This is a genomic window from Bradyrhizobium sp. Pha-3 (genome assembly GCF_042258325.1).
Lineage (GTDB): Bacteria > Pseudomonadota > Alphaproteobacteria > Rhizobiales > Xanthobacteraceae > Bradyrhizobium > Bradyrhizobium elkanii.
Genome location: NZ_CP170151.1, coordinates 3811445 through 3868311 on the forward strand (window position 1 = coordinate 3811445; position 56867 = coordinate 3868311).

Annotated in this window: 53 protein-coding genes and 1 pseudogene (2 of these 54 running past the window's edge); 24 read left to right on the forward strand and 30 right to left on the reverse strand. The window is 62.7% G+C overall.

Going from position 1 to position 56867, the window contains the following annotated elements; translation table 11 throughout:
- The 4 genes from ACE10X_RS17530 to ACE10X_RS17545 form a co-directional block, all read left to right on the forward strand.
- Positions 1–313: the 3' end of an MFS transporter gene (locus ACE10X_RS17530; RefSeq protein ID WP_375764405.1), read on the forward strand. It extends 932 nt beyond the left edge of the window; only the last 313 of its 1245 coding nucleotides appear in the window; its start codon lies off the left edge, out of view; the stop codon is at positions 311–313.
- On the forward strand, positions 310–1185 hold the full coding sequence (locus ACE10X_RS17535; RefSeq protein WP_375764406.1) for a glycine reductase: 876 nt from the start codon (positions 310–312) through the stop codon (positions 1183–1185). The genes ACE10X_RS17530 and ACE10X_RS17535 overlap by 4 nt, the downstream gene beginning before the upstream one ends.
- Positions 1182–2492 carry a tetratricopeptide repeat protein gene (locus ACE10X_RS17540; RefSeq protein WP_375764407.1) on the forward strand — a complete coding sequence of 437 codons (1311 nt, stop codon included), beginning with the start codon at positions 1182–1184 and terminating at the stop codon, positions 2490–2492. The genes ACE10X_RS17535 and ACE10X_RS17540 overlap by 4 nt, the downstream gene beginning before the upstream one ends.
- A 91-nt stretch (positions 2493–2583) precedes the next feature.
- Complete coding sequence (locus ACE10X_RS17545; RefSeq protein WP_038381915.1) at positions 2584–3264, forward strand: cupin domain-containing protein; 681 nt, start codon at positions 2584–2586, stop codon at positions 3262–3264.
- 501 nt (positions 3265–3765) lie between these two features.
- Here the strand turns inward: ACE10X_RS17545 and ACE10X_RS17550 are convergent.
- From ACE10X_RS17550 to ACE10X_RS17570, 5 genes are all read right to left on the reverse strand, one after another.
- Positions 3766–4650: an ABC transporter ATP-binding protein gene (locus ACE10X_RS17550; protein ID WP_375764408.1), complete on the reverse strand. Its 885-nt coding sequence runs from the start codon at positions 4648–4650 to the stop codon at positions 3766–3768.
- On the reverse strand, positions 4635–5543 hold the full coding sequence (locus tag ACE10X_RS17555) for an ABC transporter permease (RefSeq protein ID WP_375764409.1): 909 nt from the start codon (positions 5541–5543) through the stop codon (positions 4635–4637). The genes ACE10X_RS17550 and ACE10X_RS17555 overlap by 16 nt, the downstream gene beginning before the upstream one ends.
- Positions 5540–6961 carry an ABC transporter substrate-binding protein gene (locus ACE10X_RS17560; RefSeq protein WP_375764410.1) on the reverse strand — a complete coding sequence of 474 codons (1422 nt, stop codon included), beginning with the start codon at positions 6959–6961 and terminating at the stop codon, positions 5540–5542. The genes ACE10X_RS17555 and ACE10X_RS17560 overlap by 4 nt, the downstream gene beginning before the upstream one ends.
- Before the next feature lie 180 nt (positions 6962–7141).
- Positions 7142–7918, reverse strand: coding sequence for a Crp/Fnr family transcriptional regulator (locus tag ACE10X_RS17565; RefSeq protein ID WP_375764411.1), 777 nt, complete (start codon positions 7916–7918; stop codon positions 7142–7144).
- 220 nt (positions 7919–8138) lie between these two features.
- A complete protein-coding gene (locus tag ACE10X_RS17570; RefSeq protein WP_375764412.1) occupies positions 8139–8444 on the reverse strand; it encodes a gamma-butyrobetaine hydroxylase-like domain-containing protein in 306 nt (101 codons plus the stop codon).
- A 225-nt stretch (positions 8445–8669) separates the two neighbouring features.
- On the opposite strand from ACE10X_RS17570, the gene ACE10X_RS17575 reads away from it, so the two are divergent.
- The 4 genes from ACE10X_RS17575 (at position 8670) to ACE10X_RS17590 (ending at position 12552) form a co-directional block, all read left to right on the forward strand.
- Entirely contained in the window at positions 8670–9443 is a 774-nt protein-coding gene (locus ACE10X_RS17575) for a ferredoxin--NADP reductase (RefSeq protein WP_038381903.1), read from the forward strand.
- A gap of 115 nt (positions 9444–9558) precedes the next feature.
- Positions 9559–11301, forward strand: a complete 1743-nt coding sequence (locus ACE10X_RS17580) for a fumarate reductase/succinate dehydrogenase flavoprotein subunit (protein WP_375764413.1) — start codon at positions 9559–9561, stop codon at positions 11299–11301.
- A gap of 34 nt (positions 11302–11335) precedes the next feature.
- The gene (locus ACE10X_RS17585) at positions 11336–11569 is read left to right on the forward strand and encodes a ferredoxin family protein (RefSeq protein ID WP_038379780.1); all 234 of its coding nucleotides are present in this window, start codon (positions 11336–11338) and stop codon (positions 11567–11569) included.
- A 2-nt stretch (positions 11570–11571) separates the two neighbouring features.
- Positions 11572–12552 (forward strand): HEAT repeat domain-containing protein, encoded by a 981-nt coding sequence (locus ACE10X_RS17590; protein ID WP_375764414.1) that lies wholly within the window; start codon positions 11572–11574, stop codon positions 12550–12552.
- Between the two features lie 582 nt (positions 12553–13134).
- On the opposite strand, the gene ACE10X_RS17595 is transcribed toward ACE10X_RS17590, so the two are convergent.
- The 9 genes and pseudogenes from ACE10X_RS17595 to ACE10X_RS17635 form a co-directional block, all read right to left on the reverse strand.
- Positions 13135–14205, reverse strand: a complete 1071-nt coding sequence (locus ACE10X_RS17595) for a low specificity L-threonine aldolase (protein WP_038379782.1) — start codon at positions 14203–14205, stop codon at positions 13135–13137.
- A 17-nt stretch (positions 14206–14222) separates the two neighbouring features.
- A complete protein-coding gene (locus ACE10X_RS17600) occupies positions 14223–14762 on the reverse strand; it encodes an ABC transporter permease (protein ID WP_375764588.1) in 540 nt (179 codons plus the stop codon).
- Positions 14763–15137: 375 nt separating this feature from the next.
- Positions 15138–15860, reverse strand: a pseudogene (locus tag ACE10X_RS17605) (ABC transporter permease); the annotation flags it as partial.
- On the reverse strand, positions 15857–16918 hold the full coding sequence (locus ACE10X_RS17610) for an ABC transporter ATP-binding protein (protein ID WP_038381902.1): 1062 nt from the start codon (positions 16916–16918) through the stop codon (positions 15857–15859). The gene ACE10X_RS17610 and the pseudogene ACE10X_RS17605, both read right to left, overlap by 4 nt.
- Positions 16919–16922: 4 nt before the next feature.
- Positions 16923–17897, reverse strand: coding sequence for an extracellular solute-binding protein (locus ACE10X_RS17615; RefSeq protein WP_375764415.1), 975 nt, complete (start codon positions 17895–17897; stop codon positions 16923–16925).
- A gap of 64 nt (positions 17898–17961) precedes the next feature.
- Positions 17962–19140, reverse strand: a complete 1179-nt coding sequence (locus ACE10X_RS17620) for an alanine--glyoxylate aminotransferase family protein (RefSeq protein ID WP_063709639.1) — start codon at positions 19138–19140, stop codon at positions 17962–17964.
- The gene (locus tag ACE10X_RS17625) at positions 19137–19634 is read right to left on the reverse strand and encodes an alpha-IPM isomerase (RefSeq protein ID WP_038379785.1); all 498 of its coding nucleotides are present in this window, start codon (positions 19632–19634) and stop codon (positions 19137–19139) included. The genes ACE10X_RS17620 and ACE10X_RS17625 overlap by 4 nt, the downstream gene beginning before the upstream one ends.
- A complete protein-coding gene (locus ACE10X_RS17630) occupies positions 19631–20893 on the reverse strand; it encodes an aconitase/3-isopropylmalate dehydratase large subunit family protein (protein WP_375764416.1) in 1263 nt (420 codons plus the stop codon). The genes ACE10X_RS17625 and ACE10X_RS17630 overlap by 4 nt, the downstream gene beginning before the upstream one ends.
- A gap of 2 nt (positions 20894–20895) precedes the next feature.
- Entirely contained in the window at positions 20896–21576 is a 681-nt protein-coding gene (locus ACE10X_RS17635) for an RraA family protein (RefSeq protein ID WP_038381899.1), read from the reverse strand.
- Between the two features lie 91 nt (positions 21577–21667).
- Between ACE10X_RS17635 and ACE10X_RS17640 the strand changes: the two genes are divergently transcribed.
- Positions 21668–22411 (forward strand): IclR family transcriptional regulator, encoded by a 744-nt coding sequence (locus ACE10X_RS17640; protein WP_051002577.1) that lies wholly within the window; start codon positions 21668–21670, stop codon positions 22409–22411.
- Positions 22412–22579: 168 nt separating this feature from the next.
- On the opposite strand, the gene ACE10X_RS17645 is transcribed toward ACE10X_RS17640, so the two are convergent.
- Positions 22580–23779 carry an ABC transporter substrate-binding protein gene (locus ACE10X_RS17645; protein ID WP_038381908.1) on the reverse strand — a complete coding sequence of 400 codons (1200 nt, stop codon included), beginning with the start codon at positions 23777–23779 and terminating at the stop codon, positions 22580–22582.
- Between the two features lie 56 nt (positions 23780–23835).
- Positions 23836–24975, reverse strand: a complete 1140-nt coding sequence (locus ACE10X_RS17650; protein WP_038381898.1) for an acyl-CoA dehydrogenase family protein — start codon at positions 24973–24975, stop codon at positions 23836–23838.
- 81 nt (positions 24976–25056) lie between these two features.
- On the opposite strand from ACE10X_RS17650, the gene ACE10X_RS17655 reads away from it, so the two are divergent.
- From ACE10X_RS17655 to ACE10X_RS17670, 4 genes are read left to right on the forward strand one after another with little or no spacing between them, the layout of a single operon-like run.
- Positions 25057–25923 carry a FadR/GntR family transcriptional regulator gene (locus ACE10X_RS17655; protein ID WP_375764417.1) on the forward strand — a complete coding sequence of 289 codons (867 nt, stop codon included), beginning with the start codon at positions 25057–25059 and terminating at the stop codon, positions 25921–25923.
- A gap of 55 nt (positions 25924–25978) precedes the next feature.
- On the forward strand, positions 25979–26788 hold the full coding sequence (locus ACE10X_RS17660) for an enoyl-CoA hydratase/isomerase family protein (RefSeq protein WP_244435633.1): 810 nt from the start codon (positions 25979–25981) through the stop codon (positions 26786–26788).
- A 13-nt stretch (positions 26789–26801) separates the two neighbouring features.
- Positions 26802–29039, forward strand: a complete 2238-nt coding sequence (locus ACE10X_RS17665; protein ID WP_038381896.1) for an acyl-CoA dehydrogenase — start codon at positions 26802–26804, stop codon at positions 29037–29039.
- Between the two features lie 10 nt (positions 29040–29049).
- On the forward strand, positions 29050–30243 hold the full coding sequence (locus ACE10X_RS17670; RefSeq protein WP_225162496.1) for a CaiB/BaiF CoA-transferase family protein: 1194 nt from the start codon (positions 29050–29052) through the stop codon (positions 30241–30243).
- A 21-nt stretch (positions 30244–30264) separates the two neighbouring features.
- Here ACE10X_RS17670 and ACE10X_RS17675 read toward each other — a convergent pair whose 3' ends face one another.
- Positions 30265–30759: a MarR family winged helix-turn-helix transcriptional regulator gene (locus tag ACE10X_RS17675; protein WP_028342819.1), complete on the reverse strand. Its 495-nt coding sequence runs from the start codon at positions 30757–30759 to the stop codon at positions 30265–30267.
- A gap of 205 nt (positions 30760–30964) precedes the next feature.
- Here ACE10X_RS17675 and ACE10X_RS17680 point away from each other — a divergent pair, with 205 nt between their 5' ends.
- The 7 genes from ACE10X_RS17680 (at position 30965) to ACE10X_RS17710 (ending at position 37853) form a co-directional block, all read left to right on the forward strand.
- On the forward strand, positions 30965–31291 hold the full coding sequence (locus tag ACE10X_RS17680; RefSeq protein WP_028342818.1) for a type II toxin-antitoxin system HicB family antitoxin: 327 nt from the start codon (positions 30965–30967) through the stop codon (positions 31289–31291).
- A 13-nt stretch (positions 31292–31304) separates the two neighbouring features.
- Entirely contained in the window at positions 31305–32624 is a 1320-nt protein-coding gene (locus tag ACE10X_RS17685) for a Rieske 2Fe-2S domain-containing protein (protein ID WP_375764418.1), read from the forward strand.
- A complete protein-coding gene (locus ACE10X_RS17690; RefSeq protein WP_375764419.1) occupies positions 32621–33586 on the forward strand; it encodes a PDR/VanB family oxidoreductase in 966 nt (321 codons plus the stop codon). The genes ACE10X_RS17685 and ACE10X_RS17690 overlap by 4 nt, the downstream gene beginning before the upstream one ends.
- A 27-nt stretch (positions 33587–33613) precedes the next feature.
- The gene (locus ACE10X_RS17695; protein ID WP_375764420.1) at positions 33614–34837 is read left to right on the forward strand and encodes an ABC transporter substrate-binding protein; all 1224 of its coding nucleotides are present in this window, start codon (positions 33614–33616) and stop codon (positions 34835–34837) included.
- 54 nt (positions 34838–34891) lie between these two features.
- Entirely contained in the window at positions 34892–36175 is a 1284-nt protein-coding gene (locus tag ACE10X_RS17700; protein WP_375764421.1) for a CaiB/BaiF CoA transferase family protein, read from the forward strand.
- On the forward strand, positions 36172–37368 hold the full coding sequence (locus ACE10X_RS17705) for an acetyl-CoA acetyltransferase (RefSeq protein WP_375764422.1): 1197 nt from the start codon (positions 36172–36174) through the stop codon (positions 37366–37368). Before ACE10X_RS17700 ends, ACE10X_RS17705 begins: the two co-directional genes overlap by 4 nt.
- 83 nt (positions 37369–37451) lie before the next feature.
- On the forward strand, positions 37452–37853 hold the full coding sequence (locus ACE10X_RS17710; protein WP_375764423.1) for a Zn-ribbon domain-containing OB-fold protein: 402 nt from the start codon (positions 37452–37454) through the stop codon (positions 37851–37853).
- Between the two features lie 217 nt (positions 37854–38070).
- On the opposite strand, the gene ACE10X_RS17715 is transcribed toward ACE10X_RS17710, so the two are convergent.
- Positions 38071–38580 carry a ParB N-terminal domain-containing protein gene (locus ACE10X_RS17715; RefSeq protein ID WP_375764424.1) on the reverse strand — a complete coding sequence of 170 codons (510 nt, stop codon included), beginning with the start codon at positions 38578–38580 and terminating at the stop codon, positions 38071–38073.
- Between the two features lie 189 nt (positions 38581–38769).
- Between ACE10X_RS17715 and ACE10X_RS17720 the strand changes: the two genes are divergently transcribed.
- On the forward strand, positions 38770–39564 hold the full coding sequence (locus tag ACE10X_RS17720; protein ID WP_375764425.1) for an enoyl-CoA hydratase/isomerase family protein: 795 nt from the start codon (positions 38770–38772) through the stop codon (positions 39562–39564).
- A 210-nt stretch (positions 39565–39774) separates the two neighbouring features.
- Here the strand turns inward: ACE10X_RS17720 and ACE10X_RS17725 are convergent, their stop codons facing one another.
- The 10 genes from ACE10X_RS17725 to ACE10X_RS17770 all read right to left on the reverse strand — a co-directional run bounded on the left by ACE10X_RS17725 (position 39775) and on the right by ACE10X_RS17770 (position 51021).
- A complete protein-coding gene (locus ACE10X_RS17725; protein ID WP_038381888.1) occupies positions 39775–40194 on the reverse strand; it encodes a DUF2000 domain-containing protein in 420 nt (139 codons plus the stop codon).
- Between the two features lie 82 nt (positions 40195–40276).
- Positions 40277–41095 carry an SDR family oxidoreductase gene (locus ACE10X_RS17730; protein ID WP_038381887.1) on the reverse strand — a complete coding sequence of 273 codons (819 nt, stop codon included), beginning with the start codon at positions 41093–41095 and terminating at the stop codon, positions 40277–40279.
- Positions 41096–41099: 4 nt separating this feature from the next.
- Positions 41100–41894, reverse strand: coding sequence for an enoyl-CoA hydratase/isomerase family protein (locus ACE10X_RS17735; protein WP_028342809.1), 795 nt, complete (start codon positions 41892–41894; stop codon positions 41100–41102).
- Positions 41895–42002: 108 nt separating this feature from the next.
- Positions 42003–43205, reverse strand: a complete 1203-nt coding sequence (locus tag ACE10X_RS17740; protein WP_375764426.1) for an ABC transporter substrate-binding protein — start codon at positions 43203–43205, stop codon at positions 42003–42005.
- 93 nt (positions 43206–43298) lie between these two features.
- Entirely contained in the window at positions 43299–44069 is a 771-nt protein-coding gene (locus ACE10X_RS17745) for an enoyl-CoA hydratase/isomerase family protein (RefSeq protein ID WP_038381885.1), read from the reverse strand.
- 31 nt (positions 44070–44100) lie between these two features.
- Entirely contained in the window at positions 44101–46095 is a 1995-nt protein-coding gene (locus ACE10X_RS17750; protein ID WP_375764427.1) for a biotin carboxylase N-terminal domain-containing protein, read from the reverse strand.
- Between the two features lie 15 nt (positions 46096–46110).
- Complete coding sequence (locus ACE10X_RS17755; RefSeq protein WP_375764428.1) at positions 46111–47718, reverse strand: carboxyl transferase domain-containing protein; 1608 nt, start codon at positions 47716–47718, stop codon at positions 46111–46113.
- 167 nt (positions 47719–47885) lie between these two features.
- Positions 47886–48302 (reverse strand): Zn-ribbon domain-containing OB-fold protein, encoded by a 417-nt coding sequence (locus ACE10X_RS17760; RefSeq protein ID WP_038381881.1) that lies wholly within the window; start codon positions 48300–48302, stop codon positions 47886–47888.
- The gene (locus ACE10X_RS17765) at positions 48302–49483 is read right to left on the reverse strand and encodes a thiolase (RefSeq protein ID WP_304555911.1); all 1182 of its coding nucleotides are present in this window, start codon (positions 49481–49483) and stop codon (positions 48302–48304) included. The genes ACE10X_RS17760 and ACE10X_RS17765 overlap by 1 nt, the downstream gene beginning before the upstream one ends.
- Positions 49480–51021, reverse strand: coding sequence for a class I adenylate-forming enzyme family protein (locus ACE10X_RS17770; RefSeq protein WP_038381867.1), 1542 nt, complete (start codon positions 51019–51021; stop codon positions 49480–49482). The genes ACE10X_RS17765 and ACE10X_RS17770 overlap by 4 nt, the downstream gene beginning before the upstream one ends.
- Positions 51022–51153: 132 nt before the next feature.
- On the opposite strand from ACE10X_RS17770, the gene ACE10X_RS17775 reads away from it, so the two are divergent.
- On the forward strand, positions 51154–51963 hold the full coding sequence (locus tag ACE10X_RS17775) for an enoyl-CoA hydratase/isomerase family protein (protein WP_057017228.1): 810 nt from the start codon (positions 51154–51156) through the stop codon (positions 51961–51963).
- A gap of 102 nt (positions 51964–52065) precedes the next feature.
- Here the strand turns inward: ACE10X_RS17775 and ACE10X_RS17780 are convergent, their stop codons facing one another.
- Positions 52066–54012, reverse strand: coding sequence for an AMP-binding protein (locus ACE10X_RS17780; RefSeq protein ID WP_375764429.1), 1947 nt, complete (start codon positions 54010–54012; stop codon positions 52066–52068).
- Between the two features lie 69 nt (positions 54013–54081).
- Between ACE10X_RS17780 and ACE10X_RS17785 the strand changes: the two genes are divergently transcribed.
- Positions 54082–54894, forward strand: coding sequence for an enoyl-CoA hydratase/isomerase family protein (locus ACE10X_RS17785; protein ID WP_051002560.1), 813 nt, complete (start codon positions 54082–54084; stop codon positions 54892–54894).
- A gap of 7 nt (positions 54895–54901) precedes the next feature.
- Here ACE10X_RS17785 and ACE10X_RS17790 read toward each other — a convergent pair whose 3' ends face one another.
- Positions 54902–55702 (reverse strand): TetR/AcrR family transcriptional regulator, encoded by an 801-nt coding sequence (locus tag ACE10X_RS17790; RefSeq protein WP_085970452.1) that lies wholly within the window; start codon positions 55700–55702, stop codon positions 54902–54904.
- Between the two features lie 577 nt (positions 55703–56279).
- Here ACE10X_RS17790 and ACE10X_RS17795 point away from each other — a divergent pair.
- Positions 56280–56867, forward strand: partial view of a recombinase family protein gene (locus ACE10X_RS17795; protein ID WP_375764430.1) — the 5' portion only. It continues 927 nt past the right edge of the window; 588 of the gene's 1515 nt are visible here — the first part of the coding sequence; the start codon lies at positions 56280–56282; the stop codon falls past the right edge of the window.

Sequence of the window (56867 nt, forward strand, 5' to 3'; positions counted from 1 at the left end):
CGTGCATTTCTGGGCGACGCTGAGCCTGCTCGGGATCGGCTGGAACTTCGGCTTCATCGGCGCGTCGGCGATGGTTCTGGAGTGCCATCGCCCCGAGGAAAAAGCGCGCGTCCAGTCGCTCAATGACTTCGTGGTCTTCGGCACGATGACCGTCGGCTCCTTCCTTTCGGGCGGGCTGCTGTCGTCCTTCGGCTGGTCGACCGTCCTGATGCTGTCGTTCGTGCCACTGCTCGGCGCGTTGCTGGCCCTCATCGGCTTTTCAATACCGGCCCGCCGCACGACCAAGTTAGCGTCTCGAGGAGAACCCACATGAGCGTAGCGGAAACCCCGGTTCAATATATGGAGCGAACGCGCCAATATTACCGTGCCCTTGGTTACGACAACGACTATGTCTGGGCGAGCTTTGATGATGTCCCTTTCACCAAACCTGCCAAACCATCATCGGACCTGCGTATCGCACTGACCACCACGGCCAGTCCGCCGGATTTTGACGGCGTGAAGCGGGTGTGGTCAGGTGCGGTTTCGCCGCCGCCCAGGAAGCTGTTTACCGACAACGTTGCTTGGGACAAGGAATCGACCCACACCAATGATCCCGGCAGCTTCTTGCCGGTAGAAGCCGCTTTCGGACTGGTCGGCGAAGGCGCCCTCGTCGGACTGACCCGACACTTTCACGGCGTGCCAACAGAATACAGCCAACGGAAAACGAACGCGGAGGATGCACCTGAAATCCTGGCACGGGTTCGAAAAGACGCGGCGGATGCTGCGATCCTTCGCCCCCTTTGCCCCGTGTGTCATCAGACCGTAAGCTTGGTGGCCCGGCATCTGGAAGCGAACGGCATTCCGACGGTCATTATCGGCTCGGCGCAGGATGTCGTGGAGCACTGCGGCGTGCCGCGGTTCTATTTCACGGATTTCCCGCTGGGCAATCCTTGCGGGCATCCCTGGCGACCGGACATGCAGCGCGAAATCATGCGCCAGGCGCTCGCCCTTTTTGACACGGCGACGGCGCCGCGAACGACTGTGAAAGCGCCATTTGCGTGGAAGGAGGACGGTTCCCTCTGGCGGCCCCGGTATGGAAGAGTAAATCCAGAGGATCGAGAGCGGCTGCTCAAGCTGGGTGATGAGCGCCGCCAGCGGCAAGCCGATGCCAAGCAGGTTTCCATGGAGGGAGTGTCATCAAAATGACCGAGAGTTCGATGGGAAATCGGGTGTGCGTTCTTGAGGACCGTTACGGTAACCCCTTGAGCACAAGCTCTGCCGCCGCCCGCGACGCATATGTCGCCGGCGTCGACAAGCTGCTCGCGGCCGGCTCGGGAATTGACCAGGCATTCCGCGACGCGATCGCCGCCGACGAAGGTTTTGCTCTGGCGCACATCGCGCTTGCGCGAACCCTGCAACTGCTCGGTCGCGGCAACGAAGCCAAAGCGCCGCTCGAACGCGCGATCGCGCTGGCGCCGGCTACGACTTCGCGCGAGCAAGGTCATATTGCGATCTTTGCCAGGATCCTGAGTGGTCAAGGCGCTGCGGCGGTTTCGGCGATCGCCGAACATATGAAGCACTGGCCGCGCGATGCCATGGTGCTGGCACCGGCCACCGGTGTGTTCGGCTTGATCGGCTTCTCGGGCAAGTCCGGCCGCGAGATCGAGCAACTGGCGATGCTGGAGCCGCTGGCAACCCATTACGGCGATGACTGGTGGTTTCGAACGGTGCTCGCATTTGCGGAAATCGAGCTGCACAGGCTCGACAGTGGTTTCAGGAATATCGAGACCGCACTTCGCGGTTGTCCCCGCAACGCTCACGCTGCGCATATCAAGGCCCATCTGTTCTATGAGAAAGGACAGCGCGAGGAGGGGCTGGCTTACCTCGATCAATGGAACGCCGCCTACCCACGCGAGGGGCAACTGCATTGCCATATCAGTTGGCATCTTGCCCTGTGGTCGCTGGAGACCGGCAGGCGGGATCAAGCCTGGAAGATCTATCGTGAGGCGTTGCATCCCGGCGGCTCGTGGGGGCCGCAAATCAATGTCCTCACCGATTGCGCGTCGTTCCTTGCGCGCGCCGAGATGGCGGGCGAGCCGCGACATCCGGAACTGTGGAGCGAGATCAGCCAGTATGCGGCGAAGTGGTTTCCCAACTCGGGGATCATCTTTGCCGACATGCACAGCGCGCTTGCCTTTGCAATGGCCGGCGACGCGGAGGCCTTAGCGAGGATCATCGAGAACCCGAAGGGACCCGCCGCGGACATGGTGGTGCCCATCGCGCGCGGCTTCGATGGTTTGGCCAAAGGCGACTGGACACGGGTCGTCGATGAGCTAAGGCCCGTCCTGGCAACCCATGAAAGGGTTGGAGGCAGCCGCGCCCAGCGCGACCTGCTGGAATATTCCGTGACTTGCGCCTTGCTGCGCAGTGGTCGAGCCGACGAGGCGCGGCGGCTGATCGCGTCACGACGATCGCAGAATGCGGCGAGCGGCGTTCCGCTCGCGGGGATCTGAACCTGTCCTGGTTTAGGGACCTGCACTGGTCAAGCGATCCGAAATGGCGAAGCGGTGGGTTTTGGATGGCGCCACCTGAGGGAGAGTAACGATGCGCATCAACGATGATCTGTCGAAGCCCGTTATCGTTCAGGCCTCGAAACTGGACTGGGTGGCCAGTCCGTCGGCCGGCGTGGATCGGCGCATGCTGTTCCGCATTGGCGGCGAAGTCGCGCGCGCCACCTCGATCGTGCGCTATGCTCCCGGTAGCGCCTTCCCGCGTCATACGCATGGCGGCGGAGAAGAGATTGTCGTCCTTGAAGGTATCTTTCAGGATGAGCATGGCGACTATCCCGCGGGCAGCTACTTTCGCAACCCTCCCGGGACGTCGCATGTCCCCGCCTCGAAGGACGGCTGTACCATCTTCGTGCGGCTCTGGCAGTTCCGAGACGAGGACCGGACTCAGGTCGTGCGTCAGCCAGGTGAGGGCCAACAGGTTGCGCCGCGCCCCGGTGCAAGCAGCGTCAGCGTGCTATTTGACGACGGCCACGAGGAGGTCCGCCTTGAAGACTGGCGGCCGGGTGAAGTCATCAGCCTTGCGAACGCGCGCGGGCTCGAGTTCTTTGTTCTATCGGGGGGACTAACGATCGGGGGCGAGACGCTGCAGCCGCAGGGCTGGGGTCGGCTACCCGCCGGCGTCGACCTGAAAGCGACGGTGGGCCCGCAGGGCGCGAAAATCTGGATCAGGGAGGCGCCGCCGCTGCATCCAGATGTCTGTCGACTTCCCGGGTAGCCACGACAATCCTGACCGCCTCTGCGCTGAGCTCCTCGTAATGGCGAAGCTACTTTGCATGGGGTTGTTTTCGATATTTTGGTTGGCCCGGGCCTGTTCCGCCGGGCAGCGCTTGGAAACATCATGTTGCATTGAACCGGTGTTGCGGCTACGCAATTGAGATGACATGGAAATTTTCCGTTGCCCCGATGATGGACTGGACCGAGAGTTTAGGTTTTTCAAAAAGTTAGAAGGCGGCGTGTGCACGACGTGTGCACCGGGAGATCAAGAAAAATCCACTCACGGGGGGCGCTGTGCTGGCGCTCGTCGATAGACCCGCGCGAGGGACGGATTACTTACGTCGAGCGATATGGTTCGGTGAAATGCTCGTGAATTCGCGCTATTTTACGGTATTTGCATCGCGTAGCGGTTTAGAGGTGCTGGTTTGAAAGAGTGGGGATGACTCATCGCCGCGTGGGCGGATTCCCTTTCTTACCAAGACCTAGCTAACGGTGTTCACGTCTAAAGTATCTCGGCCAGCGAATGGCCGTGCAACTCGATATTCAGGCCTTGCAGGCCGAGATCATTGATCTCGCCGCCCATTGCCTTCAGGCTCTCTTCGCGGATCAGTGACATGAGTCCGCGGCGCAGGGCTAGGAACTCCGACGACATCATCATCGATTGCTGCCGTGGCCGCTCGAGCGGAATCGGGATTTCCGCCTTGATCGAGCCGGGGCGCGCGGTCATGCAGTAGACGCGGTCGGATAGGAAGATCGCCTCGTCGATGTCATGGGTAACGAACAGCACAGAGATCTTCAGGCGCTGCCACATATTGGTGAGGATCTGCTGCATGATGACCCGGGTCTGCGCGTCGAGCGCCCCGAACGGCTCGTCGAGCAGGAGGACCTTCGGCCCGGTGGCGAGGGCACGCACGATGCCGACGCGCTGCTTCATGCCGCCGGACAGCTTTTCAGGATAGTGCTTTTCGAATGCCTCGAGCCCGGCGAGGCCGAGCAGGGTGCGCGCGGCGCGCTCGCGCTGGGAGCGCGGCATGCCGCGCATCTTCAGACCGAACTCGACGTTCTCCCGCACCGTCTTCCAGGGAAACAGCGAATATTGCTGGAAAACCATGCCCCGCTCGGCGCTCGGGCCGTTCACCCGCTCGCTGTCGACCGTGATGGTGCCGGTGGTTGGCTTGAGAAATCCGGCGACCGCGTTCAGGAAGGTCGACTTGCCGCAGCCCGAAGGTCCGACAATCGAGACGAACTCGCCCGGCTTCACATGGATGTGGGTGTCGGTGACCGCCTGGACCGCGCCATCGATGGTCTCATAGCTCAGTGAGAAGTTGCTGACCTCGATATGTCCCTTGGACGCGCCGGTCGCGATCTCGCTCATTTCGATCTCCATGGCATCACGAGGTGGCCCGCACCGCGGATCAGCAGGCTCGATCCGAGGCCGAGTACGCCGATTGCGATCATCCCGAGCGCGATGTCGGCGTACTGGACCAGCGAATAGGCCTCCCAGGTGAAGTAGCCGATGCCGTACTGTCCCGAAATCATCTCGGCTGCGATCAACGACACCCAGGCCACGCCCATGCCGATCGTGAGGCCGGTGAAGATGTGCGGGAGCGATGCCGGGAAATACACCTCGCGAAAGATTGAGCGCTCACGCGCGCCGAGACATTGCGCGGCGCGCACCAGCACAGGGTCGACCAGCGACATCCCGTGGAGCGTATTGACCAGGATCGGAAAGAACGAGCCGAGGAGGGTGATGAAAACGATGCTCTGCTCGTTGGTCGGCCACAGCATGATCGCCATCGGCACCCAGGCGATCGCCGGGATCGGCCGCAGCACCTCGGTGACCGGGAAGATCACTTCATGCGCCAGCTTGAAGCGACCCATGATCAGGCCGAGCGGCACGCCGAGGACGGCCGCCAGCGAGAAGCCGATGAAGATGCGCCGGCAGCTGAGCAAGATGTGCATCAGGAACTTGGGGTCGTGTATCGCCTTCGTAAAGCTCGTATAGACGTCGAGCGGCGAGGGCACGTTAGTGAAGCGCACGAAGAACACCACCCGGTAGGTCGTCAGCAGGTGCCAGACGAGGACGAACGCGAGCAGCGAGACGATCCCGATTGCGGCCGCGCGCAACCGGTCCTGGTTGAGCCGGTACCAGCGCGCGGTCAGCGCACCGAAGGAGGGTGCCGCGGGCGGCGCAGCGATGGGCGCGGCGACCGCGTCCGCGGTCGGGGGAACTGCCTGTGTGCTGTCCGCGGGATGTCTGAGGAAGGCGGGACTGCTCACGTTTTGCCTCCGCCGATCGTCACCTTCACCGCGTCATCGAAGCTGAGCACCTTGCCGCTGATCTTCACGGCATAAGCCTCGGCATCCTTCTTCAGGAGGAACGGCGCCACGTCGCCATTGCCGACCGCGAAGAAGGCCTGGTCGGCGAACAGCTTGATGCCGCGCATTGTATCGAAGACGTAGGCGACGTTGATCTTCTTTCCCTTCGCCTTGTAGTCGGCATAAGCGCCGAGCGTGCAGGCCGCGGACGCGAATGGCAGGATACCAACCTCGTCAACCCAGACCTCGCCGGCCTTGCGCGGGTCGATGATCGGCCTGTTGCAAAAGGAATCTTCACCCGAAATCTCGTAGTTCTTCGTGTTGCCGACCTGCGCGTCGTAGTCGAGATTCATCTCCGCGTAGGCCTTGCGGATGTAGCCATCGTCGACCCACTTCTTCGGATCGAACTCCTTCATGCGGCCGAGATTCTGCAAGACCTTGACGTCGGCCGTCGCAGCATCGATCAGCGGCGGTTTGATCGTGGGATCTGTGGTCATGTTACCGCCAGGGCCGAGGAAGATGTAAACGACTTCCTTGTTGATCCCGGTCCATTCCTGGATCTTTTCGGCGGCCCGCTTGGGATCTTCGCGCAGCCACTGATTGGCGGCGATCAGCGCCTTCAGATAGGCAACGACCACTTCGGGATACTTCTCGGCGAAGTCGGTGCGGACCACGATGCCGTGGAAGGTCGGCAAGTTGGTCTCCACGCCGTCGAAAATCTTTCGCGCGAAGCCGCGGAACGGCAATAGCTCGGCGAATGGAACGAAGTCGGCGTGGGCGTCGATCTTCTTCTCCTGAAGATTGGTCGATCCGACCTCCGGGCTTTGGCTGACGAGCTGGAAGAAATCCGGCGCGAAGCCGCGGTCCTGCATCGCCTTCAGCACCATGCCGTGCGCGGCCGAGCCGAATGGCACGCTGACGACTTTGCCCTTGAGATTGGCGAGATCGTAGTAGGGCGAATCCTTGTGGACGACGATGCCGTTACCGGATCCGGACAGGCTGTAGGCGGCAATTCCAATCAGTCGGCTCTTGCTTTCAGGGTTGCTGTCGAAGGTGAAGCCGTTCACGATCAGCGGATAGTCGCCCATCATGCCGATCTGCAGCTTGTTCGCCATCATTGCATTGGTGACCGGCGGACCGGACGTGAAATTCTGCCACTCCAGCTCGAATTTGATGTTAGCGTACTTGCCGTCCTTCGGAAGGTATTTCTCGAGCAGATGCAGCTGCCGGATGACGACGCCCGCCGTTACCGTATTGGTCGTGGTGTCCTGTGTTCCGATGCCGAGCGTGACGGTTTCTGCCGAGGCTGGCTGCGCGAGGAGTAGCGCCAGCGACGTGACCGACGTCACGATCGAGAGCGTGGGAAGATGGCGGACCATTCTCATCCTCATTCGGTTGGATGTGCTGTGGCTGCCATGATTGGGCGAGCGTGTAAGCCGGGCAAATCCGGATTTGCCGATGCAGTCGATTAGTTGCCGGGAAAAGCCGGTTGCATAGTACTTGGGCAATTTTGCCGGTGAGCGCCGCTTGCATGTGCATCCGGGTTGTCCGCCGGCCTCCTAGTCGGATGCCTGGCCGCGCATGTCCTCTAGAATGTCGGGCCGGCAGACCACGATCTGGGAGCGCTTGGTCAGCACGATTCCCTTCTGTTGCATGCGCTTCAGGCTGATCGTGACCCATTGTCTGGTCGCGCCGACCATGTGGGCGATATCGGCATGGGTGAAGGCGGCGGCGATCACGGTGCCGTCGGCATCTTCGACGCCATAGAGCTCGACGAGGTGGAGGAGCAGATGTGCAAGGCGCTGGGTGATCGAGCGTGTTCCCAGCATCTGCGCCAGCGCCGAATAGCATTTGCCTTTGAAGGTGAGGCCTTCGATAAGGCCGATCGCAAGGTTCGGGATCTCCGCGGCGAGGACGCGCAGCTCTTTTCCGGGAAGATGGACCACGCTGCAGTTGCTGGACGCGACGCCGGACCATTGATGGACGGTGCCTTCGAACACTTCGGGCCCGCCGACGAAATTCCCGACGTGCCAGTACGCGAGCGTGATCTCGCGGCCCAGCGGAGACGTGTAGAACACGCGGATTCGGCCGCTTTCGACGAGCCAGATGCCGTCATGCTTGCCGCCTTGGCTGAACAGTGTCTGGCCGCGGTTGAGCACCTTGCGACGGCCTTGCTTCAGGACCAGTTCTCGCTCGCGCAGGCTGAGCTTGTCCATCAGCGGCGGCGGCCCGCCGATCCATTGCTGGTTTTCGGTGAGCAGCAGCGAGGAACTGCCGACAGGCCGGTTTGTTGCGGGAACGGTCCCGCGAACCGCATTGGCCGCCTGCAGCAACATGGAGCCGCCTCCGGATTGTTCGAGCCGATCTAAAACCGATCTAAACAAGAGCAATGTCCGTGCCAGAACGGGTTGGCAAGTGTGGGACGGCGGGCCGCTGAACGGCTGCATCATGCCCGGTCCGCTCGGCGTGCGCCGGCCCGGAAATTCATCACTGAAAACGGGAGATTTACGGAACAGGCATTCGCCCGTCGGGACCGCGGATAGAAGGGAAGACCGGCTAGTGTCCCGCCAGGCTCATCAAATAAATTTTTGGATAGATGCCGCGGTTGTGCCCATCGGAGAACGCGATGTTCAGCCCGTAGCCCAAATCATGGATCTCCGTGATCGCGATGCCGGGAAACCTCTCGGGGAAACGGCCATCGAATCGGGCGCGGGTGCAATGGGCGCATTTGCAGGACAGGCGGAGTTGCTCGGCGGGCAGGCTCAGCGTGTCGTTCTGCGTGGTGCGGACGAGCAGCGTCGCGAGATCGGCGCTCGCTTCGTAATCGGCCACTGTCGGCGCCACCAATGCGGTCATGGTCATGATCAGTCTCCTCTTCCTCTCTAGGTCGGCGCGGGGCCGCGGCGATAGCAATTAATTGTCGGTGCGGACGCGAGCCAGTCTGATCGACCGCGCCCGACTGCCTACGCTTCAGTCGCGGCCGGCAAAATGTGAAACTAATCGACCGAGAATTTCAGTTCGGCGTTGCCCGAGTCCTGTCTCTCCGAAACCTTGCGCCGTATTCCGCAGCAGGGAGAGAGACCAGGAATGAGCGCATTTCAGAAAGAAACGGTCCTGTCGGTCAGGCACTGGACCGATTCCCTGTTCAGTTTCACCGCAACGCGCGACCGCGGCTTCCGCTTCCAGAATGGCCAGTTCGCGATGATCGGGCTCGAGGTCGAGGGCCGGCCCCTGATGCGCGCCTACAGCATGGCGAGCGCCAATCACGAAGAAGAGCTCGAGTTCTTCTCGATCAAGGTACAGGACGGACCGCTGACCTCACGCCTGCAGCGGATCAAGGAAGGGGACATCATCCTGGTCGGCCGCAAGGCAACCGGCACGCTGATCACTGGCAATCTCGTCCCCGGCAAGCGTCTGCTGCTGTTGTCGACCGGGACGGGGCTCGCGCCGTTCGCCAGCCTGATCAAGGACCCGGAGGTCTACGAGAACTACGAGACCATCGTGCTCGCCCATGGCTGCCGCCAAGTCTCTGAGCTCGCCTATGGCGAGCACCTTGTCGAAGGACTGCGCACTCACGAATTCTTCGGGCCGCTGATCCGCGACAAGCTGATTTACTATCCGACCGTCACGCGTGAGCCGTTCAGGAACCGGGGCCGCATCACCGACCTGATCAGCTCCAATCAGCTGTTCGGCGATATCGGCCAGTCCGGCCTCGATATCGAGACGGATCGCATCATGCTGTGCGGCAGCCCGGCGATGCTGGAGGAACTCCCGGCGATGTTGGCGGCGCGGGGCTTCGTCGAGGGCAATCACAGCCGGCCCGGACATTTCGTGATCGAGAAAGCCTTCGTGGAGCGGTGAGGCGCAGTTTCGCAAATCTCTCCCCGGCGACAACTAATTGCTATCGCCGGCGAGCCAGCTGAACAAATCTGGCGCAGAGGCGCCCCGGCTTGTGCCGGCGAACCAGGAGCGTGAAATGGCACTAGATCAGATCGTCGACGGACTTTCGGAGGTTTCCTGCGACGTGCTGGTCATCGGCGGCGGCACCGCCGGTCCGATGGCTGCGTTGAAGGCGAAGCTGAAAAACCCGAGTGCCAACGTCGTCCTGCTCGAAAAGGCCAACGTCAAGCGCTCCGGGGCGATCTCGATGGGCATGGATGGGCTGAACAACGCCGTCATTCCCGGCTATGCGACGCCGGAGCAGTACACCAAGGAAATCACCATCGCCAATGACGGCATCGTCGACCAGAAGGCGGTCTATAAATACGCGCAGAACTGCTACAAGATCATCGAGGAGCTCGACAGCTACGGCATCCGCTTCCTGAAGAACGAGAACGGTGATTACGCCGTCAAGAAGGTGCATCATATCGGCACCTATGTTCTGCCGATGCCGAATGGCGAGACGGTGAAGAAGGCGCTTTATCGTCAGCTGCGCCGCGCCCGCATCCTGATCTCGAACCGCTACATGGCGACCCGGCTGCTCAAGTCGGGCGACGGCCGGATCGCCGGGGCGATCAGCGTCAACACGCGCACCGCCGAGATGCTGGTCATCAAGGCGAAAGCGGTGATCCTCTGCATGGGGGCCGCGGGCCGGCTCGGCTTGCCGACCTCGGGCTATATGTTCGGCACCTATGAGAACGCCGCCAATTCCGGCGACGGCTACGCGATGGCCTATCATGCGGGCGCCGCGCTCGCCAATCTCGAGTGCTATCAGATCAATCCGCTGATCAAGGACTATAACGGGCCGGCCTGCGCGTATGTTGCCGGTCCGTTCGGCGCCTTCACCGCCAACAATGAGGGCTCGCGTTTCATCGAGTGCGATTACTGGTCCGGCCAGATGATGCTGGAGTTCTACAGCGAGCTGCTGTCGGGCAAGGGGCCGGTGTTCCTGCAACTCAAGCACCTGCATCCCGACACCATCTCGGAGATCGAGTCCACCCTCCACAAGGTCGAGCGGCCGACGCGCGGCCTGTTCCAGGAAGGACGCGGCGTCGACTACCGCCGCGAGTCGATCGAGATGCACATCTCGGAGATCGGCCTCTGCTCCGGCCACAGCGCCTCCGGCGTGTTCGTCGACGACAATGCCCGCACCACCGTGCCTGGCCTTTATGCGGCCGGCGACATGGCGAGCGTGCCGCACAACTACATGCTGGGCGCCTTCACCAACGGCTCGGTCGCCGGCATCGACGCGATGGAATTCGCCGACAACCATGATTTCGCCGACTTCGACGTTGCCGACGTCGCGATTGAGCAGGACCGCGTGATGGCGCCGACCAAGCGTGAGGACGGCATTCCGCCGAACCAGGTCGAGTACAAGACGCGGCGCCTGGTCAACGACTATCTGCAGCCGCCGAAGGTCACTCGCAAATACGAGCTCGGCATGCGCCGGCTTGCCGAAGTGCGCGAGGACATGAACGAGCGCATGATCGCGCGCAATGCCCATGAATTGCTCCGCGCACTCGAGGCGCAGTCGATCATGGACTGCGCCGACATGGCTGCCCACGCCTCGCTGTTCCGCGAAGAGAGCCGCTGGGGGCTCTACCATTGGCGCACGGACTTTCCGGAGAAGGACAACGAGAACTGGTTCTGCCACACCCTGCTGTCCAAGCAGGACGATAGGATGACGAGCACGAAGCGCGCCGTGGAACCCTATGTCGTGCCGATCGCCGACGACGAGAAGGATCTCTACGACAAGCAGCGCATCCGCGCCAGCGCGTGAATGCTTCGATCGCACAACAACAGGAGATTGGACGATGCCTCTCGCTTCCTATCAGACGTCGGTCCCGGTGGTGGTCGACGACGCCAAATGCATCGCGGACAAGGGCTGCACGGTGTGCGTCGATGTCTGCCCGCTCGACGTGCTGCGGATCAGCGACCTGACCGGCAAGGCCTACATGGCCTATGACGAGTGCTGGTATTGCATGCCCTGCGAGGCGGATTGCCCGACCGGCGCCGTCACCGTCAACATTCCGTATCTCCTGAGGTGATCATGGCGAGCCCGTTCGAAGCTTATGACGATCTCGACGATGCCGACGAGCGGCTACAGGCCGCCGACCCTGCTGAACGCCGGGTCGCGATCATCGCGCTCGGCCATTCCGGCGATCCTGCCGCGATCGGGCATCTAGCCGGGATGGTGTCCGATCCGGATGCCGGCGTACGCCAGCAGGTTGCGATGGCGCTCGGCGAGTTCGACGGGCCGGAGGCGGCGAATTCGCTGGTGAAGCTGCTTGTCGACCCGGAACGCATCGTGGCGTCGGCCGCGGCCGACAGCATGGCCGAGTTCAAGGATCCCGTCTGTGCCGGCGCCATTCTCCCTCTCGTCAAGCACAGCCACGCATTCGTGCGCATGGGCGCGTTGCGTGCACTGAGGGAGTTGCGCTGCAGGGAGACGCTCAAGCCGGCGCTGGAGGCACTGCAGGATGCCGATGCGGCGGTGCGGGTGCAGGCGATCGGTGTCATCGGATTCCTGAAGCTCGAGGAGTCGATTCCGGCGCTGACGGCGCTGATCGGTGATCCCGACGCGCATGTGCGCCGCGCCGCGGTGAGTGCGCTGGCCTTCTCGCAACTGAAGCCTGCGGCCGAGACGATCACGCGTGCGCTGAAGGACGCCGACTGGATGGTGCGCGAGATGGCAGCGGAAACCTTAGGCTTCAATGTCAACGGATCGATCGCCGCGGACCAGCTCATTGTCTCGCTCGGCGACGAATTCTGGCAGGTGAGGCTCAAGGCAATCCGCAGCCTCGGCAGGATGAAGATCGAACACGCGGTGCGCCCGATCGGCAATTGCATCAACCATGGTCAGGCCAATTTGCGAAAAGAGGCCGCCGCAGCGCTCGGCGAGATCGCCCATCCGGATGGTGAGGTGTTCCTGGCGGTCATCGCCGACGATCCGGATCCTGACGTGCGCAAGAATGCTCGCTGGGCGCTCCAACAGATCGCGGCGCGAGCTGCGCAGCAGTCAATTCAGTGAAACTCGGAGCTCACCAGGAAAATTCGCACGAAGGGGCCCACCAGATTAGGGAATATTGGCGCCAAGATCTGAGCATTTTTGCTGGCTAGCGTCGTCTGCCCCGCCGCAAACCAAAGATCAGATTGCGATACCGCGGCCCGCCGAAGCTTCTTAGAGCCTGCCGGAATGACCGTTGTTTGGCTGGAACTAGCCCAAATTGGCTCATGATGGATTTGAGCGAGGGTTCAAGTTTTTTACGAGTTAGCAGGCCGCGTGTGCACGACGTGTGCACCGAGGGATCAAAAAAATCTATCGTCGTCGAGGCTTGAGGGGGCCTTCTTGAGTTGCCGTATGACGGCTGCAGAGCGGTGATGGCTCGAGAGTGGTCGAGCCGCTGGCTCGCACATTGTGACGAGGACGCTAGCGTTCCTCACCGCATACGGCCCTCTGTCCCCCGAACATCGGCGCGCATCGATCAGGCTCGATGCGCGCCTGGGAAACTACAGTCGACCACAGTGTGGGTCTGGCTCGCTCCCTGCTCGCATGGGTTACACTTTGTCCGCCACACTGTTCTTCTATGTTCATCAACAGTGCGCGCAGGCGTCACAAGCCAACCGATGTTGGTCCCGTGACCGCGCGACGGACGAGGGCAATGACCTCATCGGCCTCCTGCTCGGTGCTGTCAAAGCGGGCCACGAACCGGATCACCTCGTCGCCTCGTCGCGCGAATTGCAGCCCGTTCGCCGTGAGCCGGTCGATGGCTAGTGCGGGCAGCTTGGCGAAAATCAAATTGGCTTCCACTGGAGCAACGAGCCGAACGTCAGGCAGTGCGGCAAGACCTGCTCCAAGGTAGGCGGCCACGGAATTGGCCTTTGCCGCGAGTCGTAGATAAAGGCGATCCTCGACATAAGCGAGCAGCTGTGCGGACGCATAACGCATCTTAGACGCGGTCTGTCCGGCGCGGCGAAGCCTATAGGATAAGGGTTCAACAAGGTCGTGGTCGAAGACCACGATTGCATCCGCTGACATCGCCCCGTTCTTGGTTGCCCCAAACGACAGGATGTCGACGCCCGCTCGCCAGGTCATGTCGGCCGGGCTACAGCCGAGCCGCGCCAAGCCGTTGGCGAATCGGGCGCCATCCATGTGCAGCGACAGATTCTTCTCACGTGCGATTTCGCCGATCTCGGCGATCTCGGCGAGAGGGTAGACCGTTCCATATTCGCTGGCCTGAGTGATCGACACCGCATCGGGCTGCGCGCGATTGCGGACACCCCAAGCCGCCCCGGTAACCGCCTCGCGCAGGATTGGTGGCTCGATCCGAAAATGCTGGCCGGGCAGCGTGAGGAGCTTCGCGCCACCTGTGAAGGCCTCGGTCGCGCCGCCTTCCGCCGTGTCGATATGTGCCTCCTTGTGGCAGTAGATCGCGCCATAGGGCCGCACGCACGTTGCGAGCGACAAAGCATTGGCAGCCGTGCCGGTCGAGACTGGGAACACCGCGACCTCGGTCTCGAACAGCGTCGAGAAGCGCTGATTCAGCAATTTCGAATAATCGTCGTCGCCATAAGCGGCGGCTGGGCCACGATTGGCCTGCTCGATCGCTCGCAGTATCTCGGGGCTGACCGGCGCTACGTTGTCGCTACGGAAATTCGGGAGCGCTTGGGTCGCTTTGTTCATGCCGTCCTCACCTGCCGTCAGATCACGGTCGTTTCGTGTTTGCTTATGCGTCGGTTGATCAGGAGCAACGGGATTGCGGTGACCAGGATGAGCACCGCGGCTGCGGCGGCTGCGAGTCCTGCGCCAGTGCCCTCGATGGCATGGTACATCACGACGGTTGTGGTGACCCAGCCGCTCGCATAAAGCACGATAGTTGCGCTCAACTCGGAGGCTGCGGTGATCCAGACCAGCACCAGCCCGCCTACAAGGCCGCTCGCCATCAGCGGCACCGTCAGGGTCGCGAAGGTTTTGCTCGGCGAGACCCCGAGATTGATTGAGGCTTCCTCGAGCGAGGGATCGAGCTGATGCACGATCGCTGAGGATGATCGGATCGCGAAGGGCAATTTGCGGACGACATAGGCGATGACCAGGATCAGCCAGCCGCCGGTCAAGATCAAAGGACCGCTGTTGAACGCGATGATAAGTCCGATCGCCAGGATCGTACCGGAAACCGCAAACGGCACCATGCCGACGAAATCGAGCAATCCCGACAGGCGCGAGCGGTGCCGGGCCACCACGTAGCCGATCGGAGCGCCGATCAGCATAGTGGCGATGGCCGCAATGCTGGCGAGTATCAGCGTGTTGAGCAGCGGCCGATAGGAGCCCGACAACAAGGTCGCGTAATTGCCCAATCCGAACTCCCAGGTCAGCACGGGGCCACGGAAGCGCAGGACGGAGATCATTAACACGGCTGCGAAAGGCAGCAGCGAGGCAATCACAATGCCCCAACTAACGACCGTAGCCACCAGCCGCGGTCCCGGTGTCAGCGGCAGCCTCGCGGCCGCACTGCGGGCATTGGTTGAGAAGCGGCGCTTGCCGAGATAGTGCCGTTGAACGAGAAGCGCGAGCGCCGTGCAGGCGATCAGGAGCACACTGAGCGCACCCGCAGCAGCCGGATTGGCGTCAGATTCGCCGGCGAACAGCTTGAAGATGTCGACGGCCAGGAACGGGCGGTCCTCAGCCAGCACCGCTGGCACGCCGAAATTCTCCAGCGCCTCAATGAACACCAAAATTCCCCCGGCAAGTATCGCCGGCGTCACGATCGGCAGCAGCACGGTGCGGATCACATAGGACCGTGAACCACCGAGATTGCGGGCTGCCTCCTCCATCGAAGCATCGACGGCCTGGAAGCCGGCCAGCACGGGCATGACCACGTAGGGATAGAGCGTCAACGTGAACACGATGACGATGCCGGGCAGGCCATAGATCGAGCCGATCGGGATGCCGATTCCGCGCAAGGCGCTAGTGATGACGCCGGCATGACCGAACAGCAGCACGAGCGCATATGCGCTGACGAAGGAGGGCAGGACCAGCGGCAGGGAGGCAAGCGTTAGCAGCAGTGCGCGGCCCGGTATGTCGATCCGTGCAAGACAGAAGGCGAGCGGGATGCCGATCGCGCATGTGAAGGCCGTCGCGAGCGCGGCGCAGAGCAGACTATTGCCGATGCTGCCAAGGTAGTACCGGCTCTTCACAATCGCCGTAAAATTCCCAAGCGTCAGCCCGCCCGTGCCGTCGATCCGTATGCTCGCATCCAGAACGAGCGCCAGCGGGTAGAGCAGAAAGACCGCGAGCAGCACCAGCGCCGCCAGCGCCACGATGGTGGCAAAGCGTTTCATGGCGCCGGATACGCCGTGATCTGGGCAGGATCGTAGGCAAGGGTGAGTGGAGTGCCGGGCAAGACATCAAGTACCTGGCCGCCGAGCGCTGTGATTCGAAGCTGGGTGCCGTCTGGCAAGGTTGCGTGGAGGCGCTGCATCGGGCCCAGAAATTCGCGTAGCGCCAGACGTGCCTGAACGAGCGGGCCGTCGGAATTGCTTCCCAGCCGCAGGGCCTCCGGCCTGACCGACAGCAACACCGGTGCGCCCGGTGATGCAACCTCGCCTCTGACAGAGAACTCCGTTCCGGCTGCCGCGACAGGGGTGTTGCGGCCATCGAAAGCGCCGGCGACGCCCGGCACCATATTGGTCGAACCAAGGAACTCGGCGACGAACGCAGTCTGCGGCATCCGATAGATGTGTTCGGGCGTGTCCACTTGCTCGATCTTGCCGCGACGCAAGACGGCGATGCGGTCGGAGATGGCGAGCGCCTCCTCCTGATCGTGCGTCACGTAGATCGCAGTGAGGCCGAGCGCCTGCTGGAGCTGTCGGACCTCGATTCGCATTTCGGTGCGCAGTTGCGCGTCCAGATTGGAGAGAGGCTCGTCGAACAGGAGCACCGCGGGTTCGATCACAAGCGCGCGGGCGATCGCCACGCGTTGCAGCTGGCCACCGGAGAGCTGGTGTGGCGAGCGTGGACCGTAACCTGCAAGGCGCACCCGCTCGAGCGCTTTGTCGACACGCGATGCGATCTCGGCAGCCGGGACCTTCCTGGCCTTCAGTCCGTAGGCCACGTTTTCGGCGACGGTGTGGTTCGGGAAGATCGCGTAGTTCTGAAACACCATGCCGGTGTCGCGGCGATGCGCGGGCAGGGCATCGATGCGCCGGTCGTCGAAGGAAATGGATCCGGATTCGACATCGACGAAGCCGGCGATCATGCGCAGCAGCGTCGTCTTCCCGCAACCCGAAGGTCCGAGCAGCGTGAACAGCTCGCCGTGCCTGATGTCGAGCGAAATGTCGTCCACGGCCCGCACCGCACCAAAGGTGCGGGTCAGACTTTCAATCCGAATCCTGGTCATGGGATCAGCGCGTGTTCTGTATCGTGGTCTTCAGCCGCGCGAGGGTGTCGCGCCGGGCCGCTTCCCATTTGGCATCGTCATAAGGCAGCACCTTGATCGCCCGGAAGGGCAGCATCCCGGGTGCGACTGCCTCGAGCTCGATATCTTGACGGGCAGGGCGCCGGAAGGTCGCTTTCAGCAACATCTCCTGGACTTCTTTGCTGGCCAAGTAGTCGACCAGCCGCTTGGCGGGCCCGGGGTTCGGTCCGCCTTTCAGGATGGCCGCGCCCTCGACGCCCGCATATGTGCCCTCGGCCGGATAGGTGACGCTCACTGGTGCGCCATTATGCGCCCACAAGAAGCCGGCATATTCGAGGGTGATGCCAAGTGGATATTCGCCGCTACCGATCCCGTCGAACACGTGGGTCGAGCGGTTGAGCACCTTCGCATTGGCAAGCAGCCCGTCCATCCTCGTCCACGCCGCGTCATCCGCACCCCACAGCGACAGAAGTGTGGTCGCGGCCGCATATGAGAATCCCGAATTGGCCGGGTCGGTAAAAGCGAGCTTGCCCTTCCATTTCGGATCGAGGAGGTCGGCCCAGGATTTGGGCCCGCTGGCCTTGTCGATCGCCTTGGTATTCTGCCCGATCACAACGACCTGGATGTTGGTGCCCAGCCAAAGGTCGTTTGGATCGCGGAACTGGGCCGGCACGGCTTCGCGGCCCGTGGCCGGGTAAGCCTGAAGATGTGAACTCGCCAGCCGCAGCAGCGTCGCATTGACACCCCAGATCACGTCACCCTGCGGATTGGCGGACTCAGAGGCGACACGGCGTACAAGGACACCCGATCCGGTCGAAACCACGTCGACTTTGATCCCGGTCGCCTTGGCGAAGCCTTCGGCGACAAGCTTGTTTACGGTGTCGTCGTTGGCCGAATAGAGCACGACGCTCTGCTGGGCCGCGGCCAGCCCGGCCGCGAACAGCGATACCGCGAGCGCCACGACTCGGGCGAGGACGGAGGCGGGACATCTCATCATGGTTCGCCCTTATCGGTTCAGTCGTTGCTCATGTGGTAGCGGCGAGGTACTCAGTAGCCGCCTTGAGCCCGGCGCCCGGTTCGATCGGCAAGCCGAGCTTCGTGAGTGAGTCTTCGAGATGCAGAAGGTCGGTCAGAATGGTCCCCGTGCTCAAAGCACCCATCGTGCCAAACCGGATGACACGGCCAGAGAGACGATTGCGGGCGCCTGCGATCACCGTGCGGTGATCCTGGTAGAGCTGCCGGACGATGGCTCCGCCTTCGAGCCCGTTTGGGACCTTGAAGACCACAACCGTGCTCGAGCGCGGCTCATCGCGGCAAAAATCTGCTAGTCCGAGCGCCGCGCCGCCCGCGCGTAGCGCGGCTGAGAGCTTCTTGTGGCGCACGAGCACATTCGCGAAGCCTTCCTCATGCATCATCGTCAAGGCCTCTCGTAGACCGTAGATAAGGTTCACCGGCGCCGTGAATGCGGTCTCGTTCTGCTCTGCGGATTTCAGCGCGCGACGGAAATCCCAATAGAAGGTCGATCGCTGCTTGTCTTGCCCGATCACGTGCCATGCCTTGGCGCTCACGCTGGCAAGTGCGAGGCCGGGCGGGCACATCAAGGCCTTTTGCGAGGCTGAGACCACGATATCGACGCCCCATTCGTCCTGCCGCATCTCGATGCCGCCAAGACCGCTGACAGAATCTGCGATCAGCAGCGTTGGCCGGTCGCGCACGAGCGCGCCGAGCGCTGCGAGATCGGCCACGATTCCGGTTGAGCTCTCATTGTGCACGGCGACGACGGCGCAATAGTTGTGCTCGCGCAGCCGGGCCTCCACCGCAGCGATATCGATCGCCTGGCCCCATTCGATCGCGACCGTGTCGACCGTGATGTTCATGGCCTTGGCGATGGCGGTGAAACGCTCGCCGAACTGACCATGCTCGATCACAAGGATCCGGCTACCGGGCCCCGCCACGTTGACGAGCGCGGCCTCCATGACGCCTGTTCCGGAACTCGCAAAGAACAGCACATGGTTTGTCGTCCCCAGGATCGGACGGATCATCTTCTCCGCCTCGCCGATCGCGGCCCGGCATTCGGGACCGCGATGGTTGACCATTATCCGGGCCATCGCCTGCCGCACCCGCTCGGGCACTTCGGTTGGACCGGGAAGCCGAAGACGGTAACCTGTCGAGGCGATGGCGGAGGAAGTCTCTGTGGCCGTCATAGCTTGAAGTCACCGTTCTGACGCATGTAGGGAACGAGGCCGCCCGCGCGCAGGATCGCCAGCATGATCGGTGGCAGAGGCTCCGGGCTGAACGTCTCGCCACTACGTTCGTTGCGGATCGCGCCGGTGCCGTCGTAGATCAGGATGTCGCCCTCACTAATCCCGCCGGTATCGCAGACGAGCGGCAGCAGGCCGTTGTTGATGGCGTTGCGGTAGTAGGTGCGCGAGAATCCTCTGGCCAACACCGCCGGAATGCCGGCGCCGAGCACTGTCGTGACGGCGACCTCCATGGCCGAACCGCAACCGAAATTCTTGCCCGCCACCAGGATGTCTCCGGGCTGCACAGAGGCCGCGAAGGCAGGATCGACATGCTCGAACAGGAATTGCTTCAGAACGGCGGGATTGAGGCTCTCCCGCTTGCGGGTCGAGCTGATGATCGAGTCGGTGTTGACGTTGTCGCCAACCAGTCGCGCGCGTCCCCGCAGAGCTGTCATCGCGACACCTCGCGGGGATCAGTCACCACGCCGCGTGTAGCCGTGGCTGCGCAGGCAGCCGGGGAGGCGAGGTAGATCGATGCCTTGGCGTTACCCATGCGGCCCTTGAAGTTGCGGTTGGCCGTCGAGATCACCGAAACCCCGTCTGCCGGGATCACCCCGCAAGTCCCGCAGCAGGAGCCGCAACCTGGCTCGACCACCGTCGCGCCGAAGCCGACCAGGGCGTCGAGCGTGCCGTCAGCCGCCATGGCGTCGCGGACCTCGCGCGATGCCGGCGTGACCACGAGCTGCACGCCGGGCGCAACGCCTCCACCCGCCTCGAGCACGGCGCGGGCCTGATGGAAATCGCGTAGCCTGCCGCCCGTGCAGGTGCCTAGATAGACCATCTGCACCGGCGTGCCGGCCGCATCCACGAGTGGCACGACCTGATCCACCAGATGCGGCAATGCGATCTGCGGCGGGAGTTCGTCGAGCGCGATCTCCACGGTCCGGCTGTAGCGGGCATCCGGATCCGGTGCGATCGGTTCGAAGGCTTGGCCGGTGCGACCTTCCAGATACGCGACGGTCTCTTCATCGGCCGGGAAGATGCCGGTCTTCGCCCCCATCTCGACTGCAAGATTGCTCAGGACGAGGCGGTCTTCCAGCGTGAGAGTGGCGAGGCCGGGCCCCGCGAATTCGAGCGCTTGATAGGCCGCACCGTCCGCGCCGAGTCGGCCCGCGAGCGCCAGCGCGATATCCTTCGCATAGACGCCGCTCGGCAGTTCTCCGGTCAGAACGACGCGGATCGAGTCCGGGACGCGCAACCACATCCGGCCGCACAGCATGATCGCGGCAAGGTCGGACGAGCCGATCCCGGTCGCAAAACAATTCAGCGCCCCGTATGTCACGGCGTGGCTGTCGGCTCCAACGACCAAACTGCCCGGTAGCGCGCGGCCGGTCTCGACGATGAGCTGGTGGCCGATTCCTTCGCCGGCCTCATGCAGGGTGACGCCGAAGCGTTTGGCGAAGTCTCGCATCACGCGATGCAGTTCGATCGTTTGCGGGCTTGCGGGCGGCACGTAATGGTCGAGCGCAAAGACCAATCGCGCGGAATCGCGCACGTTCTTCCCGCCCATTGCCTTGAAGTAATCGAGCGCCATCGGGACTGAACCATCGGTGCCGAGCGCGCAATCGACCTCGCAGACCACGAGGTCCCCGGCCTGCGCATCCTGCCCGGATTTCCGAGCGAGGATCTTCTCGGAGATCGTACGCCCGGCCATCGTTAAACCTCAGGCATCTCGCAGCCGAGACGGCGGAGCGAGGCGTCGACCCAGCTACGATCGAGCGTACCGGCTCCAATCGCTGCCATTTGCTTGGTCTCGGCAGCCTGCTTGGCTTCGGCGGCCTCGATCACCGCACGGCAATCGTCGACGGCGACCGCGAGGACGCCGTCGTCGTCGCCCAACACCAAATCGCCGGGTTGTATGACCATGCCGCCGATCGCGATCGGCCCGTTGATCTCGCCCGGACCGTCCTTGTATGGACCGCGATGGGTGACACCCGCTGCGAATACGGGCAGCGAGTTCGCCCGGATCGCAGCGGCATCGCGGATCGCGCCATGGATGACGATGCCGGCGACGCCGCGCCGGGCCGCCTGCGCGAGCATCATCTCTCCAAAGATTGCATTGCTGAGGTCGCCAGCCGCATCGACCACGATGACGTCGCCGGCAACTGCCATGTCGAGCGCCTTGTGAACCATCAGATTGTCGCCGGGGCGGGTCTTCACGGTCAGAGCGGAACCGGCCATGCCACCGGCCGCATGCATCGGCCGGAGCGTCGCGCCGCCTGAGGCCATGCGTGACATCACATCACTAATATTGGCAGCCGGAAGGGCGCGAGCCCGCTCGATCCATTCGTCCGCGACAACACGCTTGCGGGAGTGGATCCTGAACCCAACGGCCATACCGAACCCCATTGAAAATGGAACGCCGTTACGCATAGTGTAATGGCGACGCGCCGAGGTCAACCCAGAATCGGCGGAACAGGGGATTTCGATGCCGAAGACGCAGGGGGTCGCCGCCGTGCAACGCGCGCTGGCGATCCTGGATACCTTCGCTGGAGCCGGCTCGCGCAGCCTGGCCGACATCGCCAAGATCACGGGTTTGGCGAAACCAACGGTGATGCGTTCGCTGGTGTCATTGGACGAAGCCGGTTACGTCGTCCGCCTTAGCGACGGCCGCTACGCACTCGGTGCGAAGACTTTCCAGCTCGGCACAACCTATCGCGCCAATTTCAATCTCGAACAGCATGTGCTGCCGGTGCTTCAGCGGCTAAGCCAGCAGACGTTGGAGAGCAGCGCGTTTCACGTGCGCGAACGCGACAGCCGGCTCTGCCTGTTTCGAGTGGATTCGCCGCAACTAGTACGCGACGTCGCACGGCTCACAAATCTCGCGCCGCTCGATCTGACCTCGACAGGACAAGTGTTGAGGATGGCCCGTTGGGCGGACCGGATAGATGACGGCGTGCAAGTCTTCGTCAGCTCCGGAATTTACGACGCCGTGACGGCCTCTCTCTCCACCGCCGTCTTCGGCCACGACCGAGCACTTGTGGGCGCCATGACGGTCAGCGGCCCCGTCGAACGCATCCGTCGGGCCGATCTCGCAGCGTTGGCGGCCCGGCTCTCCGACGCCTCGCATCAGCTGTCGCTTGTGCTCGGCGCGCCACTGCCCCGGGAGGTCGGCGCGCCGCGCATCATCAGCTTGCCATCGGCGGAAACGGCTCTCCCTCCTTCAATTTGAGTTGTTTGGCTGAAGCTTGCCCAACGATTGCGTGCGAGGGAGGAGCCGCCTCGAGTGGATGGATAACCATAACCAGTGTTCCCAGTGATGGGACACAGCGGCTTGTTCGAGCAGTCCTTGCTGTCCGGACGTAGCGAGAGCCTTGGTGGCTCTCGCCCGCAGTCTGGTCTAGTCGGCCGATAGAGGAGCGCCGGTCAAGGACCAGCTTTCTCCGTCAAATGTCGCAATCCGCAAAGTTCTGAAGGGCGTGTAGTCTCCGGGCCGGGTGCCGATCGCGACGCCTGGGAGCATCATCGGCAATCGTTCGCCATACAGCGAGGTGGCCTGCTTCATGAGGTTCTCCCGGGTCAGGTCGTCGCCGCATTTGCGCAACGCTAACTCCACGGCGTGCACGTTCATATAGGCAACGAGCACAGAATAGTCGTCCGGGTTGGCTGAAGGTGCGTACGCCATCAGGAACTCCTTGTAGGCCTTGACCTCCTCATCCTTGGCCCAGGCTGGATCGCCCGGTTGCTTGAGGAATTGCGTTGTAACCAGTCCTTTCGATGCTTCGAGGCCTGCGGGCTTCAGGATCGTTTCGACCGATGCGGTCGAGCCGCCGATCACGTGCAGCGGCTTCCAGCCAAGCTCGTAAACCTTGCGGATCGATTGCGCGGCGGCCTTCGATGACGACTGCTCGATCAGGGTGTCGACGCCGGCGGCCTTCAGCTGCACGATCTGCGAGTCGATCGTCGGATCGGCGAGCTCGTAGGAGGCCTGGGCAACGATCAGCTCGGCCTTCGGACCGAGACCGGCGCGGAGGCCCTTCAGGTAGTCCTTCCCGTAGTCGTCATTCTGATAGAGGACGCCGATCCTGGCGTCCGGCTTAGCAGTCAGGATGTACTTGGCGACGACGCGGCCTTCGGTTTCGAAGTCGGGATAGAGCGGGATAGTCCAGGGAAATGCCTTGGGATCGTTGAAGCGGCGTCCGCCGGCCGTGATGAACAGCTGCGGCACCTGCTTGGCGTTCAGGTACTTCTGGATCGCGACGTTGGGTGCGGTGCCGATCGTGCCGACCTCGGCCAATATGCCGACGTCCTCGATCAGCTTGCGCGATTGTTCGACCGCTTTTGGCGCGCTGTAGGCATTGTCGAGCTGCGTGAAGTTGATCTTGCGGCCGTTGATCCCGCCTTTGGCGTTCAGCATCTCGAAGTAGCCGACCACCGCCCGCCCGGCGCCCGCGCCGAACGCGGATGCCGGGCCACTCAGCGGTGTCGATTGGCCGAGCTTGATCTCGGTATCGCTGGCACCGGGACCGTAGGCTTTCTGAGCATAGGCAGGTACCGCCAGCAGGGCTGACAGCGCGCCGGCCATCAGCGCCCGGTTCATGATATGGTTCAAGGTCGTTCCTCCCTGTAATCGTTTCTTCTTGAAATCGATCCGCGCTATCGCAGCAGCTCGCGGGCGATCACCACGCGCTGGATCTGGTTGGTGCCTTCAAAAATCTGGGTCAGCTTGGCATCGCGCATCATGCGTTCGACCGGATAGTCCATCGTGTAGCCATAGCCGCCGAAGATCTGGACGGCATCCGTCGTCACCTTCATGGCCATGTCGCTGCCGACGCATTTGGCCATGCTGGCGAGCACGTTGAGGCGCTTCCAGTCGCCGGCATCGCCGGCGCGGGCGCATTCGTAGACCAGTGCGCGGGCCGCCTCGATCTGCATGGCCATGTCGGCGAGCATGAACTGCACGCCCTGGAATTCGGCGATCGGTTTCTTGAATTGCTTGCGCTCCTTGGCGTAGGCGACGCAGGCGTCCAGTGCGCCTTGTGCGAGGCCGACGGATTGCGCGCCGATGGTCGGCCGGTTGAGGTCGAGCGCGCGCATCGATGCGCGAAAGCCCTTGCCTTCCTCACCGACAAGGTTTTCGGCGGGAACGCGGACATTGTCGAAAAAGATCGGCGTATTGGGCGCGCCGCGAAAGCCCATCTTGCGCTCGTGGCGCCCGAACGTGATGCCCGACATTTTCTTCGGCTCGACGATGAAGGCGCTGATGCCGTCCGCACCGGCGCCATCACTGGTTCGCGCCATGACCACGATGTAGTCGGCGGCGACACCATAGCTGCACCACTGCTTGCGGCCGTTCAGGACATAACTATCGCCGTCCTTGCGGGCGCGGGTGTTGAGCGCGGCGACGTCGGAGCCGGCCTGCGGCTCCGAGATCGCGATCGCCGTGACCACGCCGCCCTCGGCGATGATCGGCAGATACTTCTTGCGCTGCTCCTCAGAGCCGAAATGCAGCAGCGGCATGATGAACATGGTGTTGAGCGCGGCGATCGACGCACAGGCAGGGGAGACCTTCGAGATCTCCTCGCGCGCGATGCAGGCCATGGTCAGGTTGCCATTCGGGCCGCCATAGCGCTCCGGCACCCAAAGCTGCATCAGTCCCATCTCGCCGAACAGCTTGACCAGTTCGAGCGGGAAGCGGTCGGTTTCGTCGATCTCGGCGGCGATCGGCGCCACGTGCCTGGCGACCATTCTGCGCACGTTGTCGCGGAACGCGACCTGCTCCTCGGAAAAACTCATGCGAACTCCCGTTTCGTTTTCTTTGCCGGAAGCTAAAAAAGGGCTTCCATTGAATGGGTGATCCATTTAATAATTCACCGCATGAGCACCAAGTCAAGCCCTCGCGCGCCGCAGCGCTCCCGTGCCGCCTTGCCGAGCCGCCGGGAGCGGGCCACCGATCATCGTGCGGCCGGCTCCCCGGCCGCGCCGACATTCAAGCCAATTCACACCAGGCGGACGTTCGAGGAGATCTGCGAGCGGATTCGCGAGCAACTGGCGCTCGGCGTGCTGAAGCCCGGAGACAAGCTGCCGGCCGAACGCGAACTGGCTCAGCAGCTCGGCGTCAGTCGGAATGTGCTGCGGGAAGCATTGCGCAGCCTCGAAATGGCCGGCGTGCTGCGGCTGCAGAAGGGCGTCAAGGGCGGGGCTTTCATCCAGCAAGGCGATACCCGCCGCATGAATGAGGTCATGCGCGATATGCTGAGCCTCGGGACGATTTCGGTGCGGGAATTGTCGGAGGCGCGGGTCCACGTCCTCGACCTCGTGGTGCAGTTGGCTTGTGCCAATGCCTGCCGGGCCGATCTCGATGCATTGGAAGCCAATATCGAGCGGACGGAGCTTGCGACGAAGGAGGGGCGGCTGCTCGACCGGGTCGAATGTTCGCGCGAGTTCTACAAGCTGCTGGCGGCCTCGACCGGCAACAAGGTGATTGCGATGATCGTGGACTCGGTCACCGAGATCCACATGCGCTTCGTCTACGCCAAGGTCGCTTCCAGCGGGGTCGCGATGGCACGGCTGGCCGAGAAGCGGCGGCAGTTCCTGGCGGCGCTCAGTGAGCGGAACGAGGCGCTGGCGAGCCGGCTGCTGCGGTCGCACCTGGAATCCGTGCAGCGCATGCTGGAGCAGGACCCGGGGGCCATGTCGCTTCACGTCGCATTGGCTGACGTGCAGCCGGGCGTGCGCCGGTAGCGCGAAGCTACGCGAACAAATCAGCACTCAAACAGCAATAACAATGGAGGCAAACGTGTCCAATTACGCCAAGTATGAATGCCTGACGGTCGAGGTCGCGGACAAGGTCGCGACCGTGACCTTGAACCGCCCGCAGGCGCGCAATGCCATCAATCAGAAGCTGATCCGCGAGTTGCGCACGATCTGGGACGACCTCGCCGACGATCACGCCGTTAATGCCGTGGTGCTGACCGGGGCGGGCGATTTCTTCAGCGTCGGTGGCGACGTCAAGGCGATGTCCGAGCGGCCCGGCGGCGATGTGCTCGAAGAGGGCGAGGTACACGATCCCATGATCAGCCGCCGCGGAGTCACCCGCCAGCTCGAGCTCGACAAGCCCGTCATCGCGGCGATCAATGGCGATGCCATCGGCCTTGCGGCGACCCATGCGCTGCTTTGCGACATCACGGTGATGGCGGAAGACGCGCGGATCGGCGACACCCACGTCTCGCGTGTTGGCCTCGTCGCCGGCGACGGCGGCACAGTGATCTGGCCGCTGCTGGTTGGCATCAACAAGGCCAAGGAATTCCTGATCCGCGGCACGCTCCTGAAGGGAAATGAGGCGGAGCGGATCGGGCTGGTCAATCATGTCGCGCCGCGCGCGGAGGTGTTGGCCAAGGCCCGCGCGATCGCGGTCGAACTCGCGAACGGTCCGACCTGGGCCATTCGCTGGACCAAGCTGTCGATCAACCAGATCGTCAAGGAGCGCGTCAACATGCTGCTGGAGGCGTCGATGGCGCTGGAGCAGGTGACGTTCGAGACTGCCGACCACAAGGAAGCGACTATGTCGTTCAAGGAGAAGCGGAAGCCCAGATTCGGCCAGGCATAGCGCGGGCCTCACCATGGCGGCGATCGAAGCGTCGAATGACGATGTCGCAGGAATGCTGCGCGATTCCTTGCGCGGTTTCCTGGACGAGCATTGGCTTCCACTCGGTTTAACCGCATCGCCCTCGCCGGACGAGGTGTCGGCGATCTGGCGTAAGCTCGTTGGGCAGGGCGTTGCCGCGCTCGGTGCGAAGAGCGGTGAAGGTGGGCTCGCCGAAATCTTCGTCGTCATGGCGGAACTCGGCCGGGCCGGCTGCACGGCGCCGATGTGGTCTGCGGCGCTCGCCAATCTTGCGATCTCCGGATCGCAGGTCGACGTCGCGGTGGATCTGCTGGAGCGGCTGCAGTCCGGGGAGGCGACCGTCGCCTTCTCATTCGGTGCGCTGGATCCGGACGCCGGCACAGGAGCGGTTGAGGTCACAGACCTCAAGGCAAAGGGCGTGCTTCGTTTTGTCGAGGCTGCCGGAGGCGCGACGCATCTTCTGGTCGTTCTAGACCAGGCCCAGCTTGGGCTGATCAATCTTGACGGTGCCGGCGTCGAGTGCGTCGCAACCCGCGCGATGGGAGCGTGGGGGCTCTATGAGGTCCGGCTGAGCGAAGCGCCGCTCACGCGCATTCCGATAGATACAGTCGATCTCGACCATCTCCGCATCAAGGGCAGAGCGATGTTGACCGCGCGTGCCTATGGCGCGGCGCGGCGTGCGTTTGAGCTCGTCGTGGACTACGCAAGGGAACGACACCAGTTCGGGCAGCCGATCGGCAAGTTCCAGGCCATCCAGCACAAGCTGGCCGACTGCCTGATCGCGCTCGAGGGCGTCAGGCTGGTCCTGCAGCATGTCGCCAGGCTGCATGATGGCGGCGACGACGATTGGCGCTATTTCGTCGATTGCGCAGCGGTGTACTCGGGCGATGCACTGCGCCGGGTTTCGCTGGAGACCCAGCACACATTCGGCGCGATTGGCTATGCCGAGGAGCACGAGGCGCCAATCCATTTCAAGCGCGTGCACCTCGATACGATCGCGCTCGGCGGTGCTTCGGATGCCAAGCGCAGACTTGCCGCACGTTTGCTGGATGCGGGCGGTGCCGGGCTGCCGCAATATGACCTCGGGGCCGCCGGAAATGCGCTTCGCGAGCAGGTTCGGCTCTGGCTCGCGCAAAACTGGAGCGGAGGCACGAAGGCGGCGTTCGACCAGAGGCCGTTCGCCAAGCGCGAGTTCGATGCGCCCTTCGCCCGCGATATCGGCGGGACCGGCTGGATCGGCCTCGGATGGCCTGAGCAGTTCGGCGGCCAGGCGCGCTCGCCGCTGGAGCAGATCGCCTTCATGGAGACGATGGAGCGGGGCGAGGCGCCGCGGATCGGTGCGGCGATCCAGGCCAATGCACTGATGATGTTCGGCACGGCAGCGCAGCAGCAGAAATACCTTCCGGAAATCCTGCGTGGCGAAGCGATGCATGGCATGGGCTACAGCGAGCCGCAGGCAGGGTCGGACCTTGCGGCGCTGCGCACCAGTGCGGCCAGGGACGGCGATCACTGGATGATCAACGGCCAGAAGATCTGGACCACCACCTGGTGGGGGAAATACATGTTCCTCGCCGCGCGGACCGACAAGGACGCGAAGCCGCCGCACGCGGGCATCAGCATGTTCATCGTGCCGATGGATGCGCCGGGCATCACCATCCGTCCGTCTGCGACCATGTATGATGGCACGTTTGCCAACATCTTCTACGACAACGTCCGCATCCCCTCCGAGAACCTGGTTGGCGAGGTCAATGGCGGTTGGAAAGTGTTGACCGGCGCGCTGGCCTTCGAGCGCGGGCTGGTTGGTGGCGGGATCGTCCTGAAGGTCGCGCATGCCTTCGAGCAGCTGCGTTCGCATGTGAAGGCGAAGCAAGGTAATCGGTCTCTCGCTGATGATCCAATCATCCGCGACAGGATGGCGACCTTGGCGTCAGAGATCGAGATCGGCCGTCTCTTGATGATGCATTGCGCCGAACTTGCCGCCGACGGCGTGACGCCGCCGGAATATGGCGCGATCAGCAAGGTTTTCTCCGGTGAGCTGATGGAGCGCTTCGGCGAGACTGCGCTCGACATTCTTGGCATGCGTGCCGCGCTGTCCGAGCAGATGCCGGGCGCGATCGACAACGGCCGCTTCGAGCAAAACCTGCGGCATTCGCTGATGTGGGTCATCAGCATCGGGACCAACGAGATTCAGCGCAGTCTGATCGCGCAACGCGCGCTCGGGCTGCCGAGATAGGAGAGATCGGATGCAGAAGGATGGCGACAGGGCGCCGCTCGCCGGCGTGCGCGTGCTCGATTTCTCGATCATGGTGGCGGGGCCGTATTGCGCGCGGCTGCTCGCCGACGTCGGCGCCGAGGTCATCAAGATCGAGCCTCCGGAAGGCGACGACATGCGGTTGCGAACGCCGCTGCGCGAAGGCCACAGCACCTATTTCGGTCAGCTCAATGCCGGCAAGCGTAGCCTGGCCCTGGACCTGAAGAATGCCGACGCCATCAGGCTCGTACATCGAATGGTCGCGGAGGCGGACATTCTCGTCGAGAATTTCCGCCCTGGCGTGATGGACCGCCTTGGTCTTGGCTACGAGACGCTCTGCGAGATCAACCCGCGCCTCATCTATTGCTCGATCTCGGGTTATGGCCAGTCAGGCCCAGCGGCCGAGCGCGCGGCTTATGCGATGATCGTCCATGCCGAGAGCGGATTCGATCACTCTCTGATGCGTTATGCTGGTGACCGGGAGCGTCCCGCGCCAGGCGCGATCTTTGTCGCCGATATCCTCGGCGGCATCTTTGGCTATTCCGCGATCCAGACCGCGATGGTCCAGCGTACGCGCACCGGGAAAGGACAGCGCGTCGATGTAGCCTTGATGGACTGCATGCTGAATCTGCTGGTCTATGAGCTTCAGGAAGCGCAATTCCCGATCCTTGCGCCGCGCCCGACCTATGGGCCGGTCCGCACGCGCGATGGCGATATCCTGATCGCCCCGGTCACGCCGCGTAATTTCGCGGCGCTGTGCGAGGTGACCGGGCAGGAAGAGCTGGTTAACGATCCGCGCTTTTCGACCATTCCAGCGCGCGGCGCCAATTGGACCGCCATGATGCAGGTGATCGAGAAATGGACCGAACGCCACACCGTTGCTGAATGCATCGCGGCGCTGGATCGCGCCGGTGTTCCCTGCGCCGAGTACCGGACGCCGGGCGCGGCGCTGACCGATGCCCATTTGCGCCAGCGTGGGGTGTTTGGGACCGTTTCGGACGGGGCCGGCGACTTCGTCGGCGTCAATGCGCCATGGCAGATGTCCGGGGCCGATACGCCGATGGGACGTCAAGTTCCCGGGATTGGCGCGCAGCGGGACGATGTGCTGTCGCGGATCCTGGGCCTGTCGCCGGACGCAATCGCGACGCTTGCAGCTGCAGGTACGTTCGGGAAGGTGCAGGCCTAGGGCCGCTGGACGCCGGCGATTTCAGGTATCGGCCGGACTGTCCGGCGGCGGAGCCTTCGCGATCGCCAGCAGGCATTTCAGGAAATGCGCGCGGTCCTCCTTGCGAAGGGGGGCCAGCATGATGTTTTGCAGCTCGGCGGCGGCCGGAATGACGGCGAGAAGCGCATCCTCGCCTTTAGCCGTGATTTGCACCTGGAGCGAGCGGCGGTCGTCCGGATTGTCTTTCTTCGAGACCAGTCTGCGCGCAACCATGCGCTTCAGCATTTCGCTGAGCGTGTTGCGGTCGCAACTGATCCGGTCCGCTAGTACGGAGGGGGTTAGGGGACCTAACTGATACAGCGCCATCAGCACACCGAACTGCCGCGGCGTGATATCGCTCTGGCGCGTCATGCTTTGATAGAGCCCATCGTAGCGGGCCTCCAGCAGACGCAACAGGAATCCGACACCACCCTCGAGCTGCCAGTCGCGTGCAACGTCTGCCGCCGAGGTTGTCTGCTTGCCTTTATCGGCTGCCATGCCGTTGTCGGATCCCAGCTGCGTTCTGCGAATTGCGCCCTAGCCGTTAGCAGCTTGGCTGATCGTCCTCAACCCCGTGGCGAACCACGTCACCAGCCTCTTCTGAGGAAGACAGGGTCGCCCTCGGCTCTTGTCAGCCTTCCGATGATGTAGTACGTATACGTATCAAATGCGATGCGAAGACGTCGTTCAGGGAGGTTGAAACTTGGACCTGCGTGAGCTGCTGTCGATTCCCTATTTGCTTGAGGCGGAGGCGGTCGAAACCGAGCCGGGGCAGTGGCGGGTTCGCCTTGCCTATCCGGAGCTGCCGGGGTGCACGGCGGAAGCCGCCGTCGTCGAGGAGGCTCTGCGCGAGCTCGAGCGGCGGCGCATCGAATTGATCGTCGGCCTGGTGGAGGAGGGCAAGCAGCCTCCGATCCCACGCAAGCCGCTCACCGCATCCGATCCGCTTTGGACCGCTCACGATCTCGGACTGTCTGACCGTGTCGCCACGCTTCTCGGCGGCGCGGCGGGCCCGGCCACACGCAATTGAAGGAGGCAAACCCATGCTCTCGCGCGAAGACAATGAACGCCTGGTGAGGGTCGGCAAGGGCACGCCGCTCGGCGAGCTCTTTCGCCTGTACTGGATTCCCTTCCTGCCGTCGGCGGATCTTCCCAAGGACGGACAGCCGAAGCGTATCCGGCTGCTCGGCGAGGACCTGGTCGCTTTCCGCGATACCGAGGGGCGCGTCGGGTTGGTCGACCAGGCCTGCCCGCATCGCGGAGCGCCGCTGATTTTTGCGCGAAATGAGGATTGCGGGCTGCGCTGCGTCTATCACGGCTGGAAATTCGACGTCACCGGCGCCGTGACTGACATGCCGGCAGAGCCAGTGCGCAGCCGCCTCAAGGAGCGGGTGCGGATCAAGGCCTATCCCTGCAAGGAGCGCAACGGGATGATCTGGACCTATATGGGCCCCGACCAGGCCGAGCTTCCGCCGCTGCCGAACCTCGAATGGAATCTGGTGCCGGCCGAGCAGGTGCACATCTCGGTTCGCGTCCAGGAGTGCAATTGGCTGCAGGCGGTCGAGGGTGAGATCGATTCGGCGCACGCGCCGCTGCTTCATGGACGGCTGGATGCGCAGGGCACGACGAGCGCCTGGATCCAGAAGCGCGACCTGCGCCCGACCTTCGAATGCATCAAGCAGGATTTCGGCATGAGCATCGCCGCGCGGCGCAATTACGATGCCAACACGCTGTACTGGCGGGTCAACCAGTTCCTGCTGCCGTTCTATACGCTGGTGCCTCCGCTGTCGCCGTTCCCGGATTTGAGCGGGCACGCCTGGGTGCCGATCGATGACGAGAACACGCTCTGCATCATGTTCTCCTATCATCCCTCGGAGCCGCTGCTGGAGAAAACCCGGCAGGTCTTCGCCGAAGGGCACAAGGGCCGCGAGAGTGGTCATGCCAGCCGCCACGCGCTCGTCCAGCACCCGGTGACGGTCCCGTACGCAGGCTACTGGACGAAATATAGTCCGAACAACGGCTTTCAGTTCGACTATGAGGCGCAGCGGACCACCTGGTTCTCGGGCCTGCCGGGGCTCTGGGTGCAGGACGGCGCCTGCCAAAGCGGCGTCTCTCCGATCTTTGATCGCACCAAGGAGACGCTCTGCTCAAGTGATACCGGCATCGCGATGACGCGACGTTTCATTCTTGAAGCGCTTGGCGCCTATCGTGATCACGCGATCAAACCCAAAGGAGTCTTGGACCCGGACGTGTTCATGGTGCGAGCGGTCTCGCTGCGGTTGCCGCCGGAGGATTCCTGGGTTGACGTCGGCGCGCCGTTCATGCGCGCGAAGCTTGGCGCCGATTTCGGGTATGAGCTGTGAGCGCATTCAAACATACGGCTGGTACGCTGGAGGTCCTGGTCAAGCGTATCGGATATGAGGCTGAGCGGATCAATTCGTATGAGCTGATTGCCCCGGCGGGCGGCGAACTGACGCCGTTCACGGCCGGGAGCCACATCGACCTGCATCTGCCGAACGGCATGATCCGCAGCTATTCGCTGGTAAACGACCAATGCGAGCGGCACCGGTATGTCATCGCGGTGAACAGGGATGGCGAGAGCCGGGGTGGATCCAGCTTCGTCCACGACACCGTCAGGGTCGGGAACATCATAAGGATCTCCGAGCCGCGGAATAACTTCGCGCTCCATGAGGAGGTCGACCATTCTGTCTTGATCGCCGGGGGCATCGGCATCACGCCGCTGCTGTCGATGATCCGACGGCTTGAGGCGCTTGGACGTCACTGGGAGCTGTTCTATGCCGCGAGGACGCGCGCCGCTGCCGCATTCCTCGACGAACTCGGCACGTATCGATCGAGGGTACATCTCGATTTCGACGACGAGCGATCGGGACGGGTGTTCGATCTGTTGGCGCTCGTCAGGAACGCTCCGCCTCGCGCGCATCTCTACTGTTGCGGTCCGGTGCCCATGCTCGAGGCGCTCGAGGCGGCGACGGCCGGTCGCCCGGCCGATCACGTACATGTCGAATATTTCAAGGCACGGGAAGCTCCAGCCACCGAAGGTGGCTTCGACATCAAGCTGGCGCGAAGCAACCGCACCATCGCGGTCGAGGCCGGCAAGACCATCCTCGATGCGCTGCTGGAGGCCGGGATCGCCGCGAACTATGCCTGCACCGAAGGTGTCTGTGGCACCTGCGAGACACGCGTGCTCGAGGGCATACCCGACCATCGCGACCAGTTCCTGAGCAACGAAGAGCAGGCGGCGAACAAGAGCGTCATGATCTGCTGCTCGGGCGCCAAGTCCCGGACGCTTGTGCTCGATCTCTAAAACAACAACATACGACGGGTGGAAACAATGAAGTATCTTTCGCAGATAGTTGGAATAGCCCTCCTGGCCTTTTGCGCCGGTTCGCCGGCGTCGGCGGTCGCCGCGCGGTCTCTGAAGATCGGCGTGCTCAACGACGCGTCCGGCCCTTACTCGGACAATGCCGGCGAAGGTTCGGTGACAGCGGCCAAAATGGCGGCCGAGGACTTCATGCGGCTTCATCCGGATTTCAAGGTCGAGATCGTCTCGGCGGATCACCAGAATAAGGCTGACGTCGGCGCCGCCATCGCGCGCCGCTGGATCGATCAGGAGAAGGTCGATGCGGTCGCCGACGTGCCGAACTCGGCCGTTGGGCTCGCGGTCAACGAGGTCGTGCGCGGCACCAAAGCGGCGCTGATCGCATCGAGCGCGGCGTCGTCCGACCTGACCGGGAAATACTGCTCGCCCAATACGATTCAGTGGACCTTCGATACCTGGGCGGCCTCTCACACCATCGGCGCCTATCTCGTGCATCACGGCGGCAAGAAATGGTACTTCATCGCCACCGACAATGCGCTCGGCAAATCGATGGTGCGTGACGGAACGGCGGTGATCGGTGCCGGTGGCGGGACCGTTCTCGGATCGGTCAATGTGCCGATCAACAATGCAGACTATGCCTCGTTCATCCTGCAGGCCGAAGGCTCGGGCGCCGACGTGATCGCGTTCGCGACCGCCGGTGGCGACACCGTCAGCCTGATCAAGCAATCCGCCGAATTCGGGCTGAAGCAGAGCGGACGCACCTTCGCCGCGCTATTGACCACCACCAACGATGTCGAGTCGAGCGGGCTTGCGGTCGGGCAGGGGCTGATCATCACGCAGCCGTTCTACTGGGACCTCGACGATGCCAGCCGCGCCTGGTCGGCCAAATTCAGCGAGCGGCAGCATGGGCAGTCGCCGACCGCCTTCCACGCCGGCGTCTATTCCTCCGTGCTGGCCTATCTGAACGCGGCGCTGGCGGCGGGAACCAATAACGCGCCGGCCGTGATCCAGAAGCTGAAGGAGAAGCCGATCGAGGACGCTTTGTTCGGGCCGGTCGTGGTGCGCGCCGACGGCCGCGCCATTCACAACATGTACATCCTGAAGGTGAAGAGCCCCAATGCGTCGAAGAGCAAGTGGGATCTCCTCGAGAAGGTCGGCGTGCTGTCCGGGCCGGAAGCCTTCCGGCCGCTCGACCAGGGCGGTTGCTCGCTCGTCGACCCGCCGAAGAGCAATTGACGACGACGGCCGCGATCCTTGGATCAACACTTCTCAAATTTGACGGATATCCCGATGCTGGATCAGCTTGTAGCCGACTTCCCCGAGCACACGCCTCGTCCCGCTGGAGCGCCGGCGGCGCTCGAGGGGATCCGGGTGATCGATTTCTCGCATTTCATCGCGGGGCCGTTTGCGACCATGATCCTTGCCGACATGGGGGCCGAGGTGATCAAGATCGAAGCGCCGGGCCGCGGCGACGATCTGCGCCGTTATCCCCCGGTGCATCCCGATCTCAGACACGGCGCGCCGTTCCTGTGGACCAACCGCAACAAGCGCAGCATTGCCCTCGATCTCAAATCGGCCGAGGGTCTGAAGGTCGCGCGCGAGCTGATCGCGACGGCGGACGTCCTTGTCGAGAATTTTTCTGCGAGCGTGATGGCACGGCTGGGGCTCGACTACGAGAGCTGCCGCAAGATCAAACCCGAGATCATCTACTGCTCGGTGTCGGCCTATGGCCGCGACGGGGCATTTTCGGACCGGCTTGGCTTTGATCCGATCGCGCAGGTCGAGAGCGGCTTCGTGTCGATGAACGGCTATGCCGATCGCGAGGGCGTGCGCGCATTGTCGCCGGTGATGGATATCAGCACTGCAATGATGGCCAGCAATGCGATCCTTGGCGCCTTGTTCGCGCGCGAGCGTAGCGGGCACGGCCAGGCCATCGAGGTGTCGTTGTTCGAGAACGCCGTCCTGATGACCGGCTACGCGACCACGCAGTCGCTCTTTAGCGGTGCCGATCCGAAGCGAAGCGGCAACACCAGCCCGGACACGTGTCCGTCCGGTGTGTTCCAGGCCAGCGATTGCTCCTTCTATATCAACTGCGGCAATGACAAGATCTTCCAGCGCCTGATGGCGCAGGTTCTCGAGCGCGAGGATCTCGCGGGGGGCGAAATCTATGCAACCGGCCCCGATCGAATCCGCCGGCGCGAGGAGTTGTTCGCGATCCTCGGCGATGCCTTTGCCCGGCAGCCCTGGTCGCACTGGCAGTCGCGGATGCGGGCGGCCGGCGTGCCCTGCGGCCAGCTGCGCACCGTCGGCGAGGCGATCCGTTCGCCCGAGGCGAGGGAGCGCGGGATCGTCACCCGGATCCCGCATGAGACGGTGGGGTGGGTGCCGAACGTGAACCTGCCGATCCGGTATTCGCGGACACCGATCGTGGATCCCGTTGCGGCACCGGCAGTTGGGCAGCACACCGAGAACGTGCTGCTTGAGTTGCTCGGCTACGACAAGAGGGAGATCGCGCGCCTTGCCGGAGGCGGTGCGTTCGGCAGCGAGGCTTCGCGACAGGATGCCAAACCGTGACCGGGCGCGCGCGAGACGAGCGGACGCTGCGGGGGCGTGTGGCCGTGATCGGGATCGGTGAAACCGAATATTATCGTCATGGCGCTTCTCCCGATCCGGAATTCAAGCTCGCGTTGAAGGCGATCCTGGCGGCTTGCGAGGATGCCGGGCTCGATCCCCGCGAGATCGATGGCTTCTCGTCCTACAGCGACGATCGCAGCGAGGCGTCACGGCTGGCTGCGGCGCTGGGGACGCATCGACTGCGCTCCGCGACCATGCAATTGGGCGGGGGCGGCGGCGGTTGCAGCGCGGCGGTTGCCAATGCGGCCGCCTCGATCGTCGCGGGCCTTGCCGATTGTGTCGTGGTGTTCCGCTCATTGGCGCAGGGCCAATATGGGCGTTTCGGACAGGCGGCCGGGATTCACACCGTTTCGGGCGAACGGTCCTATCTGATGCCCTATGGGGTGCTGGCTCCCCCGCAGCGCTTTGCCATGCGGGTGCAGCGCTACATGCACGAGCATGGCGTGCGACAGGAGGCTTTGCGCGCGATTGCGCTCGCCTCCTATCATCATGCCCAGGCCAACCCGCGCGCGGTGATGCGGGGCAAGCCGCTGGATGTCGAGAAATACGATGCCTCGCGCTGGATCGTGGAGCCCTTCCATCTTTACGATTGCTGCATGGAAAATGACGGCGCAGCTGCATTGGTGCTGGTATCGGCAGAGCGCGCCAGCGACTTCCGGCACAAGCCGGCCTATCTGCTCGGTGCGGCCTTCGGATCCGGGCATCGTGCGGCGGCAACGGCGCACAACGCGCCGCTCTACGCCACCGCGAACTTCGACACTGTCGCGCCCGATCTGTACCGCATGGCCGGGGTGGGGCCGTCAGATGTCGGTGTGGTCCAGGCGTACGAGAACTTCACCGGCGGTGTCGTGATGGCGCTGGCGGAGCACGGCTTCTTCAGGCCCGAGAAGGCCAACGACTTCCTGACTTTCGACAATTTGATCGCTCCATCCGGGAGGCTCCCGCTCAACACCAGTGGCGGCAACCTTGCCGAATGCTACATGCACGGCTTTGAGCTGGTGCTTGAAGCGGTTCGTCAGGTGCGTGGCGCATCGGCGAGCCAGTCTCGACGAAATGATGTGGCGCTCGTGATCGGCGGCCCGATGGTGACGCCGGCCAGCAACCTCATTCTGGGTTCAGCGGCGACGCTATGAGTGGGTCTTCACGTGCGCACTATCTTCCCGCCGGGTTGCCCATTCCGGTCAGTGACCCAGATGGGCTTTCGGCACCGTATTGGATGGGCCTGCGGGAAAACCGCCTGCTGGTGCAACGCTGCGCCGGCTGCCGTTCCTGGCAATTCGGCCCCGAATGGATTTGCCACAATTGTCATTCCTTTGACCTTACGTGGACTGACGTCGAGCCGACCGGCCGCATCTACAGTTGGGAACGCGTGTGGCATCCGTCGCACCCGGCGCTAAAGCAGCACGGCCCATATCTCGCGCTGCTCGTCGAGCTGCCACACGCCGGTGGCGTGCGCATGGTGGGTAATCTGCTGGGCGACCCGCGCCAGACCGTGATCATCGGAACTGAGGTTGGAGGGGTCTTCGAACATCACCCGGCGTCCGACCCATCCTTTTCGTTGCTGCAATGGCGGCTGAAGCAAGGCGCTGACCGGGTGGGCGCTCACCGGACCGGCTAACAAGTTTTGTGGATTGGCAAGAATATCAGACGCAGACGAGCCGGACCCGGTGTGTCGACGTTGTTTCCTTGGCTTAAGCGGGCTCAAACAAGCGCAGGGATGGATGGGGCGAAAGTTCAAGTATTGCCGTGACTTGGAAGATCGTTTGAGCAGCGAGAGGTCAAGAAAAATCCATCGCCGGATGGATGGCGTCGGATGCAAGACCGAAAGCGGGCAATCAATAACGGCCACCGTCGCGCTTCTGCTGGGCGATCCACTCGGACAACTTCTTTTTCGGCGTCGGTGCTGAGGCCCGGCTTGGCGATGTTCTCGGGTTCTCGCCCGCGCCCCTTGCCGAGCGGGTTCGCTCCTTATCCGTCCTGTTCAAGGCAGCAATCGAACTTTCTGCAGCTTCCTTCTCGAGACGCAGCTTTTTCAATCGCGCCATCTTGTCGCGTTCTGCATCTGCTTCGGGTCCCTCGGACAAGAGCGTCCTTTGCTGAGCATCCTCCGCCGAGACCACGATGCCCACAACCGTCGTCTCTCCAAGCGCCTTGCAAGCTTCGAGCCGCTGTAGTCCCTCGACCAGAACGAAGCGGTCTTCGTCGGGCCTGACGAGAATGGGGGTTTGTTGTCCGATTTCCAGAATGCTTCCAGCGATCTCCTCGACGACTTGAGGCTTGATTGCCTTCCTTCTTTTCACGGGAACGTAGATCTTCTCGATTGGGAAGCTTTCCGGTTTGGGCATAACGTCTACTCCGCTGTACAGGCCCGTCCGAAACGCATGCCGGGGAGGCAGGATTTTAAGAATGAACCGCGCGGCTGCAATGGCAATCTTAGCGCGCCGAGGCTTGATCGGTGTGGGACCCGGGCGCATTCTGAGCGGTGCAGCGCCAACGCGTGATTGTCCGGCGAGCGGTTGCGGTGAGGGTAGGCTATGCCCCTTGTTTCCATCCAGGATCGCGACGCGGTCCGTGTCATCACCTATGCTAACGTCCCATTCGGCACCATGACGGCCGCCGGGGCGGCTGAGATGTTCGATGCGGTCGCCGCTGCAGGAATGGCCCCATCGGTCCGGGTCATTGTCATTACAGGGGGCCTACCCGGCATTTTCATCCGTCACTACGACGTTGCGGAACTCTCCGAGGCCGCAGATGCCATTGAGCGCGGAGCGTCTCGCGCCCCGTCGTCGCTTGGTCCTCGGCCGCCTGGTTTCCACGCGCTGACGGATGCGATTGCAGCCGTCGACAAGCCGGTCATTGCGGCAATCAATGGCCTGTGCATGGGAGGTGGCTTCGAGCTTTCGCTGGCATGCGACCTGCGCATCGCCGGGAGCAGTGTTACGGCGATCGGACTTCCGGAAACGCGCATCGGCATCTTTCCGGGTGGTGGCGGTACACAGCGTTTGCCCAGGATCGTTGGAGAGGCCAGGGCGCTCGAGATGATCCTTCGTGGCCTGACAGTGACGGGACAGCGCGCGCACGAAATCGGAATTGTGCATGAGGTCGTCGCCGATCCGCTCGCGCGTTCCCTTGAGATCGGCGCTGAGCTGTCGGGCCGAGGTGCCGAAGGCCTGGCCTTTGCCAAGCGCCTTACCCGGTCAGCTCTCGACCGTCCGTTGGCCGAAGGCCTGGCTGACGAGCGCAAAAGCTTTTCCACCGTGATGAGGACAGCTTCGGCTCGGGAAGGCCTGCGGGCCGGCCGGCCACCAGCCGAAATCCAGAAGCTCTAATGTCACACGGCTCCGCTTGAGGTAGCCGGACGCCCGAACTCGAGGGCTTCCCGGTGAGCTTGAAACGTGGCCCATGAGGGCTGAAAGGTTCTGATCTCCCAGCGAGGGCACCTTGCAGCTATGCTTGAGCGGGGATGGCGCCATGGCGTAAGGGTAGACGACCATGCTCATGATGAGGTCAGTCCTCAGGTTCATGACGCGGCGTTATCTTCAGCGCAGGAGCTTCAAATTGCCCGTCAGCGACCGAACCCATTTTTCAGGCCCGTAGAAGCCCAAGCCGTCGATCGTCTCGTTCGAGAGCGCGCGCCGCGGAAATTCGGCGAGATAGTCCTCAAAGCGGTGGAGCCCCCTGGCGAATTGCGGGAAAGGTACCAAAACGGCGCCGCTCGCCAATGGCTGCGCGCGCGTCAGCAGTACGGACAGCGCTTCGGGCGAGGCTTGCAGAATTGGTACCGGACGGTTTGCGCTGGTCCGGACGGTGAGCCCGTTGCCGTCGGTCAAGAGGTTTCCTCCAAGGTCCGGCTCTGCTGCGCCGATACCGATGCTCAAGGCCGCAACTGTGTTCGCAATCAACCCAAGCGGCAAGGCTGGATTCACAATAATGGCGATGCGCGCGCTGGCGGTATTCATTCGGAAGCCATTCCTGCAGCCGGGTAAGTCCGAGTACCCCGATGCTTCCCTGCCGGGAAGCTTTCCCTGATCGTTGCTGCAGTCATTCGATCAAGATGTCTGGCGCAAGCTGGCTGGCAGGATCTATTGCATAGACCGACAGGTCGTCGACACCCTGCAAACGCAAAACCTCCTCGTCGATCAAGGTCTTGCCCGAGAATGCGCGGCTGTCTTGCGTAACGATGAAGTGTGCCGCATCGGCCATGATTGAAGGCGAGCGGCTGCGGCGATAATCCGACTGGTAATGCACGCGCACGGCGTCGGTTGCAATCATGGTCTTTGGCCAAAGAGCATTGGCGGCAATTCCAAACGATCGAAATTCCTCGGCCAGCGCCAGCGTGTACATCGTCATGCTGTACTTCGAGGTGGCGTACGCCGGATACTTGCCGAGCCAGATTGCCGACTTCGGCAGTGGCGGTGACAAGGTGAGAACGTGGGGATTTGACGACCGCTTCAGGTGCGGTACAGCATGATAGGCACAGATGTAGGTCGCCCTGCCGTTCACCGCACTCAGCAAATCGAACTTCCTGGCCGGCGTATCGAGGAGGCCGGTCGGACTGATGGCGCTGGCATTGTTCACGAGGATGTCCAATCCGCCGAATTCCTGAACCGTCCTTTCGATGGCGTTTGCGAGTGCGTCTGCGTCGCGCACATCGACACGGAGGGGAAGGGCGGCGGTACCGAGCTTACGGATCTCCTCGGCCACTGTATGGATAGTTCCGGAAAGGGTGGGATGGGGCTCGCTCGATTTGGCTGCGAGCGCAACTCGCGCTCCTTCCGATGCGAATTTGAGCGCGATCTCCCGGCCTATGCCGCGGCTCGCGCCTGTAATGAAAACGACCTTACCGTCCAGGGATCCCATCTTCTCACTCTCCTGCGAATATTGGCGGCCGCCTCTCGTTGAACGCCTTCATGCCCTCGCGAAAGTCCGCCGAGGAGGCGCAGTCGACGAATGAAGCTAGCTCGGCCGACAGTTGTTCGTCGAACGTTGCGGTATCGGCGCTCCAGACCAGGGCTTTCACCGCACGGCTTGCGGCGGGTGAGTTATCGGCTAGCGCCCGCGCCATTCGGGTCAGCTCGGCCTCGAGCTCCTGCTCTGCACATACTCTCGTGATCAATCCGCGCGACAGTGCCTCGCTTGGGCTTGTGCGGTCAGAGAGGAGCATCAACTCCAGCGCTCGTCTTGGCCCCGCCAGGCGCGTCAGCGAGTGACTCATGCCGCCATCGGCGGGAACGCCCAGCCGCCGGTACGCCACTGAAAAATGTGCCGTGTCGGCGGCTAGAACGAAATCACAGGCCAACGCCAGGGACATTGCTCCGCCGGCGCAAGCCCCGTGCACTGCGGCGATAGCCGGCTTTCCTGAGCGTCTCAGTGAAACGAGTGCGTCGTGGAAAGCAGTGATGATGTCCATTGCAAGCCGCGGGAAGGTGGCGCCGGCAGCGGAGAAAGCTCGAAGATCTCCGCCGACCGAGAAATTTGCTCCGCGGCCTCGGATGACGACGACCTTGACGCTGGCGTCACGTTCGAGGTCGAAGGCAGCTGCCCTGAGCGCAGTCGCCAGCCCGAGCTCGATCCCATTGCCTCGCTCCGGCCGGTTCAGCCAAATCGTCCCGATCCTGTCGGCAACGACGAGTTCGATTGGAGATGATGCTGTGGTCACGAACTGATGGTCCTTCCGATGTTCGGCAATGAATTGCCTTACTTGTTTCCCAAAATCCGCCCGGCCAAGCAGTGGCCTTCGCTCGCTCTTTGCGCCGATCAGGTCGGTTCACTTCTTGAGAAGCGCGCACTTCGACTCGCTGACAGGCCGATAGGCGTCTTCACCCCGGATTGTCTTGACGATATCGAGATAGTCCCACGGCTCCTTCGAATCTGATGGCTTCTTCACGCGCGCCAGGTACATGTCACGGATGACCCGCCCGTCCTCGCGCAGCTTGGCGCCATGTACGAATGTGTCCTCGACCGGAAGTTCGCGCATCTTGGCCATGACCGCGGCGGGATCATCTGTGCCGGCGGCCTTGATCGCCTTGAGATAGTGCAGCACAGAGCCGTAGACGCCGGTGTGAATCATGGTCGGCATGACGTTGGTCCGGGTGAAGAACCTCTTTGACCAGGCGCGGGTCTTGTCATCCATGTTCCAGTAGGAGGCCGTCGTCATGTAAGTGCCTTGTGCGGCCTGCAGGCCGACAGCGTGCACGTCGGTATCGAACATCAGCAGGCCAACAAGCTTCTGGCCGGCCTGAACCAGGCCGAATTCACCGGATTGCTTGATGGCATTGTCGGTGTCCTGGCCAGCATTGGCAAAGGCCACAACATCCGCCTTGGAGTTTTGCGCCTGCAGTACAAAAGACGAGAAGTCGGCTGTGTTGGTCGGATGCCGCACGTTGCCGAGTACCTTGCCGTCCAGCTCCTTGATGAAGCGCGTCGCGTCTTTCTCAAGTTGCTGGCCGAACGCGTAGTCGGCGGTGACAAAAAACCAGGACTTGCCACCCTCCTTGATAACAGCCGACGCTGTCACTTTGGATAGCGCGTAGGTATCGTAAGAAAAATGTACGGTGTTGGGGCTGCACAATTCGTCGGTCAGGGAGCTCGCGCCCGGGCCGGACAGCAGCGCGATCTTGTTGCGCTCCCGCACCATATTGTGAACGGCGATCGCAATTCCCGAGTTCGGAATGTCCGCTACCGCGTCGACCTTGCCGTTGTCGAACCAGTCGCGAACAATCTGCAGGCCGACGTCGGTCTTCATCTGGTGGTCGGCGCTGACGATCTCGATTGGCTTTCCGAGCACTGTCGGGCCAAATTCCTCAACGGCCATTTTCGCCGCCTCGACCGAGCCGGGACCGCTGTTGTCGCGTCCCCAGCTTGACAGGTCGGTCAGCACGCCAATCCGGACCACGTCATTCGAGATTTGGGCGGAGGCGGTCGACGCTGTCGCAACCAGGATGGCCAGGGCCAGGAAATTCCTCTTCACGTGTTCTCCCTCATTGTTTTATCGGACAGTGGAATGGTCGGCCGCCCAGATGTCTGCGCGACGATGTGGTCGGGCCGGACGCAGTTGTTACAGCTACGTCTTATCGAATCGCGGCTCGCGCTTTTCCCGGAATGCATTGATGCCTTCGCGTGCATCGGCGTGCATCAGCAGGAACGGAAACCCATCGATCGCATGGCGCATCTCGTTGCCGCCAAGACCGCGATTGTAAAAGGACTTGGCCATCTGCACGGCAAGGCGAGGCTGTGAGGCGATGCGTTGCGCGAACGCGATTGCGTCGGCGAGAAGACGTTCGTCGGGAACGACGCGCGACACGAGCCCAAGACGACTTGCTTCCGCGGCGTCGACAGGGTCGCCGAGGATGCTCATTTCCTTGGCTTTTGCGCGCCCGACGATGTCCTGAAGCCGAACGATAGCGAAGCCGGGCAGCAGCCCGAGCTTGATCTCGGGTACGGCAAAGCGAGCGCTCTCGGCCGCCACGATGAAGTCGGATGCAATGGCGAGCTCAAATCCACCGCCATAGGCTATTCCGTTGACCGCGGCGATCACCGGCTTGAGTGCCCGTTCGGGAGCGCTCAGGACCTCCATGGCGTCGATGAAGAACGCGCGCGCTTTCTCCGGATCAAAATCGAAGGTGCCGATATCGGCGCCAGCGCAGAATGCCTTGCCACCGGCGCCGGTGATGATGCTGACACGTACCGCATCGTCCTGGTCGGCCCGCTGTAGTCCTTGACGGATGCCTATGCGAATGCCGCTGGTCAGTGCGTTCAGCTTGTTGGGTTCGTCGAGCGTCAGGATCGCGATGTTGCCATGAACGTCATAATTTACACTTCCCAATCGTAACATGTGCTTTCCTGAAGGGTTCGTGAGGAGGTGGCTATTGCGGGTCAGGCTCGACGACGGCGACGACGGCGTTTCGCTCGACGGTGTCGCCGGGTTTGAAGTGGACGGCGGTCACGACGCCGTCCACCTCGCTGGCAATGCGCAGTTCCATCTTCATGGATTCCATGACAACGGTCGGATCGCCTGCCTTCACGCGGCTACCGACCGTGACGTTGATCTTCAACACCACGCCGGTCATCGGGGCGCGCAGTTCGCCGCTGATCTCGGCGTCGGTGCTGATGTATCTGAGGTAGGGGATCGCGGTCATGGTATGGGCGCGGCGCGGATCGTGCACGAAGATTGCCTGGTCGTTCTGTACGATCCGCACGGTCTCGCAGCGCGCGTTGACTGCGGCGGCGAACATGTCATCGGCAAGCGGCGAAAGCTGCACCCGAATCCTGTCATCGTCGACACCGATCAGCATCGAGCCATCTGGCCGCAAGGGCGCAAAGCGGATCTCCGCGCTGCCGCCTGCGGCCTCGAGGTGGAGAATGGGGATCGGTGACAAGCCGTCATCGGCTGCCGCCATCTGCCAGCCGGTCAAGCTGCTGGACTGCCAGGAGTTGCCGGAGGCGGCAGCGCGCTGGCGCATCATCCAGAAATACGCACCAACCGCCAGCGCTTCCGGGTCAATGTCGCCAGCGGTGGCCGCGAGCGCATCGGTCTGTTCGTCGATCAGACGGGTATGAAAAGTCGCGGCCCGGGTCGCGGGCAAGGCGATCAATCGCCGGAGAAAATCCCGGTTGGTGACGACACCGAAGATCGAGGTTTCACCGAGCGCGCGATCGAGTTGGTCGAGCGTCTGATCGCGGGAGGCGGCATGAGCAATCAGCTTGGCGAGCATCGAGTCGTAATAGGGCGTAACGATCGACCCACTTTCGACGCCGGTCTCGACGCGAATGTCGCTGGACGGGAACCTGACATGGGCGAGCTCTCCAGTGGATGGCATGAAGCTGTCATTCGGATCTTCGGCGCAGATCCGCGCCTCGATCGCGTGGCCCTGGCACAACACTTCGCCCTGCTTCACCGGCAGGCCTTCGCCAGCGGCGATGCGGAGCATGGCCTCGACGATGTCGATGCCGGTAACCATCTCGGTTACGGGATGCTCGACCTGGAGCCGGGGATTGACCTCCAGGAAATAATGGTCGGTGCCGGTGACGATGAATTCGACCGTGCCGACGCCACGATATCTGAGCCTGCGTCCGAGCCGGACAGCGTCGTCGAGGATACGCTGGCGTAAGGCGGGAGCCAGGTTGGCAGCTGGCGCTTCCTCGATGAGCTTCTGGTGGCGACGCTGCAGCGTGCATTCACGTTCGAACAGGTGGATCACGTTGCCGTCGCCGTCACCCGCGATTTGCACCTCGATGTGCCTGCCTTGCAGGATCAGTTTCTCGACGATCAGCCTTGGGTCGCCGAAAGCATTCCTTGCCTCACGCATCGCGGACTCGATTTCGTCGGCAAGTCCGTCATAGGTCGAGATCGCCCGCATTCCCTTGCCACCGCCGCCGGCCGCGGCCTTGAGCATGACCGGCAGTGCGAGCCAGCGGACGCTGCGTTCGACTTCGAGGCGATCCTCGCTCGGAGCTTCGCTTCCGGGTACCGTGGGGACACCGGCGGTGACGGCTTCCCGCTTCGCGGATGCCTTGTCGCCCAGCCGCTCGATGGTATCCGGCGTCGGTCCGATGAATACCAGTCCGGCTGCTTCGACCGCGCGGGCAAAATCGGTGTTTTCCGCCAGGAAGCCGAAGCCAGGATGGATCGCTTCCGCGCCGGTGGTTTTCGCGGCGGCGATGATGGCATCGATCCGCAGATAGCTTTCCGATGCCGGCGCGCCGCCGATCCCGATGGATTCACCGATAACCCTGACGTGCAAGGCGTCGGCATCTGCGGTGGAGTGCACGGTGGAAACCGCAACGCCGAGCCGTTGACAGGTGCGGGCGATGCGGCAGGCGATTTCGCCTCGATTGGCAATCAGAATTTTCCTGAACATGGCGACCCCCTTCGTCTACATCCGGAACACGCCGAAATCGGTGTGCTGACGCGGGACGCGCCCGGCGAGGTCAAGCAGCAGCGCCATCACGCTGCGGGTTTCGAGCGGATCGATCACCATGTCGCACCAGGTGTTGCGGGCGAAATTGTAGGCATTGGCGAAATCCTCGAACGTTCGCCGGGTCGGCGCCATGTAGGCCTCGCGCTCAGCGTCCGTCCAACTCGTGCCCTCGCGTTTGTGCACCTCGTCGCGAACCATCGCGAGCGTGGTCGCGGCCTGGTCGGGACCCATGATGGCGGAACGGGCATTTGGCCACATCATCATGGCGTTTGGCCGGAACGCCCGGCCGCACATCGCGAGGTAGCCCGCGCCGTAGGCGTTACCCATGATGAGCGTGTATTTCGGGACATTGGCGCTTGCCATTGCCGTGATCATTTTTGCGCCGTTCTTGGTGATGCCGCCTTCCTCGGCTTCACGGCCAACCATGAAGCCCGTGACATCCGCCATGAACAGCAGCGGGATGTCGCGCTTGCAGCACAGCTCGATAAAGTGCGTCGCTTTCAGCGCGCTTTCGGAGAACAGCACGCCGTTGTTGCAGAGAATGCCGATCTCGAAGCCCATGATTCGCACAAAGCCGGTCACCAGCGTATCGCCATAGAGCGGCTTGAACTCATGGAATTCACTGCCGTCGACGAGACGCGCAAGGACATCGCGATTATTGGTGGGAATGCGCGGATCCGAACTGATCAGGCCGTAGATTTCGTTGGGGTCGAAGTGTGGCTCGCGCACCGGGGCGACGGTCCGGGTTTGCCGGGGAATCTCGCCGAGACTGGCGACGATCTCGCGCGTGATGGCAATTGCATGGGCGTCGTTCTCGGCGAGATGGTCAGTGACACCGCTCACTCGGCTATGCATCTCGCCGCCGCCGAGTGCCTCGATGCCGACCTCTTCGCGGGTCGCCGCATAGACCAGCTGCGGCCCGCCGAGGAACATGGCGCCCTGGTTTCTGATGATGACGGTCTCGTCGCTCAACGCGGGAATGTAGGCGCCGCCCGCGGTAGAGGGACCGTGCACCACCGCAATTTGCGGGATGCCTTCAGCCGACATCCTCACCTGGTTGTAGAAGATCGAGCCAAACTGGCCATCGTCAGGGAAGATATTGGGCTGGTCGGGCAGGTTGGCGCCGCCGGATTGGACCAGGGTCACGCAGGGCAGGCGGTGCTGCCAGGCGAAGCGCTGCGCACGAACATGCTTCTTGCAGGTGATACCGTAATAGGTGCCGCCCTTTACGGTGGGCTCGTTGGCGATGATCATGCAGGGACGATCGGAGATCATTCCAACGCCGGTAATGATGCTGCCGCCGGGCGGCACGCCTTCGTAAAGGCCGTCGCCGGCCAACTGACAGAATTCGAGGAACGGTGATCCGGGATCGATCAGCGCCGCGATCCGCTCGCGCGGCAGCAGCTGATCGCGTTCCTTGTGAAGCTTGCGTGCCCGTTCCGGACCGCCCAGTGCTGCCGCGGCCCGGCGCAGCCTGAGATCCGCAACGCGTTCGGCGTAGGCGCTGCGGTTGCGAGCGTAGTCCTCGGTCGAGGTGACGACGTCCGATTTCATGATTGCCATTGCGAATGGTCCTGGCGGCTGCGCGGCAAGCCCGTCGGTGACCTGCCGCTGGTGTAAATCGACCGGTGGGTCGGCGGTGCGAGCGCCACAAAATCGAGGAGGCGCAAAATTCTAACAAGTGTTAGAATTGATCGCGCGCGGATGCAAGCAGAACTCATGCGGATCCCTCAGGCTTTCCGGAAGCGCGGCAGAGTTATGTCGTCGGAGACCTGGTCGAATGCGAGCTCGACCTCCATGTCGAAGGTGACATCCGCCGGATCGCTCCCCGTCAGGGTGCTGATCATGCGCGGCCCTTCGTCGAGTTCGACGAGCAGCACGGCATAAGGGACATCCGCCTTGAATGCGGGGCCGGGAGCCCGATAGACCACGCTGAAGGAGTGCACCTTGCCGCGGCCGGTCGCGGGCCTGTGCACGAGCTCATCGCCGCCGCACTCGCGACATGTGGTTTGCTGGTAGTACTGCACGTTGCGGCATCGGCGGCAGTGCTGCAGCAGGAGCTTGCCGTGGCGCAAGCCATGCCAGAATGCGGTCGTATCGGCATCCGGAGCGGGCAGGGGCTTTCGGGTGGAATTCTCGGATGCCATCACAGCGTTCCCTCAGTGCCCAGAATGGCCGTGGCATTGGTGGCGAATCCCGCTCCGAGGCTGTGCACCAGCCCGAGCGTGGCGCCGTCGACCTGCCGCTCGCCGCATTGCCCACGCAGCTGCGCGATCACCTCATGGAAGTGGAACAGGGCGCCAGGCATTCCGGAATGCGCGAATGACAGCAGGCCGCCATGGGTGTTGGAGGGTATTTGGCCGCCGTAGCTCATTTGTCCGTCGGCGACGAACGGGCCGCCTTCACCCTTCCGGCAGAAGCCGAGGTCCTCAAGCATCATCACCACGGTGCCCGTGAAGCAGTCATAGATGCCGGCGACATCCATATCGCGCGGCTGGTAGCCGGCCATTGCGTAGGCCCGCCGGCTGGATTCGACGGCACCGGTCGTGGTCAGGGACGGCATCAGGAAGATGTGCTCGTGGGTGTAGCATTCGCCGCAACCGAGGACGAAAATTGGCTTCTCGATCCCGAGGGCCTTCGCATGCTCGGCCGACGTGAGGACAAATGCCGCGCCACCGTCCGAGATCAGCGAACAGTCGAGCTTGTGATAGGGCGTGGTGACCATAGGCGAATTGAGCACGTCCGCTGCGGTGATCGGTGTCGTCTGCTGCGCGCCGGGGGTCCGCGCCGCGTGACGCCTGTGCACGACGGCGACCTCCGCCAACTGCTCGGGCGTGGTGCCGAACTCCCTCATATGCCGGTGCGCGGTCATTGCGAAAGTGTTGGCAACCGGAATGCCGAACGGCATCTCGTATTGCTGATCCCGGCTTTCGGTGAGCGAACGAAGCGCCAGATCAGGCGTCAGCCCCGTCATCAGACTGTCGGCCGCGACCAGCAGCACTACCTTGGCGAGGCCGCCGTGAACGGCGGCCGCACCAATGCTGAACATCGTTGCCGCCGTGGCGCCGGACACCTGCAACGTGTTCGAGAAGATCGGACGGATTCCAAAATATTCGCTGAAGGCAACGCTGAAGCGATGGAACGGGGAGGCGAAGGCATGGCTCGACAGTACGCCGTCCACCTGGCTCTTGGCGAGGCCGGCGTCGGCGAGTGCGTTTGCCGCGGCCTCTGCCGCAAGCGAGAGTGGACTGCGGCCTGGCACCTTGCCGACCGCCGACAATCCGATGCCGATGACGGCAACCTTTCCTCTCAGGCTGGTGTCGCTCATGTGGAAGCTTTCAACAGGCGTTCGAGTTCGTGGCGCTGGACCTTGCCACTTGTCGAGCGAGGGAATTCACCGAAGGCAATGAAACGGAATTCGCGCGGCCGCTTGTAGCTCGCCAGCTCGCGTCGGCACAGTTCGGTGAGCTCGGCTACCGTCATTGCAGCCCCTTCGCGGCACGCGACAAAGGCGACGGGGGCCTCTCCCCACCTCGGGTCGGCAGCGCGGACCACTGCGACTTCCGCGATCCGATCGTCGCCTAGCAGGACGCGTTCGATTTCGGCGGGATAGATATTCTCGCCGCCAGACTTGATCAGGTATTTGGCGCGGTCGACGAAATCGAGCGATCCGTCGGCGTTGCGCCTGAACACGTCGCCCATGTGAAACCAGCCGCCGCGGAAGTCGCGCGTGTTGGTCTCGTCCGCGCGCCAATAGCCGGAGAATAGTGTCGGGCTGCGGATGGCCAACTCGCCGGGCTCGCCGGGCGCGACCTCGTTGTCGGAGGTGTCCACCAGCTTGATCTGGCAGAACGCATTTTGCCGCTTGGACAGGCTGGCCGGCACATCGCCTGGCGCAATCAGCGCCCGCGTCGCCGGCGGCAGGCCGGTCTCGGTCGAGCCGAAGCTGTTGAGATAGGGGGCGCCGAGCATTTCGGTGACCTCGGCAATGGCGTGCGGGGCGACCAGATCCGCCATGGCTCCGCACACCCGCACTCCCTTCACCTTGGTGTGTTGCGCTTTCAGACCATCGATAAGCGCCTCCACCATGCCGGGAATGAGGACCAGCCAGCCGATGTCGTGTTGGGAAACGGCCGTCAGCAGCGGTTCCAGCTGGAAGCCGTCGATCACAACGACAATTCCGCCGCGCAGCAGGGTGGCGAGCGCATGATCGGTCGAGGCCATGTGGAACAGGGGGGCCCATGCGACGAATGTGTCGTGCGGAGCGATACCGAGTTCGGAGGAGAACACCAACGCCCGCATGACCATCGCGCGGTGCGAAATCACGGCACCTTTCGGCAGGCCGGTCGTTCCGCTGGTGTAGAGAATGACGAGCCCATCTTCCGGTTGGGCGACAGACGGGGATGCCCGCCCGTCTGCTCGCGTAAGCTCGCTTTCGTATTGAGATCCGATCTCCAGGATTGGATTCGCCTTCGCGGCCGGCGGGAGGCTTGCTGCGAGGTCGGCCTCGACCAGCAGCAGCTTGGGCGACACCAGTTCGATGCAATAGGAGAGTTCGCGCTCCGACAACCGCCAGTTAAGGCAAGCCGTGATGATCCCGAGATTGGCGGCCGCCAACTCGATCTCGAGATATTCGGGACGGTTGCGCGACAGCAGGCCAAGCCGGTCGCCACGTTGCAGGCCCCGCGCGGCAAGCAGGACAGTCAACCGACGGACCCGGTCGCGCAACTCCCCATAGGTCACGTGCTGGCCGCGGTATTCGATCGCAGGCCTGTTGGCATGAAGCTCCGCACAGGCCTCGAACAGTGCACCGACGGTTCCGATGCCGGATCCGCCGCCTGTCTGGATATTGAGCCCGGTTTCCATCCACGTTTCCTCGAGCGCTGTCTTTCGACATTCTTGTTTCGAGCCAGCGCTTGCGCCGGCCGACTACAAATTCTAACATCTGTTAGAAATAATTGGTAGCGCTTCTTAGGCGCCAAAAGCGGGAAGATCAATATGTCCAATCGGTACGCGGCCTACACGAGGTTGAAGCTCGACTATCCGGCTGAACGGATCCTTCGGATCACCTTCGACCGGCCGGAGACCTATAACTCCGTCGACGCCGAGACCCATACACAGCTCACTCACATCTGGAGAGACATCGACAGCGATCCCGACATCAGCGCCGTGATTGTCACGGGGGCGGGCAAGGCATTCTCGGCGGGCGGCGATTTCGAGCTGATCAAGTCACTGCTCGACAATCCGGCCGCGCGGATGGCGACCTGGAAAGAGGCCAAGGATCTCGTCTACAACGTCATCAACTGCAACAAGCCAATCATCTCGGCGATCAACGGCGTCGCCGTGGGCGCCGGCCTCGTCGTCGGGATCCTTGCCGACGTGTCGATCTGTGGCAAATCGGCGCGGATCGTGGACGGCCACACCCGGCTCGGTGTCGCCGCTGGCGACGTCGCCTGTATCATCTGGCCGCTGCTCTGTGGACTGGCGAAGGCAAAGTACTATCTGCTCACTTGCAAGCCGCTGTCGGGTGAGGAAGCCGAGCGGATCGGCCTGGTTTCGCTGTGCGTCGAAGATGCGGAGCTGCAAGGCATCGCATTGGAAACGGCGCAGGATCTTGCCACCGGTGCACAGAGTGCGATCCGCTGGACCAAATATGCGTTGAACAACTGGCTTCGCGTCAACGGGCCGCTGTTCGACACGTCAACCGCCCTCGAAATCCTCGGCTTTGCCGGCAATGAGGCCCGCGAAGGCCTGGCCTCGCACCTTGAGAAGCGCAAGCCAGCTTTCCCCAAGGATTGCCCGATCTAGGATCGTCTGATCCCCGTCAAGGCAACCGACCTGAGTGGTTGCCTTGATGTCTCACTTCACACCATGCGACGTCGCCTGGTCCGGGCCAATCCGGGCCAGCAGCTATCCCTTGAGCTTCTGACGGATATGGTCGATCGCCTCGGGGTTGGCGAGCGCCGACAGATCGCCGGGGTCCTTGTCTTCGAAGACTGCGCGAAGCACGCGGCGCATGATCTTCATGTTGCGCGTCTTCGGCAGGTCATCGACCAGCAATACCCTTTCCGGGCGATACGAGGTGCCCATTCCGTGCACCAGGGCCTGGGCAAGCTCTTCCGACAGCGCGCGGAGGTCTTTCGCACCAGGGCTCGGCACGCAAGCACAAACGATAGCGGAGCCTTTGACCGGATGCGGGACGCTGAAGACGGCAGCTTCCGCGACCTTGCCGGTTGCGGTCAGCACGCCCTCGAGCTCTGCCGGACCGACGCGCTTGCCCGAAATCTTGAGGGTGTCGTCCGAGCGGCCAAGAATGTAATAGAGACCGTCCTTGCCGCGCATGGCAAAGTCGCCATGCACCCAGATTCCCGGAATCGTATTCCAGTAGCTCTCGAGATAGCGCTGGTCGCCCTTCCAAAGGCTCTTGGTGAGCCCGATCGATGCATGACGCAGCACCAGCTCGCCGACCTCGCCGTCGGGGACAGGGTTACCTGCCATGTCGACGATATCCGCGCCGACTCCGAGGGCCGGCCGGGAGAACGAACATGGGTTCATTGGATGGTTCGGGGTACCGGTGAAGATGCAGCCGCCGACTTCCGTTCCGCCGGAGATATTGATGATCGGGATCTTCGACTTGCAGACGTGTTCGAAGAACCATCGCCACGGTGCCTCCGTCCAGGCCTCGCCGCCTGAAGCAGTCATTCGCAGGCTCGAGAGGTCGTACCGCTCGACCTCATCGCCATGGCGCATCATGCCGCGCACGATGGTCGGTGAAACACCGAGATAGGTGACCTTGTGATCGGCGATCAGGCGCCAGAAGCGTCCCGTATCGGGATAATCGGGCGTCCCCTCGGCCACGAGCAGTCTGCCGCCAGCGAAGCTTGGAATGCAGGCGCACATCGCGCCCACCATCCATCCCATGTCGCTGAAGAAGAAAAACAGGTCCGTTGGCTTGAAGTCGCCGCAGATGATCATATCCCGCGTCACCATTGAGCCAATGAAGCTGATATGCGTCCACACGCAGCCCTTTGGTTCGCCGGTCGTACCCGACGTGTAGAGAAGGATGGCGGGATCTTCCGCGTCCATCTCGACGGTCGGAAGGTTTGCCTCCTCCTTGGCGATCTCATCCCACCAGTGGTCGCGTCCCGCCTGGATGGGGGTGTCGATGCCGAGCCCGCCGCGGTTTGCCACGATCACGTGCTGGACGGTTGGTGCGGTCTCCAGGGCCTCGTCGAGAACCGATTTCAGCGGAGCCGGCGCGCCCCGGCGCCAGGTACTGTTCGCGGTGATGACGGCCTTCGCTTCACCATGGTTGAGCCGCGCCCTGATCGGGTCGGGACCGAAGCCGGAGAACAGGGGCATCACGATCGCCCCGATCTTCAGGATTGCAAAGAAAGCCATAAAGGTTTCGGGCAGGTTGGGCATGTAGATCGCGACGACGTCGCCCTTGCCGATTCCGAGCTTGCGCAGGCCCGATGCCAGCCGTTCGACAGCGGATGCGAACTCGGCGTAGCTCAGTCGCCGCTGCTCGCGCCTGTCTTCGCCTTCCCAGACCAGGAATGTCTTGTCCCAGACTTCAGTTCCGCGGTGCTTGTCGATGCAATTGAGGACGACGTTCGTGGTCCCGCCAACGCACCAGCGCGCCCACGGTTCGCCCCGTGCAAGATCAAGGATCTTCTCGGGCTTGCGATAGAAGCGAACGTCACAGAACCCGAACACTTCCTGCGCGAGCCAGGCTGGATCGACGTCGGCCTTGGCCGCCAGCGTGTCGTAGTCCGGCTGCCCCGTGGCGCGAAGAAACGCGCTCAGGTTGCTCTGCTCCACCAGTTCCGCGGGGGGCGTCCAGAGATACGCCATCTTGCTTCCTCCTGCCTCAAGAGCTGCGCCATGTTCTTGCATCTGGCGTGCGGCGATGTATTCTAACAAATGTTAGAATTCAAGGAAGAAGATATCGTGGCCGAAAAAGAGCAAGTCCGCTATTCCGTCGAAGACGGCATCGCGACGGTGACCATCGACCGTCCCGAACGCAAGAACGCGCTCTCGGTCGAGGCGATGAACGGCCTGACCGACGCCTGGGACAGGGTCGAAACCGACGCCTCGGTCCGCGCGATCATCCTGACCTCAGCGGATTGCGGGGTATTCTGCGCAGGGCTGGATCTGAAGCAGGCCGCGGAAATCCGGGCGAGGGACGGGGTGGATATCCTGACGCTGATGCGTGATCCCATGCAGCACGCGATGCGGAAGGTCTCCAAGCCCATCATTGCTGCCATGACGGGATCTTTGATGGCCGGCGGGATGATGCTTGCGCTGAAGTGCGACTTGAGGATCGGGCTGCGCGGCACCCGTGCGGGAATAACCGAGGTCAAGATGGGGCGCGGGTCCCCGTGGGCGGTGCCGATGCTTTGGATGGTGCCGCAACCCCTACTGATGGAGATGGTTCTGACGGGCGAGACGATCGCGATCGAACGGCTCGCGGCGCATGGTTTCGTGAACTCGCTTGAGGATACACCAAAGGCCGTGCGCGAACGCGCGCTTGAGCTGGCGCGGAAAATCGTCGAGGGCGCGCCATTGTCGGTCAAGGCGGCCAAAGCGAGTGTGCTAGCCGCGATGGACCTGGGGCTTGCGCAGGGCCTCGTCGCGGCCGAGCGCCTGCATGAGGAGGCCTATGCCAGTCTCGATGCGATCGAAGGGCCGAAAGCGTTCGCAGAGAAGCGCAAGCCGGTCTGGCAGGGCAGATAGATTGGGATCAGGGCTTATTGACGCCTTCGAAGATCAGCGTCTCCGTGCGACGGGCCAATTCAAGCACGGCATCCCTGTTTTCCAGCCTGAACCATTCGATTGTCCAGTTGAGAGCTCCGATCACGAACATACGCAATGGCACCACCTCCATGTCGGCGCGGATCTCGCCGGCGCGCCGGGCATCGATGAAGAGCTGGTCCCAATATTCCGCGTATGCGCGCCGCAGCGGCCGGTGCGGCTTCTTCAGTTGCTCCGGCAATTGCCCGTAGATTCGAATGTTGGCTGAAGTGAAATCGCTCGTCTCGAGGAGCGCGACGAGGTGGGCCTCGATCGCAAGACCGATCTTGCGCCGGTGCGATACTTTTCCGGCGCGCTCGACCGAGTTCTTCACCGTCTCGAACACGTGGCGGAGGCCACGGTCCAGCACCTCGTCGAGAATCTGCTCCTTGGAGTCGAAATGGTAGTAGATGCTACCGGCCTTTATCTTGGCCCTGGTTGCGATCTGGCGCAGCGTCGTTGCCGAAAACCCCTGGCGGCGAAACAGCTGGGCCGCGGAATGCAGGATGAGGTCCCGCGACCGCTCTGACTTCGGCGTTGCGGCCGCAGAGCCTTTGTCGGCTTCGGCCTTGCGCCCGCGGCTTGCGGACGGGGCTTTCGGCCGACGTCCCGCCGGCCTCGGGCCAGACCGGTCACCGGAACGCAAGGATGACCGCACCGTTTTCATACCTGCCGCAAGCTCCGTGTCGACATACCAGGCTGCCGGCTCGTGCAACCAATGATCGTTGTCGAAGCAGATTCCGCGGAGCATGGCAATATCCGGCAGGTAACAGCCCGATGGTACCTGACGGCATCAAAACACAGGGCCCGCAAGCCGCGCGGCTGTGGCGGCTCGCCTGGCAGGCGACATTCGGCACAACCTCCGATGCCGCGGGAGTTGAGAAGTCATTCCTGGCTAAGCGGCGTTTCTGTCGCCGCCTCTTTCGCGCTCAGCCAAATTCAACGTTGCCACTCACTTAAGATCGGCTTTTCACCATCCCGCGGTGGGGACCGGTTCCTGATGTCAGCGCATGGAGTGGCCGGCTCGGGGGCGGCTATCGCTTTGATGCACCTTTGGGCGTGCCGGCGTCACGCTTCGGCGAGGCCCCCGATCGGTGCGGGAAATAGAACCGATATGAGATCCGCGCCTGCCGGCAAATTGATCGGGTGTGTGATTGGATCGATGATTTGCCCGACGGCAAAGAGAATATTGTCAAAGTTGGTTTTGGGGCATGGCAAAGATGGAGTAAGCTGGCCCCGTCGGGGTGCCCATGGCAAATGCACTTACGATAAGGAAGGATCACCTTCCAAAAGGTGACATGGAACGGCGAGCGGCGCAGTACGTTCGCATGTCTACCGAAAAGCAAGTCTACTCAATCGCAAACCAGATGGCAGTGATCGCGGCTTACGCCAGCGCGCACCGTCTGGCGATCGTCAAGACCTATGCGGACGAAGGCAAAAGCGGCCTTCAGATCAAGAACCGAGCAGGCCTTCGACGGTTGATAAGCGATGTCACAACAGGCGCAGCCGATTATGGTCAGCTTCTCGTATACGACGTGAGCCGGTGGGGGCGGTTTCAAGATCTGGACGAAGGTGCTCACTACGAGTTCCTCTGCCGGCAAGCCGGGGTGGAGGTCGAATATTGCGCCGAGGGATTCAAGAATGACTTCAGTTTGGCCTCTACCTTGGGAAAGTATCTCAAGCGAACGCAGGCCGCCGACTTCAGTCGCGATCTATCCGCCAGGGTGCATGCCTCCCACTCGCGGGTTATCCGGCAAGGGTTCTCGGTAGGCGCTCCGAAGACCTACGGTCTCAGACGCGAGCTGGTTGACCAGAAGCAGCGGCCGAAGATGTTTCTGGAGAAGGGCGAAGCCAAATTTTTGCAATCCGACCGCGTGAAGATCCGGCCGGGGCCTCCGGATCAGGTCGCCATCGTC

Excerpts from the sequence above, each read along its gene's own strand:
- ACE10X_RS17535 (WP_375764406.1), top strand. The coding sequence starts at position 310 with ATGAGCGTAGCGGAAACCCCGGTTCAATATATGGAGCGAACGCGCCAA.
- ACE10X_RS17540 (WP_375764407.1), top strand. The coding sequence starts at position 1,182 with ATGACCGAGAGTTCGATGGGAAATCGGGTGTGCGTTCTTGAGGACCGT.
- ACE10X_RS17545 (WP_038381915.1), top strand. The coding sequence starts at position 2,584 with ATGCGCATCAACGATGATCTGTCGAAGCCCGTTATCGTTCAGGCCTCG.
- ACE10X_RS17550 (WP_375764408.1), bottom strand. The coding sequence starts at position 4,650 with ATGGAGATCGAAATGAGCGAGATCGCGACCGGCGCGTCCAAGGGACAT.
- ACE10X_RS17560 (WP_375764410.1), bottom strand. The coding sequence starts at position 6,961 with ATGGTCCGCCATCTTCCCACGCTCTCGATCGTGACGTCGGTCACGTCG.
- ACE10X_RS17565 (WP_375764411.1), bottom strand. The coding sequence starts at position 7,918 with ATGTTGCTGCAGGCGGCCAATGCGGTTCGCGGGACCGTTCCCGCAACA.
- ACE10X_RS17570 (WP_375764412.1), bottom strand. The coding sequence starts at position 8,444 with ATGACCATGACCGCATTGGTGGCGCCGACAGTGGCCGATTACGAAGCG.
- ACE10X_RS17575 (WP_038381903.1), top strand. The coding sequence starts at position 8,670 with ATGAGCGCATTTCAGAAAGAAACGGTCCTGTCGGTCAGGCACTGGACC.
- ACE10X_RS17580 (WP_375764413.1), top strand. The coding sequence starts at position 9,559 with ATGGCACTAGATCAGATCGTCGACGGACTTTCGGAGGTTTCCTGCGAC.
- ACE10X_RS17585 (WP_038379780.1), top strand. The coding sequence starts at position 11,336 with ATGCCTCTCGCTTCCTATCAGACGTCGGTCCCGGTGGTGGTCGACGAC.
- ACE10X_RS17590 (WP_375764414.1), top strand. The coding sequence starts at position 11,572 with ATGGCGAGCCCGTTCGAAGCTTATGACGATCTCGACGATGCCGACGAG.
- ACE10X_RS17595 (WP_038379782.1), bottom strand. The coding sequence starts at position 14,205 with ATGAACAAAGCGACCCAAGCGCTCCCGAATTTCCGTAGCGACAACGTA.
- ACE10X_RS17610 (WP_038381902.1), bottom strand. The coding sequence starts at position 16,918 with ATGACCAGGATTCGGATTGAAAGTCTGACCCGCACCTTTGGTGCGGTG.
- ACE10X_RS17620 (WP_063709639.1), bottom strand. The coding sequence starts at position 19,140 with ATGACGGCCACAGAGACTTCCTCCGCCATCGCCTCGACAGGTTACCGT.
- ACE10X_RS17625 (WP_038379785.1), bottom strand. The coding sequence starts at position 19,634 with ATGACAGCTCTGCGGGGACGCGCGCGACTGGTTGGCGACAACGTCAAC.
- ACE10X_RS17630 (WP_375764416.1), bottom strand. The coding sequence starts at position 20,893 with ATGGCCGGGCGTACGATCTCCGAGAAGATCCTCGCTCGGAAATCCGGG.
- ACE10X_RS17635 (WP_038381899.1), bottom strand. The coding sequence starts at position 21,576 with ATGGCCGTTGGGTTCAGGATCCACTCCCGCAAGCGTGTTGTCGCGGAC.
- ACE10X_RS17640 (WP_051002577.1), top strand. The coding sequence starts at position 21,668 with ATGCCGAAGACGCAGGGGGTCGCCGCCGTGCAACGCGCGCTGGCGATC.
- ACE10X_RS17645 (WP_038381908.1), bottom strand. The coding sequence starts at position 23,779 with ATGAACCGGGCGCTGATGGCCGGCGCGCTGTCAGCCCTGCTGGCGGTA.
- ACE10X_RS17650 (WP_038381898.1), bottom strand. The coding sequence starts at position 24,975 with ATGAGTTTTTCCGAGGAGCAGGTCGCGTTCCGCGACAACGTGCGCAGA.
- ACE10X_RS17655 (WP_375764417.1), top strand. The coding sequence starts at position 25,057 with ATGAGCACCAAGTCAAGCCCTCGCGCGCCGCAGCGCTCCCGTGCCGCC.
- ACE10X_RS17665 (WP_038381896.1), top strand. The coding sequence starts at position 26,802 with ATGGCGGCGATCGAAGCGTCGAATGACGATGTCGCAGGAATGCTGCGC.
- ACE10X_RS17670 (WP_225162496.1), top strand. The coding sequence starts at position 29,050 with ATGCAGAAGGATGGCGACAGGGCGCCGCTCGCCGGCGTGCGCGTGCTC.
- ACE10X_RS17675 (WP_028342819.1), bottom strand. The coding sequence starts at position 30,759 with ATGGCAGCCGATAAAGGCAAGCAGACAACCTCGGCGGCAGACGTTGCA.
- ACE10X_RS17685 (WP_375764418.1), top strand. The coding sequence starts at position 31,305 with ATGCTCTCGCGCGAAGACAATGAACGCCTGGTGAGGGTCGGCAAGGGC.
- ACE10X_RS17695 (WP_375764420.1), top strand. The coding sequence starts at position 33,614 with ATGAAGTATCTTTCGCAGATAGTTGGAATAGCCCTCCTGGCCTTTTGC.
- ACE10X_RS17700 (WP_375764421.1), top strand. The coding sequence starts at position 34,892 with ATGCTGGATCAGCTTGTAGCCGACTTCCCCGAGCACACGCCTCGTCCC.
- ACE10X_RS17710 (WP_375764423.1), top strand. The coding sequence starts at position 37,452 with ATGGGCCTGCGGGAAAACCGCCTGCTGGTGCAACGCTGCGCCGGCTGC.
- ACE10X_RS17715 (WP_375764424.1), bottom strand. The coding sequence starts at position 38,580 with ATGCCCAAACCGGAAAGCTTCCCAATCGAGAAGATCTACGTTCCCGTG.
- ACE10X_RS17720 (WP_375764425.1), top strand. The coding sequence starts at position 38,770 with ATGCCCCTTGTTTCCATCCAGGATCGCGACGCGGTCCGTGTCATCACC.
- ACE10X_RS17725 (WP_038381888.1), bottom strand. The coding sequence starts at position 40,194 with ATGAATACCGCCAGCGCGCGCATCGCCATTATTGTGAATCCAGCCTTG.
- ACE10X_RS17730 (WP_038381887.1), bottom strand. The coding sequence starts at position 41,095 with ATGGGATCCCTGGACGGTAAGGTCGTTTTCATTACAGGCGCGAGCCGC.
- ACE10X_RS17745 (WP_038381885.1), bottom strand. The coding sequence starts at position 44,069 with ATGTTACGATTGGGAAGTGTAAATTATGACGTTCATGGCAACATCGCG.
- ACE10X_RS17750 (WP_375764427.1), bottom strand. The coding sequence starts at position 46,095 with ATGTTCAGGAAAATTCTGATTGCCAATCGAGGCGAAATCGCCTGCCGC.
- ACE10X_RS17755 (WP_375764428.1), bottom strand. The coding sequence starts at position 47,718 with ATGGCAATCATGAAATCGGACGTCGTCACCTCGACCGAGGACTACGCT.
- ACE10X_RS17760 (WP_038381881.1), bottom strand. The coding sequence starts at position 48,302 with ATGGCATCCGAGAATTCCACCCGAAAGCCCCTGCCCGCTCCGGATGCC.
- ACE10X_RS17765 (WP_304555911.1), bottom strand. The coding sequence starts at position 49,483 with ATGAGCGACACCAGCCTGAGAGGAAAGGTTGCCGTCATCGGCATCGGA.
- ACE10X_RS17770 (WP_038381867.1), bottom strand. The coding sequence starts at position 51,021 with ATGGAAACCGGGCTCAATATCCAGACAGGCGGCGGATCCGGCATCGGA.
- ACE10X_RS17775 (WP_057017228.1), top strand. The coding sequence starts at position 51,154 with ATGTCCAATCGGTACGCGGCCTACACGAGGTTGAAGCTCGACTATCCG.
- ACE10X_RS17780 (WP_375764429.1), bottom strand. The coding sequence starts at position 54,012 with ATGGCGTATCTCTGGACGCCCCCCGCGGAACTGGTGGAGCAGAGCAAC.
- ACE10X_RS17785 (WP_051002560.1), top strand. The coding sequence starts at position 54,082 with ATGTTAGAATTCAAGGAAGAAGATATCGTGGCCGAAAAAGAGCAAGTC.
- ACE10X_RS17790 (WP_085970452.1), bottom strand. The coding sequence starts at position 55,702 with ATGCTCCGCGGAATCTGCTTCGACAACGATCATTGGTTGCACGAGCCG.